Annotated in this window: 50 protein-coding genes; 25 read left to right on the forward strand and 25 right to left on the reverse strand. The window is 69.2% G+C overall.

Annotated elements, in window-relative coordinates; all coding sequences use genetic code 11:
* Positions 1–18 precede the first annotated feature (18 nt).
* The 3 genes from CXP56_RS00435 to CXP56_RS00445 form a co-directional block, all read right to left on the reverse strand.
* Complete coding sequence (locus CXP56_RS00435; protein WP_028847349.1) at positions 19–1,239, reverse strand: ABC transporter permease; 1,221 nt, start codon at positions 1,237–1,239, stop codon at positions 19–21.
* On the reverse strand, positions 1,232–2,155 hold the full coding sequence (locus CXP56_RS00440) for an ABC transporter ATP-binding protein (protein ID WP_286899053.1): 924 nt from the start codon (positions 2,153–2,155) through the stop codon (positions 1,232–1,234). The genes CXP56_RS00435 and CXP56_RS00440 overlap by 8 nt, the downstream gene beginning before the upstream one ends.
* Positions 2,156–2,487: 332 nt before the next feature.
* The gene (locus tag CXP56_RS00445; RefSeq protein ID WP_286899054.1) at positions 2,488–4,113 is read right to left on the reverse strand and encodes a long-chain fatty acid--CoA ligase; all 1,626 of its coding nucleotides are present in this window, start codon (positions 4,111–4,113) and stop codon (positions 2,488–2,490) included.
* A 232-nt stretch (positions 4,114–4,345) separates the two neighbouring features.
* Between CXP56_RS00445 and mihF the strand changes: the two genes are divergently transcribed.
* Together mihF and CXP56_RS00455 are read left to right on the forward strand one after the other, a co-directional pair.
* On the forward strand, positions 4,346–4,657 hold the full coding sequence (mihF, locus tag CXP56_RS00450; protein ID WP_286899056.1) for an integration host factor, actinobacterial type: 312 nt from the start codon (positions 4,346–4,348) through the stop codon (positions 4,655–4,657).
* Positions 4,658–4,779: 122 nt separating this feature from the next.
* Positions 4,780–5,949, forward strand: coding sequence for an isochorismate synthase (locus CXP56_RS00455; protein WP_245566610.1), 1,170 nt, complete (start codon positions 4,780–4,782; stop codon positions 5,947–5,949).
* On the opposite strand, the gene CXP56_RS00460 is transcribed toward CXP56_RS00455, so the two are convergent.
* Positions 5,933–6,592: a 4'-phosphopantetheinyl transferase family protein gene (locus CXP56_RS00460; RefSeq protein WP_286899060.1), complete on the reverse strand. Its 660-nt coding sequence runs from the start codon at positions 6,590–6,592 to the stop codon at positions 5,933–5,935. The genes CXP56_RS00455 and CXP56_RS00460 overlap by 17 nt on opposite strands.
* 120 nt (positions 6,593–6,712) lie before the next feature.
* Here CXP56_RS00460 and CXP56_RS00465 point away from each other — a divergent pair, with 120 nt between their 5' ends.
* On the forward strand, positions 6,713–7,474 hold the full coding sequence (locus CXP56_RS00465) for a beta-ketoacyl-ACP reductase (protein ID WP_028847344.1): 762 nt from the start codon (positions 6,713–6,715) through the stop codon (positions 7,472–7,474).
* A 4-nt stretch (positions 7,475–7,478) separates the two neighbouring features.
* On the opposite strand, the gene CXP56_RS00470 is transcribed toward CXP56_RS00465, so the two are convergent.
* From CXP56_RS00470 to CXP56_RS00480, 3 genes are read right to left on the reverse strand one after another with little or no spacing between them, the layout of a single operon-like run.
* On the reverse strand, positions 7,479–8,123 hold the full coding sequence (locus tag CXP56_RS00470) for a TetR/AcrR family transcriptional regulator (RefSeq protein WP_028847343.1): 645 nt from the start codon (positions 8,121–8,123) through the stop codon (positions 7,479–7,481).
* Entirely contained in the window at positions 8,114–9,658 is a 1,545-nt protein-coding gene (locus CXP56_RS00475; protein WP_286899064.1) for an ATP-dependent acyl-CoA ligase, read from the reverse strand. Before CXP56_RS00475 ends, CXP56_RS00470 begins: the two co-directional genes overlap by 10 nt.
* Complete coding sequence (locus tag CXP56_RS00480; RefSeq protein WP_286899066.1) at positions 9,655–10,413, reverse strand: enoyl-CoA hydratase/isomerase family protein; 759 nt, start codon at positions 10,411–10,413, stop codon at positions 9,655–9,657. Before CXP56_RS00480 ends, CXP56_RS00475 begins: the two co-directional genes overlap by 4 nt.
* A 47-nt stretch (positions 10,414–10,460) precedes the next feature.
* Between CXP56_RS00480 and CXP56_RS00485 the strand changes: the two genes are divergently transcribed.
* The 3 genes from CXP56_RS00485 (at position 10,461) to CXP56_RS00495 (ending at position 13,314) form a co-directional block, all read left to right on the forward strand.
* Positions 10,461–12,089 carry an amidohydrolase gene (locus CXP56_RS00485; RefSeq protein WP_286899068.1) on the forward strand — a complete coding sequence of 543 codons (1,629 nt, stop codon included), beginning with the start codon at positions 10,461–10,463 and terminating at the stop codon, positions 12,087–12,089.
* Positions 12,076–12,513, forward strand: coding sequence for a GNAT family N-acetyltransferase (locus CXP56_RS00490; RefSeq protein WP_286899070.1), 438 nt, complete (start codon positions 12,076–12,078; stop codon positions 12,511–12,513). The genes CXP56_RS00485 and CXP56_RS00490 overlap by 14 nt, the downstream gene beginning before the upstream one ends.
* Positions 12,514–12,627: 114 nt before the next feature.
* Positions 12,628–13,314, forward strand: coding sequence for a metal-dependent transcriptional regulator (locus CXP56_RS00495; protein WP_028847338.1), 687 nt, complete (start codon positions 12,628–12,630; stop codon positions 13,312–13,314).
* A gap of 3 nt (positions 13,315–13,317) precedes the next feature.
* Here the strand turns inward: CXP56_RS00495 and CXP56_RS00500 are convergent, their stop codons facing one another.
* Entirely contained in the window at positions 13,318–13,650 is a 333-nt protein-coding gene (locus CXP56_RS00500; protein ID WP_028847337.1) for a YnfA family protein, read from the reverse strand.
* A gap of 591 nt (positions 13,651–14,241) precedes the next feature.
* Between CXP56_RS00500 and CXP56_RS00505 the strand changes: the two genes are divergently transcribed.
* The 7 genes from CXP56_RS00505 to lysS all read left to right on the forward strand — a co-directional run bounded on the left by CXP56_RS00505 (position 14,242) and on the right by lysS (position 23,278).
* Positions 14,242–14,649 carry a hypothetical protein gene (locus CXP56_RS00505; protein WP_286899075.1) on the forward strand — a complete coding sequence of 136 codons (408 nt, stop codon included), beginning with the start codon at positions 14,242–14,244 and terminating at the stop codon, positions 14,647–14,649.
* 212 nt (positions 14,650–14,861) lie between these two features.
* A complete protein-coding gene (locus CXP56_RS00510; RefSeq protein WP_286899077.1) occupies positions 14,862–17,366 on the forward strand; it encodes a bifunctional FO biosynthesis protein CofGH in 2,505 nt (834 codons plus the stop codon).
* Positions 17,367–17,838: 472 nt separating this feature from the next.
* Positions 17,839–18,651 (forward strand): hypothetical protein, encoded by an 813-nt coding sequence (locus tag CXP56_RS00515; protein ID WP_286899079.1) that lies wholly within the window; start codon positions 17,839–17,841, stop codon positions 18,649–18,651.
* Positions 18,620–19,042: a hypothetical protein gene (locus CXP56_RS00520; RefSeq protein ID WP_156899160.1), complete on the forward strand. Its 423-nt coding sequence runs from the start codon at positions 18,620–18,622 to the stop codon at positions 19,040–19,042. The genes CXP56_RS00515 and CXP56_RS00520 overlap by 32 nt, the downstream gene beginning before the upstream one ends.
* A gap of 342 nt (positions 19,043–19,384) precedes the next feature.
* On the forward strand, positions 19,385–20,404 hold the full coding sequence (locus CXP56_RS00525; RefSeq protein WP_286899082.1) for a tryptophan--tRNA ligase: 1,020 nt from the start codon (positions 19,385–19,387) through the stop codon (positions 20,402–20,404).
* 113 nt (positions 20,405–20,517) lie between these two features.
* Positions 20,518–21,486, forward strand: coding sequence for an inner membrane protein YhjD (gene yhjD, locus CXP56_RS00530; RefSeq protein WP_211227513.1), 969 nt, complete (start codon positions 20,518–20,520; stop codon positions 21,484–21,486).
* A 130-nt stretch (positions 21,487–21,616) separates the two neighbouring features.
* On the forward strand, positions 21,617–23,278 hold the full coding sequence (gene lysS, locus CXP56_RS00535; RefSeq protein ID WP_028847331.1) for a lysine--tRNA ligase: 1,662 nt from the start codon (positions 21,617–21,619) through the stop codon (positions 23,276–23,278).
* A 33-nt stretch (positions 23,279–23,311) separates the two neighbouring features.
* Here the strand turns inward: lysS and fxlM are convergent, their stop codons facing one another.
* From fxlM to CXP56_RS00555, 4 genes are all read right to left on the reverse strand, one after another.
* Positions 23,312–24,730: a methyltransferase, FxLD system gene (fxlM, locus tag CXP56_RS00540; protein WP_286899087.1), complete on the reverse strand. Its 1,419-nt coding sequence runs from the start codon at positions 24,728–24,730 to the stop codon at positions 23,312–23,314.
* Positions 24,731–24,757: 27 nt separating this feature from the next.
* Complete coding sequence (locus CXP56_RS00545) at positions 24,758–25,261, reverse strand: DUF6461 domain-containing protein (protein ID WP_286899088.1); 504 nt, start codon at positions 25,259–25,261, stop codon at positions 24,758–24,760.
* Positions 25,262–25,397: 136 nt separating this feature from the next.
* Positions 25,398–26,330, reverse strand: coding sequence for an esterase/lipase family protein (locus CXP56_RS00550; protein ID WP_028847328.1), 933 nt, complete (start codon positions 26,328–26,330; stop codon positions 25,398–25,400).
* A 271-nt stretch (positions 26,331–26,601) separates the two neighbouring features.
* Complete coding sequence (locus CXP56_RS00555) at positions 26,602–27,846, reverse strand: D-alanyl-D-alanine carboxypeptidase family protein (protein WP_286899092.1); 1,245 nt, start codon at positions 27,844–27,846, stop codon at positions 26,602–26,604.
* An 83-nt stretch (positions 27,847–27,929) separates the two neighbouring features.
* On the opposite strand from CXP56_RS00555, the gene CXP56_RS00560 reads away from it, so the two are divergent.
* Both CXP56_RS00560 and CXP56_RS00565 read left to right on the forward strand, forming a co-directional pair.
* The gene (locus CXP56_RS00560) at positions 27,930–28,280 is read left to right on the forward strand and encodes a hypothetical protein (protein ID WP_028847326.1); all 351 of its coding nucleotides are present in this window, start codon (positions 27,930–27,932) and stop codon (positions 28,278–28,280) included.
* 208 nt (positions 28,281–28,488) lie between these two features.
* A complete protein-coding gene (locus CXP56_RS00565) occupies positions 28,489–29,499 on the forward strand; it encodes a glycoside hydrolase family 16 protein (RefSeq protein ID WP_051310083.1) in 1,011 nt (336 codons plus the stop codon).
* Positions 29,500–29,652: 153 nt separating this feature from the next.
* Here the strand turns inward: CXP56_RS00565 and CXP56_RS00570 are convergent, their stop codons facing one another.
* From CXP56_RS00570 to sdhC, 4 genes are read right to left on the reverse strand one after another with little or no spacing between them, the layout of a single operon-like run.
* On the reverse strand, positions 29,653–30,432 hold the full coding sequence (locus CXP56_RS00570) for a succinate dehydrogenase iron-sulfur subunit (RefSeq protein WP_038044870.1): 780 nt from the start codon (positions 30,430–30,432) through the stop codon (positions 29,653–29,655).
* The gene (gene sdhA / locus CXP56_RS00575) at positions 30,432–32,219 is read right to left on the reverse strand and encodes a succinate dehydrogenase flavoprotein subunit (protein WP_028847324.1); all 1,788 of its coding nucleotides are present in this window, start codon (positions 32,217–32,219) and stop codon (positions 30,432–30,434) included. Before sdhA ends, CXP56_RS00570 begins: the two co-directional genes overlap by 1 nt.
* Positions 32,220–32,247: 28 nt before the next feature.
* Positions 32,248–32,655, reverse strand: a complete 408-nt coding sequence (locus tag CXP56_RS00580; protein WP_028847323.1) for a succinate dehydrogenase hydrophobic membrane anchor subunit — start codon at positions 32,653–32,655, stop codon at positions 32,248–32,250.
* Positions 32,655–33,083, reverse strand: coding sequence for a succinate dehydrogenase, cytochrome b556 subunit (gene sdhC, locus CXP56_RS00585; RefSeq protein ID WP_084609131.1), 429 nt, complete (start codon positions 33,081–33,083; stop codon positions 32,655–32,657). Before sdhC ends, CXP56_RS00580 begins: the two co-directional genes overlap by 1 nt.
* Positions 33,084–33,532: 449 nt before the next feature.
* Here sdhC and CXP56_RS00590 point away from each other — a divergent pair, with 449 nt between their 5' ends.
* The 6 genes from CXP56_RS00590 (at position 33,533) to CXP56_RS00615 (ending at position 40,524) form a co-directional block, all read left to right on the forward strand.
* Positions 33,533–34,594: a BMP family lipoprotein gene (locus CXP56_RS00590; protein ID WP_286899104.1), complete on the forward strand. Its 1,062-nt coding sequence runs from the start codon at positions 33,533–33,535 to the stop codon at positions 34,592–34,594.
* Between the two features lie 96 nt (positions 34,595–34,690).
* Positions 34,691–36,277 carry an ABC transporter ATP-binding protein gene (locus CXP56_RS00595; RefSeq protein ID WP_038044869.1) on the forward strand — a complete coding sequence of 529 codons (1,587 nt, stop codon included), beginning with the start codon at positions 34,691–34,693 and terminating at the stop codon, positions 36,275–36,277.
* Entirely contained in the window at positions 36,274–37,566 is a 1,293-nt protein-coding gene (locus tag CXP56_RS00600; RefSeq protein ID WP_051310082.1) for an ABC transporter permease, read from the forward strand. The genes CXP56_RS00595 and CXP56_RS00600 overlap by 4 nt, the downstream gene beginning before the upstream one ends.
* Complete coding sequence (locus CXP56_RS00605; protein ID WP_286899109.1) at positions 37,563–38,861, forward strand: ABC transporter permease; 1,299 nt, start codon at positions 37,563–37,565, stop codon at positions 38,859–38,861. The genes CXP56_RS00600 and CXP56_RS00605 overlap by 4 nt, the downstream gene beginning before the upstream one ends.
* Positions 38,858–39,250: a cytidine deaminase gene (locus tag CXP56_RS00610; RefSeq protein WP_286899111.1), complete on the forward strand. Its 393-nt coding sequence runs from the start codon at positions 38,858–38,860 to the stop codon at positions 39,248–39,250. Before CXP56_RS00605 ends, CXP56_RS00610 begins: the two co-directional genes overlap by 4 nt.
* Positions 39,247–40,524: a thymidine phosphorylase gene (locus CXP56_RS00615; RefSeq protein WP_028847318.1), complete on the forward strand. Its 1,278-nt coding sequence runs from the start codon at positions 39,247–39,249 to the stop codon at positions 40,522–40,524. The genes CXP56_RS00610 and CXP56_RS00615 overlap by 4 nt, the downstream gene beginning before the upstream one ends.
* Positions 40,525–40,866: 342 nt before the next feature.
* Here the strand turns inward: CXP56_RS00615 and CXP56_RS00620 are convergent, their stop codons facing one another.
* Together CXP56_RS00620 and CXP56_RS00625 are read right to left on the reverse strand one after the other, a co-directional pair.
* A complete protein-coding gene (locus CXP56_RS00620; protein ID WP_286899153.1) occupies positions 40,867–41,892 on the reverse strand; it encodes a coiled-coil domain-containing protein in 1,026 nt (341 codons plus the stop codon).
* 662 nt (positions 41,893–42,554) lie between these two features.
* Positions 42,555–43,823, reverse strand: coding sequence for a SatS C-terminal domain-containing protein (locus CXP56_RS00625; RefSeq protein ID WP_028847316.1), 1,269 nt, complete (start codon positions 43,821–43,823; stop codon positions 42,555–42,557).
* 152 nt (positions 43,824–43,975) lie between these two features.
* On the opposite strand from CXP56_RS00625, the gene CXP56_RS00630 reads away from it, so the two are divergent.
* On the forward strand, positions 43,976–46,513 hold the full coding sequence (locus CXP56_RS00630) for a DEAD/DEAH box helicase (RefSeq protein ID WP_051310081.1): 2,538 nt from the start codon (positions 43,976–43,978) through the stop codon (positions 46,511–46,513).
* Between the two features lie 51 nt (positions 46,514–46,564).
* Here the strand turns inward: CXP56_RS00630 and CXP56_RS00635 are convergent, their stop codons facing one another.
* Positions 46,565–46,720 carry a hypothetical protein gene (locus CXP56_RS00635; protein WP_156899158.1) on the reverse strand — a complete coding sequence of 52 codons (156 nt, stop codon included), beginning with the start codon at positions 46,718–46,720 and terminating at the stop codon, positions 46,565–46,567.
* Between the two features lie 87 nt (positions 46,721–46,807).
* Between CXP56_RS00635 and CXP56_RS00640 the strand changes: the two genes are divergently transcribed.
* Positions 46,808–47,764, forward strand: coding sequence for a helix-turn-helix domain-containing protein (locus CXP56_RS00640; protein WP_028847314.1), 957 nt, complete (start codon positions 46,808–46,810; stop codon positions 47,762–47,764).
* A gap of 36 nt (positions 47,765–47,800) precedes the next feature.
* Here CXP56_RS00640 and CXP56_RS00645 read toward each other — a convergent pair whose 3' ends face one another.
* From CXP56_RS00645 to CXP56_RS00655, 3 genes are read right to left on the reverse strand one after another with little or no spacing between them, the layout of a single operon-like run.
* Positions 47,801–48,379, reverse strand: coding sequence for a TIGR03086 family metal-binding protein (locus tag CXP56_RS00645; RefSeq protein ID WP_038044866.1), 579 nt, complete (start codon positions 48,377–48,379; stop codon positions 47,801–47,803).
* Complete coding sequence (locus CXP56_RS00650) at positions 48,379–49,386, reverse strand: sigma-70 family RNA polymerase sigma factor (protein ID WP_156899157.1); 1,008 nt, start codon at positions 49,384–49,386, stop codon at positions 48,379–48,381. The genes CXP56_RS00645 and CXP56_RS00650 overlap by 1 nt, the downstream gene beginning before the upstream one ends.
* Before the next feature lie 45 nt (positions 49,387–49,431).
* Complete coding sequence (locus CXP56_RS00655; protein WP_028847311.1) at positions 49,432–49,812, reverse strand: VOC family protein; 381 nt, start codon at positions 49,810–49,812, stop codon at positions 49,432–49,434.
* 131 nt (positions 49,813–49,943) lie between these two features.
* Here CXP56_RS00655 and CXP56_RS00660 point away from each other — a divergent pair, with 131 nt between their 5' ends.
* Together CXP56_RS00660 and CXP56_RS00665 are read left to right on the forward strand one after the other, a co-directional pair.
* Positions 49,944–52,133 carry a carbon starvation CstA family protein gene (locus CXP56_RS00660; RefSeq protein WP_028847310.1) on the forward strand — a complete coding sequence of 730 codons (2,190 nt, stop codon included), beginning with the start codon at positions 49,944–49,946 and terminating at the stop codon, positions 52,131–52,133.
* Positions 52,130–52,330, forward strand: coding sequence for a YbdD/YjiX family protein (locus CXP56_RS00665; RefSeq protein WP_038044865.1), 201 nt, complete (start codon positions 52,130–52,132; stop codon positions 52,328–52,330). Before CXP56_RS00660 ends, CXP56_RS00665 begins: the two co-directional genes overlap by 4 nt.
* 593 nt (positions 52,331–52,923) lie before the next feature.
* On the opposite strand, the gene CXP56_RS00670 is transcribed toward CXP56_RS00665, so the two are convergent.
* From CXP56_RS00670 to CXP56_RS00680, 3 genes are read right to left on the reverse strand one after another with little or no spacing between them, the layout of a single operon-like run.
* On the reverse strand, positions 52,924–53,838 hold the full coding sequence (locus tag CXP56_RS00670) for a carbohydrate ABC transporter permease (RefSeq protein ID WP_084609129.1): 915 nt from the start codon (positions 53,836–53,838) through the stop codon (positions 52,924–52,926).
* Positions 53,835–54,722 carry a carbohydrate ABC transporter permease gene (locus CXP56_RS00675; protein ID WP_028847308.1) on the reverse strand — a complete coding sequence of 296 codons (888 nt, stop codon included), beginning with the start codon at positions 54,720–54,722 and terminating at the stop codon, positions 53,835–53,837. The genes CXP56_RS00670 and CXP56_RS00675 overlap by 4 nt, the downstream gene beginning before the upstream one ends.
* A gap of 10 nt (positions 54,723–54,732) precedes the next feature.
* Positions 54,733–55,998 carry an ABC transporter substrate-binding protein gene (locus CXP56_RS00680; RefSeq protein WP_028847307.1) on the reverse strand — a complete coding sequence of 422 codons (1,266 nt, stop codon included), beginning with the start codon at positions 55,996–55,998 and terminating at the stop codon, positions 54,733–54,735.
* Positions 55,999–56,015 lie beyond the last annotated feature (17 nt).

Raw genomic sequence — 56,015 nt, forward strand, 5'->3', positions numbered from 1 at the left:
CGTTCGGCCGTGTCCCGTTCAGCGGGTTCCGCGCAGCGCGTCCCGCACCCGCATGCGGCTTCCGGTGTGCAGCACCGCATTGTGATACACCCGGCCGCCGAGCCAGGTCAGCGCCACCACGGCGGCAAGCGTGACGATCAGCGACAGGGCGATCTCCCACCCGGCGACCTGGCCTGCGGTGATCCGCCCCGGCATGATCACCGGCGACAGCAACGGCACGTGCGACAAAGCCGCCACACCCGTGCCGTCCGGGTTCTGCAGCATCAGGTTCAAGCCGACCACGAAGCCCAGCGTCAGCACGATCGTCACGGGCGTGACGACGGACTGTACGTCCTCCTGCCGAGAGACCAGCGAGCCGGCCGCAGCGAACAACGTGGCGTACAAGAAGAAGCCGACCACGTACCAGACCACACCCCAGATCAGGGCGCCGATGGCGACACCGGACAACGTCACCACACCGCTGGCGACGGCCATGACCAGGCCGACGCCGGCGACGATCACCAGCTGCGCCAGCCCGACCAGCCCGATCCCCACGACCTTCCCCAGCAGCAGCTGCCACGGCTGCACGGTGGCCAGCAGGATCTCCACCACCCGGCTGGCCTTCTCCTCGACCACCCCCTGGGCGACCATGGTCCCGTACGTGCTGATCGCCATGAACAGCAGGAACACCATGATCAGGCCGATGCCGAGCCGCTGGCCGTGTTCCGCGCCGGCCGGCGCGACCGTGGTCACCTCGACGTCCGCCTGGCTTGCCTGGGCGAGCACCGCCCGCGGATCGGTCACCCCGGCCTTGGCCAGTTCCCCGGTGAGGATCTGCTGCCGGGCGATGTCGATCAACACGGCACGCAGGCGGTCGTCGAGCTCGGAGCGCACCAGCACCTCGGGTTCGGCCGGGTTGCCGAACACCACCGCGTCCAGCTCGTCGGCCTCCAGCTTGGCGCGCGCCGCCGTGCGGTCGCCGACCTGGGTGGTGTGCACTTCGAGCCCGACCGCCTTCCCGGCGACCTGCAACGGTCCGGCGATGCTGGTGGCCTGGCCGGTCAGGCCGACGTCGACCCGGTGCGCGTCGCTGAACAGGGACGCTTGCAGCAGCAGGTAGCCGGCCAGCACGGCGATGATCACCGCGGTCGACATCACGAACGACCGCGTGCGCAGCCGGGTGTCGATCTCGCGTTGCGCGACGAGCCGGACCGCGGTCGCCGGTGCGACCTCGGTGTGCGAGCGGGCCAGTTCACGCATGACGACTCCCACCGCCGTCCTCGGTCACCACGGCGCGGAACAGCTCCACCAGCGACGGCCGGTGCCTGGTGAATCCGGTGACCGGCCCGGTGGCCAGGGCGGCATGCAGCACGGCCTGATCGTCGGCACCCGGGGCCAGCCGCAGCACGGTCCGCGGCCCTTCCTCCGCGACGACCGTCACGCCGGGCAGGTTGGCGGCCCAGCCGGGCTCCGCCTGCGGTGCGACCACCTCGAGCTCGGCACCCGCCGAGGCGGTCAGTTCCTCGACCGATCCGACCGCCACCATGTGGCCGCCCGCGATGATGCCGATCCGGTCGCACAACCGCTCGACCAGATCGAGCTGATGGCTGGAGAAGACGACCGGCACACCGCGCGCGGCCTCTTCCCGCAGCACGTCGCTCATCACGTCCACCGCGACCGGATCCAGCCCGGAGAACGGCTCGTCGAGCACCAGCAGGTCCGGCTCGTGCACCAGGGCGGCGGCCAGCTGCACTCGTTGCTGGTTGCCGAGGCTCAGCTTCTGCACCTCGTCGCCGCGGCGGTGGTCCAGTCCGAGCCTGCCGAGCCAGCGCTGGGTGGCGGCCCGCGCGTCGACGCTGCTCAGCCCGTGCAGTTCGGCCAGGTAGACCAGGTGGTCGGCGACCTTCATCTTCGGGTACAGCCCGCGTTCCTCGGGCATGTAGCCGATGCGGGTGCGCACCTGCCGCGTGATCGGTGCGCCGCCGAAGGTGACCTCGCCGGCGTCCGGGTTGAGCACCCCGAGCACGATCCGCATCGTGGTGGTCTTGCCCGCGCCGTTGCTGCCGACGAACCCGAACAGCTCGCCCGGGCGCACCGTGAAGCCCACGTCCCGCAGGGCGACCACCTGTCCGAAGCGCTTGTGCAGCCCGCTGATGGCCAGCGTGTGCTCGGGCACGGCAACCTCCAGCTCCGCGGTGGGCCCAGGCGTGGACGGGGTTACGCGCGCAATGATCGCGTACCGTCGGTGGGTCGTCGTCGCCGGGTCGGTGCCATGCCTTCGCAATCAGCGGCTGGCGCGGCCGCAACCGGCCGAACCGGCGGTCGCGTCCGGGGCATGCGGGCCAGGTGCGACCGGTGGCTTCCCGGTGCGCGACCGGCGCAATTCACCATCGCGTTCGGCGCAGCGGCCTGCTGAGCCGTCCGGCGAACGGCGAGGGCCGAGCCGCCGTGCCGATCGCGCGACGACTCGGCCCTCGGCCGGAGTCGATGCACCCGCCGCCCGCGGGGCTACTTCACCGTCTCGACGGTCAGCTCCCCTTGTGCGTGCCGGGCGCGCAGCCGCTTCTTGTCGAACTTGCCGACCGAGGTCTTGGGCACCTCGTCGATGAACGTCCAGTACTCCGGCAGCTGCCACTTGGCCACCTTGTCGACCAGGAACTCGCGCAGCTCCGCGGCGGTCACCGACTGGCCTTCCTTGATCACCACGGCCACCAGCGGCCGCTCGTCCCACTTCTCGTCCGGGATGCCGACCACCGCGGCCTCGGCCACCGCCGGGTGCGCCATGACGTGGTTCTCCAGCTCCACCGACGAGATCCACTCGCCGCCGGACTTGATCACGTCCTTGGCCCGGTCGGTCAGCGTCAGGAAGCCGTCCGGGGTGATGTGCCCGACGTCGCCGGTGCGCAGCCAGCCGTCGTGGAACTTCTCCGGGTCCGGGTCGCGGTAGTAGGCGGCGGCGATCCACGGTCCGGCCACCTCGAGCTCGCCGACGCTCTTGCCGTCCCACGGCAGCTCCTTGCCGTCCGCGCCGATCAGCCTGGCCTGCACGCTGGCCGGGAAGCGGCCCTGGGTGTAGCGGTAGGCCCACTCCTGCTCGCCCGTGACGCCCCGCGGCGGCCGAGCCACGCTGCCCAGCGGCGACGTCTCGGTCATGCCCCAGGCGTGCACGACACGCACGTTGTGCTTCTCCTCGAACGCGTGCATCAGCGACGGCGGCACGGCCGAACCGCCCACCACGACCTCCCGCAGGTGGGAGATGTCCTGGGGATTCTGCTCCAGGTACTGCAGCAGGCCCTGCCACACGGTGGGCACCGCCGCGGCGAACGTCGGCTTCTCCGCCGCCAGGATCTTGGCGATCGGCTCGGGCTGCAGGAACCGGTCCGGCATGACCAGCGAGGCGCCCGACATGAACGCCGCGTACGGCAGGCCCCAGCTCATCGCGTGGAACTGCGGCACGATGGCCAGCGTCTTGTCCCGCTGGGACAGCGCCATGCCGTCGGTCATGCAGACCTGCATCGAGTGCAGCCAGATCGACCGGTGCGAGTACACCACGCCCTTCGGGTCGCCGGTGGTCCCGGACGTGTAGCACATCGCGGCCGCGGTGTTCTCGTCCAGCGACGGCCAGTCGAACTCCTCCGGCTGGGCGGCCAGCAGGTCCTCGTAACCGTGCACCTCGACGCCGTCCGGTGCCTGCACCGTGCTCGGGTCGCCGTTGGCCACCACCACGTGACGCACCGTGGTGAACTTCGGCAGCTGCTGGTTCAGCAGCGGCACCAGCGTCCCGTCGACGATGATCACGTAGTCCTCGGCGTGGTTGACCACGTAGATCAGCTGTTCGGGGAACAGGCGGATGTTCAGCGTGTGCAGCACCGCGCCCATCGACGGCACCGCGAGGTAGGCCTCGAGATGCTCGTTGTTGTTCCACATGAACGTGCCGACGCGCTGGTCGGAGTCCACCCCGAGGCTGCGTAGCGCGTGCGCCAGCTGAGCTGAACGGCGACCGATCTGCGCGTACGTCGCTACCCGAGACTCGCTGCCGGTCCAGGTGGCCACCGTGCTGCTGCCGTGCACGGTCGAGCCGTAACGCAGCAACTGTGCGATCGACAGCGGCACGTTCTGCATAGTTCCGAGCATCGGACTTGCCTCCCGAACGATCGTTTGTGTGCCGCGAGCCTAATCCCCGTCCCCCTGCCTCAAAAGGGGGGAAATCGCCCGGTCAGGCGGCCAAAACCGGTCGTGAGCATGGCGTGTCGGTTGCGCGGGTACCTGACAGGTGGCGTTTACTGGGGGAACGCACCCTCCCGGGCACGACAGCGGCACAGGCATCCGCACCCGGATGGGTGACCGGATAGGAAGGATCAGTACGTTGGCTCTGCCCACGTTGACTCCCGAGCAGCGCGCTGCGGCGCTGGCGAAGGCCGCCGAGGCCCGCAAGGCGCGGTCGGAACTGCTCGCGGCGATCAAGTCCGGCGAGAAGAGCATCGAGAACGTGCTCAAGGCCGCCAAGGACGACAAGACCATCGGCAAGACCAAGGTCGCGCAGCTGCTCAAGGCGGTGCCAGGGCTCGGCGCGGTGAAGGTCGCCGCCTTGATGGAGCAGGCCGGCATCGACAAGGACCGGCGGGCCGCCGGCCTGGGTGCGCGGCAGCGTGAGGCGCTGCTGGCGGCGCTGAAGTAGGCCGGCCGGATCCTCGTCGCGGTGGGGCGCGCCAGGCCATGGTCCGGCGCGGCCTGCCGAGTGGTCGTTGCCCGGGTCACGTGCGGCCCGGGCGCCGGGGAGCCGCGTGCCAGAATCGTCGGGTGACCGATACCGCGCGCGCTGAGGTGACCGATCCGGCCAAGCTGCTGGACGGTTACCGGGCGGGCGAGTTCGCGTTCGCCACGCCGGAGCGCACGCTGCTGGCCGTCGGTGCCGACCGTGAGCTGACCGGCACCGACGTGGTCGCGCTGGACGATGCGCTCCCCGCGGAATTCGCCACGGCGGCGACACCGATCGCGGTCGGCGTCCTGCCGTTCGGCGACAGCGCGCCCGCGCGGCTGACCATCCCGAGCCATTTCCATTGCACCGGGCCGGCGCATGCGGCGATGGCCGGCAGGCCGGACCGGGTGCTGAGCGCGCCCGCGCGGATGATCGCGGTGCCGTCGGAGCAGCAGCACCAGGAGGCGGTGGCCGAGGCGGTGCGGCTGTTGCGGCAAGGACAGCTGAACAAGGTCGTTCTGGCTCGCGCGCTCGACGTCACGTTCCACGCGCCGGTCGACCCGGCGGCGCTGCTGCACAACCTGGTCTCCGGGAATCCGACCGGTTTCACGTTCGCGGCGCCCTTGCCCGGCCCGCGGTCGGCCACGTTGATCGGGTCCACCCCGGAGCTGCTGGTCCGCCGGGTGGGCAATCGGGTGTTCGCGCACCCGCACGCCGGTACCGCTCCCCGCTCCAGCGACCCGGTCGAGGATGCGGACAACGCCGCGCGGCTGGTCGCATCGAGCAAGGAGCGCACCGAGCACGCCCTGGTCGTCGAAGCCGTCGTGGAGGCGCTGCGTCCGTTCTGCCGGAGCATGTCGGTTCCCGCCGAGCCGTCCTTGACGTCGACGCCTGCTGTCTGGCACCTCGGCACGGCGATCACCGGTGAGTTGTCCGAGTCGGGCTCCGACGCCAGCGCGCTGCGGCTGGCCGCGGCGCTGCACCCGACGCCTGCGGTGTGCGGGACACCGACTGCCGCGGCTCGCGAGCTGGCCGAGAAGCTTGAACCGTTCGACCGCGACTACTACGCGGGCGCGGTCGGCTGGGTGGATGCCGCGGGAGACGGCGAGTGGGCGGTCAGCATCCGATGTGCTGAGGTCGACGGGGAAAGGATGCGGCTGTACGCCGGTGGAGGCATCGTCGCCGCGTCCGATCCGGCGGCGGAGCTCGCCGAGACGTCGGCGAAATTCGCGACGCTGCTGCGCGCCCTGGGTATCACCGCGACGGCTTGAGTTCGCCGAAGTCCGCCGCGCGCCACCATCGCTGGTTCACGGTGAGGCCGTTCGCGGTGAGCGCGGCGACCGCGGCCGCATAACCCTGGCCGGCGTCGAGATCGACGATTGCCGTCGTGGCTGGGTCCAACGCGTCGTGGGCGCTGGCCAGCAACGCAGGCGGGGCCTCCGGCGGCGCGAGCGTGATGCTCCTCAGCGGCACCTTCAGGCCGAGACCGGTGGCTTTCATGAGCGCTTCCTTGCGTGCCCAGTAGGTGAAGAACAGCCGTGCGCGTTCCGCGGCCGGCCGGCCGGCGACGGCGTCCAGCTCGGCGTCGGACAGCGCATAGTTCAGCAGGTCGTCGCCGCTGGAGCGGGAGGTGGACTCGACGTCCAGCCCGATCGACGTGCCGACGGCGACCGCCAGCCCGACCCGTTGGCCGGCGTGCGAGATGGACAGCTCGAGGTCGTTGCCGGGTATGCGTGGCTTCCCGTGCTGCTTGCCGCAGTCCGGGCAGGTCGCATCCAGCTCGACCGACGTCGGCGGGACACCGAGATACCTTCCGGCGACGGTGCGGGCAAGCACGCGGCCGGTCAGGAAGCGCAGGCGGTCGGCAGGCTGGCGATACGCCTCGTACCGGGTGCGCTCGGCCGGAGCGAGCATCGCGAGCCAGGTGCTGGCGGCGCCGGCGGGGAGTGGCGTAGCCCACCACACATCACACGCCACGGCTTTCGACACGCTGTTAAGTTACGCCAGAAACGCACCGGTAACCGGGAGGGCTTGATGGCTGATCTGAATGGTCGAGTCGCAGTGGTGACGGGAGCGGCGCGCGGCATCGGCGCGGCGACGGCACGGCGCCTGGCCGCCGACGGCGCGGCGGTCGCGGTGCTGGACCTCGACCCGGCGGCTGCCGAGCCAACCGTCTCGGCCATCACGCAAGCCGGCGGCAAGGCGATCGCCGTCGGGGCCGACGTCAGCGACGAGGACGCGGTCAAGGCCGCGTTCCAGCGCGTGGCCGACGAGCTCGGCCCGATCGGCATCCTGATCAACAACGCCGGCGTCACCAGGGACAACCTGCTGTTCAAGATGTCCGCCGACGACTGGGACACCGTCATGGGGGTGCACCTGCGCGGCGCGTTCCTGTGCAGCAGGGCGGCCCAGTCGTACATGGTCGAGCAGAAGTGGGGCAAGATCGTCAACACCTCGAGCGTGTCCGCGCTCGGCAACCGGGGGCAGGCCAACTACTCCGCGGCCAAGGCCGGGTTGCAGGGCTTCACCAGGACGCTGGCGATCGAGCTCGGGCCGTTCGGCATCAACGTCAACGCGGTCGCACCGGGCTTCATCGCCACCGAGATGACCGACGCGACGGCGCGGCGCCTCGGGCTGAGCCCGGAGCAGCTGCGCGAGGAGACCGCGAAGGTGACGCCGCTGCGTCGCGTCGGGGCCCCGGAGGACATCGCCAACGTGGTGGCGTTCCTGTGCAGCGAGGACGCCTCGTTCGTGACCGGGCAGACGATCTACGTCGACGGCGGCCGCAAGCTGTAGCCGCTCAGATCTTGATGCCCCACGTGCTGCGGGCGATGGCGCGGCACCGGTCCATGTCCGGCTGTGCCGGGGCCGGGCTCGCGCCGACCGTCCGCAGCACCAACGCGGCGTAATGCACGCCGATGTCGTGCAGGGTGAGCGGACCGCGCGGCGAGTACCAATGCGCGACGCCACTGCACATCTGCAGCAGCGCGCGCCTGGTGACGCCGTTCTCGTCGGGCAGGAAGACACCCTGCTTCTGCCCTTCGGCCAGCACGTCGGACCAGATCTGCTCGTAGGCGTCCCGCTGTTCCACGACGCGGCGGCGGATCCTCGGTGACAGCGCGCGCAGCTCGTTGTCGACTACCGCCGTTTCCTTGGCGTGGGCGGCGTGCGCGATGGTGTGCAGCGCGGCCAGCCTGCCCAGCTTCTCCTGGGGGTCGTCGGTGTCGTTGGTGGCCTCCTTGGCCGCCGACAGCAGCCGATCCAGGCAGTCCGCCATGATGTCGGCCAGCAGGTCTTCCTTGGTCCCCATGTAGTGGTACAGGCTGGCCGAGGAGAGCTTGGCCGCGTCGGCCAGCTCGCGGATGCCGACCCCGTGGTAGCCCTTGGCGGCGAACAGCCGCACGGCGGCTTTGCGGACCCGGGTGTGCGTGGTGTTCACAGCCATGCCCGCGCCACCCTGTCGTAGGCGCCGGCCAGCGGGTCGGCGGACTTCAGTCGTCCCTTGGCCACTCGCTCGGATGCTGTCATCGGCAATTCGTCGACCACCTTCCAGTAGCGCGGCACTTTGAAGTAGGCGAGTTTGGCGGCGCAGTGCTCGGCGAGCTCGTCCGGCGTCGGGTCGGCACCGTCGGCCGGGACGACAAACGCCTCCACTTCTTCTCCACGGATCTCGTCCGGTACTCCGATCACTGCCGCCAGCCGCACACCCGGATGCAGCAACAAGGCGCGTTCGACTTCGTCGGCGGAGATGTTCTCCCCGCTGCGGCGGATCATGTCCTTGGTGCGGCCGACGTAGTAGATCCGGCCGCGGTCGTCCATGCGCACCAGATCGCCGGTGTGGAACCAGCCGTTGCGGAACGCTCGCGCGGTGTCGTCCGGGCGCTGGTGGTAGCCGAGCATCAGGCCGACCCCGCGGATGGCCAGCTCGCCGGTCTCGCCGCGAGGTACCGGCCGGTCGTCCGGGCCGAGCACGGCCACTTCCCGTCCCGGCACCGGGGTTCCGATGCACCCGGTCCCGACCACCTCGTCGTGGTCCTGTGGGCGCACCCGGATGTCCGCGCCGGTCTCGGTCATCCCGAACGCCTCGAACCACGGCACGCCCCAGCGTTCCTCGAGCCTGCTGTGCAGCTCGCCCGGGATCGCCGACGCGTGGACCGCACGGACGCGGTGTCGCTTGTCCTCCTCGGACGGCGGCTGGCGCAGCAGCAGCGTCGGCATCATGCCAAGGCAGTAGAACCAGGTGACACCGTGTTCCCGCACCTTGGACCAGAACGTGGACGGGTGGAAGCGGTCCAGCACGACCAACCGTGCCCCGGACGCCAGGCCGACGGCGACATGCCACTGCGGGTCGATGTAGTGGAACGGCTGGGCGGTGAGCATGACGTCGTCGGAGCGGAGCCACGGGTGCTCGGTGATCATCCCGCGGGCCAGCGTGGTCCAGTACCGGTGCGGCAGCACGCAGCCCTTGGGGGCGCCGGTGGTGCCCGACGTGTACTGAATGTTGACCGGTTGCTCGCCCGCAGGCAGTGGCAGCTCGGGTTTCGGCTTGCCTGCCGGCAGTTCGCCCGGGGTGAGTACGCGCTCGACACCGGCCTTCGGGGCGATCACCCGCAGCATCTCGACGAACTCCGGGGCGCCGACCACCACCCGGGCGCCGGCGTCGGCGAGCACGTGCGAGCCGTCCAGCTCCCGGTAGTTGACGTTCACCGGGACCATGGCCGCACCCAGCTTGGCCGTGGCCAGCCAGAGCAGGGGGAACTCCGGGCAGTTGCGCAGCATGAGCGCGACCCGGTCACCCGGGGACACGCCCAGGCTCGCCAGCGCCCCGGCGAACTCGTCGCTGCGCGCGTGCACCTCGGCGAACGTGAGCGAGCGGGGTTCTCCGCCGGTGTCGAACACCCATGCCGTGCGGTCCGGCCACGACTCGGCGGCCCGGGCCGTCAGGCGTGCCAGATCGTCGATGCCGGTCAGATCGGTCATTCCGCCCTCCGGGTGCGGAAACGCTCGGCGGACTCGGCTACTTCCGCGGCGGTGTCGGTGATCAGCGCGTGCGCGACTTCCAGCTCCAGCGCGGCGTCCAAGGCGGAGTCGATGCCGGCGTCCAGCGCCCGCTTGGCCAGCGTCACCGCGTAGGCCGGTTTCTGCGCGATCGCCCGCGCCCAGCGCAGCGCTGTCTCCCTGGCGTCCGGCACGACCGCGTTCACCAGACCGAGCCGGGCCGCCTCCGCGGCGTCGACGCGTTCGCCGAGCAGGAGCAGTTCCTTGGCCTTGAGCGGTCCGACGAGCAGCGGGAGGAGTCGGGAGATCCCGCCGGTCACGCTCAGGCCGAGCCCCGCCTCCGGGAAAGCGAACTGCGCGTCCTCGGCGGCCAGCACCAGGTCGCAGCCGAGCGCGAATTCCGCCCCGGCGCCGATGGCGTAGCCGTGCACGGCGGCGATCACCGGCTGGGGCAGCTCACGGATCCGGCGGGTCACCTGCTGCAGCCGTTCGATGCGGCGCCGGGAATCACCGCCCGCCGGGGGTTCCTTCAGGTCGTATCCGGCGCAGAAGGCCCGGCCCGCGCCGGTCAGCACGACCGCGCCCGCGTCGCTGCCCGCGACCTCCGCCAGCCGCGCCAGCAGGTCGTCCACCAGTGCGGGAACGACCGCGTTCAGTCGCTCGGGCCGATTGAGGGTCACCACCGCGACGCCGTCGGTGAACCGGAGCGCCACGGTGTCCGATGTCCGAACCGCCATGCAGCCGAGTCTAGCCGGACGATCGATCGATCGATAGGCTGAACGGCATGCGGGTCGACGTGGTCTACACGGGAGCGCGGGTACTCACCGGACCGGACTTCCGCCCGGCCGACGCGGTGGCGGTGCACGCCGGGCGCGTGGTGGCGCTGGGCGTTGATGCGGCTGAGCTGGACGCGCGGAGCCGGATCGATCTCGGCGGTGCCGTCGTGGTGCCGGGCTTTCACGACGCGCACAACCACATGGCCTGGTACGGCATGCAGTTGACGGCACTGGACTTGAGCGAGCGGACGTGCCGCAGTGTCGACGACGTCTACGCCGCGGTGGCGAAGGCCGCCGCCGAGCAGCCGCCGGGCAGCTGGATCATCGGCAGCGGCTACGACCAGAACAAGCTCGCCGGGGGACATCCCACGGCCGAGGGGTTGGATCGGGTGGCCGGGGAGCATTTCGTCCAGCTCAAGCACACGTCCGGGCACATGTGCGTGGTGAACTCCGCGGTGCTCCGGCAGCTGGATCTGGCCAACGTGCCGACCGGTGGCGACGTGGTGCGGGACGCCGAGGGGCGGCCGACCGGGCTGCTGCGGGAGCAGGCGCAGCGGCTGCTCGATCCGCTCAGGTACCCGGTGCCGCTGGAGGACGTGACGCGCGGCATCGCCCTGGCAAGCGAGCGGTATCTGGCGGAGGGGATCACCAGCGTTCAGGAAGCCGGCATCGGCAGGGGGCTGGTCGGCAACACGCCGATCGAGCTCGCGGCCTATCAGCAGGCGCGCGAGGCCGGGCAGCTCGGCGTGCGCACGACGCTCATGGTGGCGGCGCAGTCCCTGCGCGAGCTGGACCACGCGCCGTCCGACGACGTGGTTTTCGGGCTGGACCTGGGTATCCGGACGGGCTTCGGTGACGACTGGCTGCGCATCGGCCCGATGAAGCTGTTCTCCGACGGCTCGTTGATCGGCCGGACGTGCGCGATGCACGAGCCGTTCGAGGGCGAGCCGGACAACCGCGGCTATTTCCAGATGCCCGAGGAGGACATCGCCGAGACGATCCGCAAGGCGCATCGCTCGGGCTGGCAGATCGCCACGCACGCCATCGGCGATCGCGCGGTCAGCGTGGTCCTGGACGCCTACGCCGCCGCGCTGGCCGAGTTCCCGCGGCGGGATCATCGGCATCGCATCGAGCACTGCGGGGTGATCGGCGACGCGGACGTGGCCCGGCTGGCCGAACTGGGCGTGATCCCGGTGCCGCAGGGCAGGTTCGTGAGCGAACTCGGCGACGGCATGCGGGCCGCGCTCGGGCCGTCACGGGAGGACCACTGCTATCGCGTGCGCAGTTTCCTCGCCGCCGGATGTGTGGTCCCCGGCAGTTCGGACCGGCCGGTGGTGGACGGGGCGCCGCTGCCGGGGATCGTGGACATGGTCCGCCGCCGCACGTCGAGCGGGGTGCTGTTGGGCGCGGACGAGCGGGTCAGCGCAGCCGAGGCGCTGCGCGCCTACACGTTCGGGTCGGCTTTCGCGTCGTTCACCGAGGCGGATCGGGGCACGATCGAGGTGGGCAAGCTCGCGGACTTCGCGGTGCTGTCCCACGACCCGACCGATCCGGAGACGTTGGACGAGGTGCGCGTGCTGGCCACCGTGGTCGGCGGCGACATGGTGTTCGAAAGGAGCGGGGATGCCGGTACGTGACGCCGGGCCGAACGACATCGAGGAGATCTGCGCGCTGATCGAGGAGCACGCGGAGTACGAGGGCAAGCCCGATCTCAAGCTGGACCGGGCCGAGATGGCCACGTACTTGTTCGGTGACGACCCCAAGGCGTGGGTGGTGCTGGCCTACCCCGATGGGCAGCCGGAGACGGTTGCCGGCTTCGCGTTCTGCTGCTGGAACTTCTCGACGTGGCAGGGCAAGCCCGGCATCTGGATGGACGACTTGTACGTCCGGCCGCAGTTCCGCCGCCTGGGCCTGGCCACCGAGCTGCTGCACGAGCTGAAGTCGCGCACCGACGGCCGGGTCGAGTGGGAGATGCAGGTCGACAACGACAAGGGCAAGGCCTTCTACGCGCGGCTGGGCGCCCAGCCGGTGCCGGGGTGGATCCGCTACCGGTGGATTTAGCCGCTTCGCCGGCGCGGCGTGGCGATCCGCCGCCAGGCTTCCCATGACGGAGCCCGGTATGGGGTCGACGGTGCAGGAAACCCGGATCTGACCAGGCCTGATTAAGGTGAAGGTATGCCGGAGGCGAAGCGGCGCTCGGCGTCGATCGAGGACTACGTGCGGGTGATCTACGGCCTGGTGGAACGGGGCGAGCAGGTCACCAACACGTCGTTGGCTGCGCGCATGTCGGTCAGCCCGTCCTCGGCGTCGGGCATGGTGACCAAGCTGGCGCAGCAGGGCCTGGTCGCGCATGCCCCGTATCGCGGCATCGAGTTGACCGCGGAGGGCGAGAAGTTGGCCCGCTCGGTGCTGCGCCGCCACCGGCTCATCGAGACCTACCTGGTGTCCGAGCTCGGCTACACCTGGGACGAGGTGCACGCCGAGGCGGACGCGTTGGAGCACGCGGTGTCGGACCGGCTGATCGAGCGCATGGCCGCCAAGCTGGGCAATCCGGTGCGCGACCCGCACGGCGATCCGATCCCGACGTCGGACGGGGTGGTCGACGAGGCGCCGCTGCGCATCCTCGACGAGCTGGAACCCGGTGCCGTCGGCGAGATCGCCCGGGTCTGGGACACCGACCCGGAGCTGCTGCGATACCTGTCCGAGCGCTCCATCGGCCTCGGCGAACGCATCGAGGTGATCGAGCGGCAGCCGTTCGGCGGCCCCTTGGTGGTCAAGGTCGGCTCACCGCCACGGGAGACCACCCACGCCCTCGGCTCGAAGATCGCCCGGGCGTTGTCGGTCGCGGTCAAGTCCGGCTGACCGTCAGCCGCGCGGCGCATACATGATCACCGCGACGCCGACCAGGCACAGGCCGGCGCCGACCAGGTCCCAGCGATCCGGTCGGAAGCCGTCGACGACCACTCCCCACAGCAGGGATCCGGCGACGAACACGCCGCCGTAGGCGGCGAGGATCCGGCCGAAGTGCGGGTCCGGCTGCAGCGTCGCCACGAAGCCGTATGCGCCGAGCACGATGACGCCGGCGGCCACCCACAGGTACCCGGCGTGCTCGCGAATACCCTGCCAGACCAGCCACGCGCCGCCGATTTCGCACAGTGCCGCCAGCGCGAACAGGAACACCGAACGTGCCACCGTCATCCGGCGAGAGTACTGCGCCGCCCGGATCGGCCACGCGACTCGAGCGACGGTCGTCAGGGCGCACCGACCCAGGGCGCCCGCGACCACCGAACGGTGACACCGTGCGTGCCGCGCCGGGTCATGATGATCAGCCCCGCCCGGCGAGTGCAGTTCCGTAGCCAGGCCCGGGACACCAGACACCCAGAAGACGCCACGCCAGACGCTCAGAAGACGCCACGCCGAATCGTTCGGCGTCGGTCACACCGCCGGATCACACCGCCGGATCACACTGCTGGATGACGAGGACAGGGGTGCCGGTCCGGGTCGGACAGGTCGGTCGGTCGAGCGGGGAGGCGTGTCGAGGGCTGGCGAAGGCGTCCGCCGTGCCGCTCGTCGCGCCGAACCATCCATTCGTCGACAGGCCGGCCGACACGCTTCGAACATGCCTCGTCACACTGCGACCCCTCTGCAGGCTTGGATTACGACATTCGGTATGGTCTGCCGCCGAGTCGGCGCGAGTGCAGCGGACTCGACACACTGGGTAGTTTTTCGCCCACTGGGCGCGACGAATTGCGCCCGTGTGGGTGAAGGCGATGGTGGGAGGTTCGGCGCGTGCGTAGCCAGGAGCGAGACGAGGTCGCCTCGGTGACTGCGTGGACGTTCCGCGTCGGTACGACGGTGCTGATCACCATCAGCGGGCTGGCGGGGCTGAGCTCGCCGGCCTGGGCCGTCGATGCGACGGCTCCCACCAACTTCGGCGTCCTGGGCCCGGTCGGCATCGTTGCCGTCGGCGTCGGCGTGCTCGGCATGATCGCGGGCGTGGCGCGCCGCCGCAGGCAGGCCCTCGCCCGGTCGGTCGCCGAGCGCAGTGCGGCGGCGGAACAGGTCGTCGCGGAACGCGCGGCGCGGGCCGCGGCGAACGAGACGTCCGGTCGGCAGACTGTCCCAGGGCCTTCGCGGCCGCCCGCCATCGAGAGCACCGCCCAGCAGGTGACCGTTCACGACACCCAGCTCGCCTGAGCGCCTGCCCGGAGCCCGCGTTCCGCCCTTTCGACATTCGTCGTCATCCGCGGTGTGACCGAGCACACGCTGCGCGTTGTCCTTTCTTCCTGCAGTCGGCTCTGCCACATGCGCGTTGACATGCGGCTTCGGTTTCGCCCATCCGCCGGGGGCAGTATGCGTCCGCTGGAACCCGTGGCGGGGGTGCCCAGAACTTCCGTACTGTCGGCTGCATGATCCCGTCTCCTTCGGCTTTGTCACGGGCATTGCGTCGCGCGGAGACCGGAGCGACGCTCGACGTCACCGAAGCGACCACCCTGCTGCACGCCACGGGCGAGGAGTTCGACCGGTTGCTGGCCGCGGCCGCCCGCGTCCGCGACGCTCACCTGGCCGATCAGGGACACCCCGGTGTCCTCACCTACAGCCGGAACGTCTTCATCCCGCTGACCCGGCTGTGCCGGGATCGGTGCCACTACTGCACGTTCGTCACCGTTCCCGGCAAGGTGCCGCACGCGCTCTACCTCGAGCGGGACGAGGTGGTGGAGATCGCCCGCAAGGGCGCTGAGCAAGGCTGCAAGGAAGCGTTGTTCACGCTCGGCGACCGGCCGGAGGCGCGCTGGCCGCAAGCCCGCGAATGGCTGGAGGAACGGGGCTATTCCTCCACCGTCGACTACGTCCGGGCCTGCGCCATCGCCGTGCTGGAGGAAACAGGGCTGCTGCCGCACCTCAATCCCGGCGTGCTGACCTGGGAGGAACTGCAGCGGCTCAAGCCGGTCGCGGCCAGCATGGGCATGATGCTGGAGACCACCGCGGAGCGGCTGTGGTCGGAGAAGGGCGGCCCGCACTACGGGTCGCCGGACAAGGAGCCCAGGGTCCGGCTCCGCGTGCTCGACGACGCCGGCCGGGTCGGCGTGCCGTTCACCACCGGCATCCTGGTCGGGATCGGGGAGAACCGCGCCGAGCGGGCCGAGTCGTTGCTGGCCATCCGGCAGCGCGCCCGGCAGTACCGGAACATCCAGGAAGTCATCGTGCAGAACTTCCGGGCGAAGCCGGACACCGCGATGCGGTCGGCGCCCGACGCGTCGCTGCACGACCTGGCGGCGACCGTGGCGGTGGCGCGCCTGCTCATGCCGCCCGGGGTGTCCATCCAGGCGCCGCCGAACCTCATCGACGAGGAGTACGAGCTGCTGCTGCGCGCGGGCATCGACGACTGGGGTGGCGTGTCGCCGCTGACCCCGGACCACGTCAACCCGGAGCGCCCGTGGCCCGCGGTGGACAAGCTGGCCGAACGGACCCGGGCGGCGGGTTTCGAGCTCCGCGAGCGGCTGACGGCCTATCCGCGCTACGTGCGGGCTGCCGAACGCTGGATCGACATCCGGCTGCACGAGCACGTGCGGGCCCTGGCCACGCCGGACGGCCTGGCGAACCCGGATGCCGAGGTGGTCGGCCGCCCATGGCAGGAGCCCGACGGCGGCCTGCAGACCGAGGGACGATCCGACCTGCACACCGCGGTCGACACCGACGGCCGCACCGACGACCGTCGCGGCGACTTCGATTCGGTCTACGGCGACTGGGACGTCCTGCGCGATCAGGTTTCCTCGCGGGGTGCGCCGGAGCGCCTGGACGGTGACGTTCTCGCCGGGTTGCAGCTGGCCGCCGAGCGTCCCGCGGCGTTGCTGGAGCGGGAGAACGAGGCCGCGGCGCTGGCGCTGCTCACCGCGGACGGCGCCGCGTTGGAGCAGCTGGCCCGGCTGGCCGACGACCTCCGCGCCGACGTGGTCGGCGACGACATCACCTACGTCGTCAACCGCAACATCAACTTCTCCAACGTCTGCTACGTCGGCTGCCGGTTCTGTGCCTTCGCGCAGCGCGAGCGGGACGCCGACGCCTACCGGCTCTCCGTGGACGAGGTCGCGCAGCGGGCCGTGGAAGCGGCCGAGGCCGGTGCGACCGAGGTGTGCATGCAGGGCGGCATCGACCCGAAGCTGCCGGTGTCCTACTACGCCGACATCGTCCGTGCCATCAAGGACCGTGTTCCGCAGATGCACGTCCACGCCTTCTCGCCGATGGAGATCGTCTCGGTGGCGGCCAAGGCCGGGGTGTCCGTCGAGGAATGGCTGACCGAGCTGCGCGACGCGGGCCTCGGGTCCATCCCGGGAACCGCGGCGGAGATCCTGGACGACGACGTGCGCTGGATCCTGACCAAGGGCAAGCTGCCGACCCAGACGTGGATCGACGTGATCACGACCGCGCACCGGCTGGGCATCCCGTCGAGCAGCACGATGATGTACGGCCACGTCGACCGCCCGCAGCACTGGCTCGGGCACCTGCGGGTGCTGGCGCGCATCCAGGACGAGACCGGTGGCTTCACCGAGTTCGTCGGCCTGCCGTTCGTGCACCACAACGCCCCGATCTACCTGGCGGGCGTGGCCCGGCCAGGCCCGACGATGCGGGACAACCGGGCGGTGCACGCGTTCGCCCGGCTCGCCTTGCACGGGCGGATCGACAACATCCAGTGCTCGTGGGTCAAGCTCGGCGATCAGGGCACCGCGCAGCTGTTGCGCGGCGGGGCCAACGACATCGGCGGCACGCTGATGGAGGAGACCATCTCGCGCATGGCGGGCTCCGAGCACGGATCGTCGCGCACGCCGAAGCAGCTGGAACAGCTCGCCGCGCTGGTCGGACGGCCGGCGCGGCAGCGCACCACCACCTACGAGCGCGTGCAGATGGCCGCCTGAGCGGTGGCGGCCTGCAACAAAGCCCACACCGCCCGATACGCGGTCTCTGGTGACAAGGCCGTCGGCGCTCGCGGGCCTGCTCGACTCACGGGTGTTTGGGACGGGAGTGCGGGCTTGCCGGGTTTTGCTGGATATCTGTCGGCCCTTGATGTCACGCTGGGAAAGCAGGTAGACACCAGCAGTGACGAGGGGGGATAGTGCTGATGTCCCGGACCGTGAAGCCTGTGGAGACGCTCGATGTGGAGCAGGTCTGCCGGGTGTTCGGGCTCAACAAAGTGTGGGTGGCCGCGCAGGTGGCGCTCGGGCGGCTACCACGGCCGGAACGGATTGGTGTCCGCCGTTGCTGGCGAGCCGACCAGCTGTGGCGGCCATTGCCGCGGTGAATCCTCGCGCGGCGGGTCGGGCGCCGCTGCGGTGCTGGCCAAGCCTCGTCGAGACGCCCGGGCACAGCATGCGGCAAATCCCTGGGGCGATGGTGCAGGACTGGTACGTCGGTCAGGTGACGCTGCGGGTGGTCTGGCCGCTACCGGGACTGGCCGAGCCGAGCCTGAAGACCGCAGCGGGCTTGCGGCCGGTGGTGGACCGGCTGCTGAAGGTCTCGGTCGAGATCGGCCTGTACGGTCCCGTGCTGATTGCGTACGACCGTCACGGCAAGCCCGACGAGAGAGCCGGGGGTGAGGAGGACTGGGCCGTTTACGCTGACACGATCGGTGGCACCGCCCCCTACTGGCCCTACACTCTGCGCCCGCCTGCGGTCATGGAGCGCTGGGAACCGGGCATCCCGGTCGCTGAGGTCGCCGCGACACCGGAGGTGGACATCACCCCACTGCTGCAGTTGGCGGCCGCGCTCCCCGATGCATCGCCCGCCCAGCGCACCCTGATCAACTTGGCGCGGACCATCCAGTCCCGCGCTACCGACAGTGCCCGTAATGACCTCGAGATCTTCGCGGGCGAGGAACGTTTCCGCGCTGTGGCACCGGCCGTGTCGCCGATGCCGGTTCCCGACGCCGAGACCGACGATTTGCCCGAAGACATCCGACGCGCGGGCTGGCTGGAAGTTCTCAGCCGCCGGGACGACCTCGCCGCAGCGGCGATCCATCGGCTGCGGGTCTGGGACGGCGGCGAAGCCCTGCCGTTCAGCAAGTACGAGACGATCGATCTGCGCGATCCGCACAGCAAAGAATGGGCGGCCCGACTCCGCCCCGTAGACCAGCCCACCGTCGCTTTCGACGTGGTGCGTGTCAACGAGAGAGGTGGCCGAATACCTCATCGACCCAGAGACTGACGCTCCAGTGATCCGCCCGGTCGGCAAGGACCACGTGCTGCATGCGGCGGTCCCGCAGCGTCTTCCTGCCCGCAGCCCGCTGGCCGAGCTGATCCTGAAAGGGCCGATCTGGATCCGCACCGAAGACGGCACCCTCTACATGGCACCTCGTGGCAACTATTTCGGTCTGTCGTGGGGGTATGCAGGCTCGGGTCCCGGCACCCTGGCATTGCTCATCCACCGCCTGCTGGACGACATCAACGCGCCCGCGGCGAACAGCAGCAACGGCGCACCAGCCACCCTGAAAGTGTTCACCCAGATCAACTGGCCCCAGGGAACTGTCTTCACCCGCCAGCAACTGGAAGCAGCTCGCAACGGCCGCCCCTACCACAAGCCGGGCGGTGAGTCGTGACGGTGCGCCCGGTGAGCATGGGGAAGCGTCGAATCGCGGTTAGCCGACGAGCTGCGGGTGAGTACCTGCCGAACAGTCCAGTTGATCGACCGTCATGCAATGCTCGGCCGGGCCGATGGCCGGAGCTACTTTCCGTTGTGGTGCGTAAGCACTAACCCAGTGAGGTAGGCGTTCGGCGTCGGTTGCGACGTGACCGGCGTTCGAAGACTTTGCTTTTCCCGTCCGGCTGCGGCATCGCGGCGCCAAAGGTGCCGCAGTCCGACCGGCTGCACGCCCTGGGCCTGGGTGAACGTGGGTGTGTGCGGGCGTCGGCTGCCGAGCCGTCGTCAGTACGATGACCGTATGTCGCAGCCATCCCGGAAGATCTCGCTCACGGGCATCCAGGCCACGGGTGACCCGCACCTCGGCAACCTGGTGGGTGCCATCCGTCCGGCGCTGAAGCTGGCCGAGACCTACGAGACGATGTACTTCATCGCAGACTTCCACGCGGTGAACGCGGTGCACGACCCGCAGCAGCTGCAGCACAACATCCGGTCGGTGGCGGCGACATGGCTGGCGGCGGGGCTCGACCCCAGCCGCACGGTGTTCTACCGGCAGTCCGACGTGCCGGAGATCTTCGAGCTGAACTGGGTGCTGTCGTGCGTGACCGGCAAGGGCCTGATGAACCGGGCGCACGCCTACAAGGCCGCGCGGGACCGCAACATCGCCGCGGGCAAGGACCCGGACGACGGCGTCAACATGGGTCTGTTCAACTACCCGGTGCTGATGGCCGCGGACATCCTGATCATGGAGGCCAACGTCGTCCCGGTCGGCAAGGACCAGATCCAGCACGTCGAGTACGCCGCGGACATCGCGGGCAGCTTCAACGCCTTGTACGGCGAGAAGTACTCGCTGACCATCCCGGAGGCGCTCATCCCGGATGCCGAGTCGGCGCACACCGTGCCGGGCTTGGACGGCCGCAAGATGAGCAAGTCCTACGACAACACCATTCCGCTGTTCCTGCCCGAGAACAAGCTGAAGAAGCTGGTGCGGCGGATCCCGACCGACTCCACGCCGGTGGAGGAGCCGAAGGACCCGGACAGCTCGGCGGTGTTCCAGCTGTTCGAGCTGTTCGCCTCGGCGGATGCGGTGGCCGAGACGCGCAAGCGCCTCGAGGAAGGCGGCATGGGCTGGGGCGAGCTGAAGAACCAGCTGTTCGAGGTGCTCAACGCCGAGCTGACGCCGATGCGCGAGCGGTACAACGAGCTGATGGCCTCCGGCAGCGAGCTGGACAAGGTGCTCGCCGAGGGCGCCGAGCGCGCCAGGGAGAAGGCCTCCCGGGTGCTGAAGTCGGTGCGCTCGGCCGTCGGTATCGACGCCTGATCCTCGTCGACGCCCGGGCGTGCGATGCCGCGCGGCCACGACGGGCGAGGCCGGGCGATCGCGGTTAGCGTGACGGAGTGAGCGAGCAGAAAAGTGAAGGCTTCGTCACCCGGATGCGGCGGCGCTATGTCTGGCTGGACCACGTCCTGCGCTCTCACGAGGCCTACACCAAGCGGTACGGCGACCACTACGCCGCGGCGATCACGTACTTCAGCGTGCTGTCGATCGTGCCAATCCTGATGGTCGCCTTCGCCGTGGCCGCTTTCGTGCTGGCAGGCAACCAGGAGTTGCTGGGGAAGCTGGAGGACGCCATCACCTCGGAGGCTCCGGCCGAAATGGCGTCGACGTTGAACATGGTCGTCGAGCAGGCCATCGAGTCCCGCGCCACCGTCGGTGTGCTGGGTCTGCTGACCGCGCTGTACGCGGGCATCAACTGGATGTCCAACCTGCGTGACGCCCTCACCGCCCAGTGGGGGCTGGGCAAGGTCGACCGCCCGCTGATCAGCGGCACGCTCAAGGACCTGCTGGCGCTCGTCGGGCTCGGGCTGGCCCTGCTGGTGTCGTTCGGGCTCAGCGCCTTGGGCGTCGGTGCCGGTGATTTCCTGCTCGAGCTGGTCGGCCTCAGCGGATACGGCTGGGCGCAGGCGCTGTTGGCCGCGCTGGCCATCGTGCTGTCGATCGCCGCGAACTGGCTGGTGTTCCTGTGGGTGATCGCCCGGCTGCCGCGGGAGAAGGTCGCGCTACGGGCGGCGGTCAAGGGGGCGCTGATCGCCGCCGTCGGTTTCGAGATCCTGAAGACCGCGGCGACGTTCTTCCTGTCGTCGGTCACCTCGACGCCGACCGGTGCACTGTTCGGGCCGATCATCGGCCTGCTGATCTTCGCCAACCTGGTGGCCCGGTTCCTGCTGATGGTCACCGCGTGGACGGCCACCTCGTGGGAGAACGAGAAGCCGCCCACCGAGCCTGCGCCCGTGGTGCTGCGCATCGAGGTGCGGGACCAGCCGACGGCCGGGCGCGTGGTCGGGCTGCTCGGTGTCGGCGGGTTGATCGGGGCGGGGCTGAGCAGGCTGCGCCGCCGCTGACGGCCCGTGGGCCGCACATCGGCGTGAACTTCCATCCTGGCAGGATGTTCTCAGAGGCCGTGTACGGCGTCGCTGTCATCGGCGTATCGCGTGATTTGTGCTGACGAAGTGTGACCCCAACGGAGGATCGGTGTCCGAGTCGGAGTTGAGCTGGGTTCAGCGTGCCGCGGACCAGGCGATCGAGCACGCCCAGCGGGCGGGTGCCAAGAAGATCATCTGCGCGTCCGGGGTGTCTCCGTCCGGGCCGATCCACCTGGGCAACCTGCGCGAGGTGATGACCGCGCACTTCGTCGCCGAGGAGATCAAGGCACGCGGGTTGGACGCGGTGCACCTGCACTCGTGGGACGACTACGACCGGTTCCGCAAGGTGCCGGTGGGCTTGGACGAGTCGCTGAACGAGCACGTCGGCAAGCCGCTGTCCGCCGTGCCCGACCCGTACGGCGAGCGTGACTCCTACGCGTCGCACTTCATCGCCGAATTCTCCGCGTCGCTGCGCCGCCTCGGTGTGCAGATGCACGAGATCCGGCAGTCGCAGCAGTACCCGCGCGGCACCTACAACGCGGCGATCCGCAAGGCGATGGCCGAGCGCGGCCGGATCTTCGACATCCTGGCCCGGTTCCAGACCGAGGGCAGGCACGACACCCCGGTCGAGGAGCGCAGGGCGCGCTACTACCCGTTCAAGCCGTACTGCGAGTCGTGCGGCACGGACTTCACCACCGTCACCGAGTACGTCGATCCGGTCGTCTCCTACGAGTGCCGCTGCGGGCACTCGGGTCGGATGTCGCTGGCCGACGGCGAGCCGATCTCCGGCAAGCTGCAGTGGAAGGTGGACTGGCCGATGCGGTGGGTCCACGAGGGCGTGGACTTCGAGCCCGCCGGCGAGGACCACCACGCGCCGTCCAGCAGCTTCGCCTCCGGAAAGGTGCTGGTGGCCGACATCTTCGGCGGCATAGCACCGTTCTCGTTCGCCTACTCGTTCGTCGGCCTGGCCGGCGGGTCGAGCAAGATGTCCGGCTCGGCCGGTGGTGCGGCGATCCCGGCCACCGCGCTGGACGTGATCGAGCCCGCGATCCTGCGCTGGCTGTACCTGCGGCGGCTGCCGTCGCAGAAGTTCACCATCGACCTGTCGCCGCGCGCGGTGCAGAGGCTCTACGACGAGTGGGACCGCTTCACCGATCAGGCCAGGTCGGCGGACGCCTCGCCGATCGAGAAGCACCTGCACGGCATGTGCTTGGCGACGTCGGCGGGCCCGGTGGAGTACTCGAAGCGACCGGTGTCGTTCCGGCTGCTGTCCTCGGCGGCGGACATCACGCAGGCCAACACCGAGCAGATGGCCCGGCTGGTCCGGCAGCACATCTCGGACGACGCCCCGGCCGACACGGAGACGCTGTTCGCCGAACTCGAGCCGCGGGTGACGTGCGCGATCAACTACGCGACCCGGTTGGTGCCGCCGGAGGAGCGGACGATCCTGCGCACGGAGTTCAACACCGAGGCGTGGAACCAGCTGGACGACCAGACCCAGAAGGGCGTGCAGATCCTCGCCGAGCGGCTGACCGAGGACTGGACCCTGGACGGCCTGACCAGACTGGTCTACGGCGTGCCGAAGATCCTCAACGGCCTGCCCGAGGACGCCCCGCCCACCCCGGAGCTGAAGAAGGTGCAGCGGGCCTTCTTCAAGGCGCTCTACCAGTTGCTGTGCTCGTCGGACACCGGGCCGCGGCTGCCCACCTTGTTCCTGTCCATCGGACCGGAACGGGCACACAAGCTGCTGGTCGGCGACGCTGCGCAGTGACCGGCTCCGGCCGTGCCGTGAGCGTGCGATGGCTCAGCCGCCTTCGAGGACCAGCGTGGTGTGGCGTTTGGGGATGACCCGGCCGGTCGCACTCGGTCGTGTCCCGGCCGGCCAGGCAGTGACGACCGGCTGTGCGGCGCGGTCGAGGTTCCAGCGGCGGATCACGGTGACCAGGCGCTCGGCGAGCTGAGGACCGCGCGGGCCGTGGCCGGTGGCGCCCAGCTCGTAGCGGCGCTGCCCGTTGTGCGATGGCCGCCGGGTCTTGGTGAGATAGCCGAACGAGTCGCCGTCGGCGATCGCCGGGGTGACCGCGGGAAAGATCGGGTCGATCGGGCCGCGGGCGATGGCTTCGTCGGTGGCGGCGAGGCGGCAGGTGTTCGGCTCGGTCACGGTGAGCCAGAGCCAGATGCCGTCCACGGTCTGGTACGAGGTGACCGCGACGCCGGACCACAGCGTGGTGCCCGGTGACGTCGCCGCGGGCCGTAGCGCGCCGGGGTCGATCTGCTGGTCGTCGTCCCAGAACACCGTGACGCCGTCTGCGATGTCCGCGCTGCGTTCGCCGTTGGGCACGAGGCCGATCATGGGGATGAACGCGCACGGTTGGCTATCGGCCGCGCGGAGGTGGTCGGCGTGCCGGGTGAAGGCGATGCTGCGGGTCTGACCGCGCCACTGCAACGGCACGACGAGCCGCCCGCCGACCGCGAGCTGGTCGAACCATGCCGGCGGGAGGTCCCACGGTCCGACGGTGACGATGATCTTGTCGAACGGAGCGTGCTCCGGCGCGCCGAGCGCCCCGTCGGCGGTGATCACCCGTACGTGGTCGTACCCGGTGGCCGTGAGCGCGGAACGGGCATGGGCGGTCACGTCCGGGTCGATGTCGACGGTGGTCACGGCCCCAGTGGGGCCGACCAGTTCGGCCAGCAGCGCGGCGTTGTAGCCGGCGCCGGCGCCGATCTCCAGGACGTTGTCGCCCGGCTGGGGATCGAGCTGGCCGAGCATGATCGCCACCACGGTGGGCATCGACACCGAGCTGAGCGGGTGCGTCGGCCCGGATTTCACGATGACGGGCCGGTCGGCGTAGGCGTCGGCGGCGCTCACCGCGGGGACGAACAGGTGCCGCGGCACGGTGCGCATCGCCTGTTCGACGCGCTCGGAGGGCATGAAGCCGGCGCGGCGGATGCGGTCGACCATCCGATCGCGCAGGTCTTCAGGCTTGCTGCTGCTGCTGTTGGTCATGGTCCAGCTCGGCGACGCTACTCGTGGCGGGATGACTCGTGGTGTCGGCATGGACATGGTGACGTGCTCCCGGTCGATTTTCGAACCGGAGGCTCGGCGGATCGCCTCGAACAGCTCGATCTGGCTGGGATGTGCCAGGCGTAGCGAGGTGTCGAGCGCGGCCTGGTCGACGGGACGCGGGTGGGGGCTGCCTACGGACGCCCACTTGGCGACCATGCGGGCGCAGCGGTTGAGTGACGACGATCATCCGCTGGAACCGGTTCGCTGTTCCAGCAGGGCCACGCATGCCGCCCCGGTGGACTCTGGCTCGTCGAAGATGGCCCAGCCGGGTCGCAACTCGTCGTCCGGCGATGGCGAGTCCAGTGGGTTGAAGCTGGCAATGATCTTCCCGTCGACGGCTTCGATGACGTATTCGTCTGCGTTGACGTTCCAGAACATGCTGAAGAAGTGGCCACCATCGGCCGAGCAACGGCGAGCGACGTCCGGCTCGCTGCCGTTGTAGTCGTTCTCCTCGAGTGCCACCGCGTACTCACCGACGCGGAATACCTGGACGAAGGAGCCTGCGAACGGGTTCAGGCGCACCTCGTGCAGCCGATTGAAGGCGTAGTCGCCGACCGGGGCCCGCGGATCGCCTCCGTAGATCTCGACGATTTCCTGCACCGAGCGGCCGCGTATCACAGCCAAGATCCAGGCATCGATCTCGTCGACCCACGAATACTTCTCGACCAGCGCGCCGTCCAGTGCCAACCCTGCTCCCTGTCCACACCGGTCTCCAGTCGGAGCCGGTCAGGCGTGACACGGTGTGCGGGTCGGACGTCGTTCACGTCAGCCGGTGAACGACGTCGGCCGTCGCCGACAGCCGCTGTCGGATGCGCCGTGTTCCCTAAGCCGGAAGACCGTACCCGCGGCAGACCGGCTGGAAGTCCTTCGGGCCGTCGGCCAGCGCATTCATCGTCAGCTGCATGGTGGGGTCGTCGTTGAACAATCCGATGTGGCTCGCGTGGTCGTGTGGGCAGCGGTCCTGCAGCAGGATGTTGTTGACGTCCCGGCCCTCCAGCCGCTGGGTGTAGTAGGGCGTCACCACCCAGTCGTACTTGGTGATGATCACCGTGTACTTCGGGCCGGGCGGCACCTCCGGGCCGTCGGACCACAGCTCCTTGATGTAGTCGCTGGTGTAGAACTGGTCCGCCACACCACGGATCTGCGCCACGTCGGTCAGCGGCATGGCCAAGCCGAGCAGCCTGAGCTCGTGCGCCAGCGTGACGATGCCGTTCACCGACGTGCCGTGCGAGCTGGGCGCCCAGCCCACGTAGTGCGCCACCTTGTGCGCGTTGCCCATCTTTTTCATCCACCACATCGGCACGTTGCCGCCTTGCGAGTGGCCGACGATGTCGACCTTCTTCGCCCCGGTGGCAGCCAGCACCTTGTTCACGAAGGCGTCCAGCTCCCGCGCCGACTCGGGGATGTGTTTCAGGCCGCCGACACGTCCTGCCGAGAGCGCCGTCATGCCGTAGTTGGTGGCGAAGACGCAATAGCCCGCGTTCTTCAGCCGCGGCGCGATCTTGACGAAGTTCACGCCGATGTTGAAGAACGTGCCGGGCAGCAGGATCACCGGATACGGCTTGTCCTTCGACGGTTTGCACGACCAGTCGTTGGCACCCGCCACGGCGTTCGGCGAGAGCACGTAGTTGATCAACGCTTGCGGCAGATCACCTTCCGGGATCTGCTTGGCCTGGGCGGGCGCCGCACCGAACAAGGCGACCGTGACGGCGGTGATGACGGCAATGCACCAACCACGCACACGTTGACGGGCCATGAGCGCTCCCTTGCGCAGGAAGGGTCCGTGAGTGTTCACGATCATGGCCAGGCACCCCGGTCGGCACAATCCATCGACCGGGGAATACCGAACATTTGTCACCTACGGTCCGTAGACCGTGGATCGCGCCGACCGATCGGCCGCCGTGACCACAGCGCCGCGGATCGCTCGGTCGTGGTGCGGTTGCTGATCTACCGTGATCGAGGCGGATGTCGGTGGAGCGGGGTCTCGCTGGCGTCGTGGATTGCTCGGTCGTGGTGCGGTCGCTGCTCTACCGTGACCGAGAAGGCCGTCGGCGGAGCAAGATCCCGCCCACCAGCGCCGCGACGATGATCGCCAACCCGACGAGCCACACCGTGTTGTTCGACTGCGCCCCAGCCGTGGCCGAATGCGGCTCCGTCCGCCGGTCTTGGGCTGCATCGGCGGCCGCTTGCCCGCCGTCGGCCTCACCCGGCTCGGCGGACTGCGGCTCGACCAGCTTCCCCACCGGCTCGGTGCCCGCGGCGGCCAGCTTGAAGCCGTAGTCGAGCAGCCGCCGGGCCTGCTGGTACGTCCGCAGCGGCTTGACCTCGGCCCGCATGAGCACGACGAACAACCGTCGGCCGTTGCGCTCCGCGCCGCCGACGTAGGTGTGCCGGGCGTCGTCGGTGAACCCGGTCTTCCCGCCCAGGAAGCCCGGATACGCCTCCGGTCCGTGCAGCAGACGGTTGTCGTTGTAGAGCGTGATCGGATGCTTGCGGCGGTGCCAGCGGAACCGCATCGACGTCGTCTGCACCGCCTTGACGAACCGCGGATGCTTCATCGCCTCGCGGTAGATCAACGCCAGGTCGTAGGCCGAGCTCATCATCCCCGGGCCGTCCAACCCGGAGACGGTCGCGGCGCGGGTGTCCAGGGCGCCCAGCTTGCGCGCCAGGTCGTTCATCTTGCGCAGCGCCACGTCGGTGCCGCCCATGGCGGTGGCCAGCGTGTGCGCGGCGTCGTTGCCCGAGCTGATCAGCAGCCCGGTGAACAGCTTGTGCACCGGATACCGCTGCCACGCCCTGATGCCGATGCAGGTGCACTCCTGGCGGGCGTCCTCCAGCCTGGCTTGCACGATCTTGTCCGGCGGCAGCTCCTGGAGCACCACCAGCGCCAGCAGCATCTTGATCAGCGACGCCGGCCGGTGCCGGGCGTGCGGGGCCTTCGCCGCGAGCACGTCCCCGGTGTCCAGGTCGGCGATGATCCACGAAGCCGCGCTGATCTGCCGCGGCGGGCGCAACGACCGATCGGGCAGGATCGTCAGGCAGCCGCCCATGCGCGGCCCGCCGACCGGCTTGTCCGGCACCGGCAGCGGCTTCGGTGTCGGCTGTCCCGGTGGCGGGACCTCCGACGTGTCGACCGGCGGCGGTGGCAAGGCCTGACCCGGGCACACCTTGGCGGCCGTCGTCACGTGTGCGGCGTGCGCGGGCGGGAAGGCCCCGGCCACCAGCAGGCAGCACAAGATGACGCTCAGGACGCGGCCTGTAAGGCGTGACACGTCCGAAGACTAGCGTTCAGGCCGGCGATGATCGGCGGGGCTACTATCGCGGCAACCCCGACAACGACAAGCGAGGTCCCACCATGGAGTTCCTGCGGCTGCTGCTGGTGTTCCTGCATCTGCTCGGCATGGCGCTGCTGATCGGCACGTTCATGCTGCAAGCCAAGGCGGGCCCGCAGGCCCCGGTGAACAAGGGCTGGCTGCACGGCACCGGGTTGCAGCTGCTCACCGGTCTGATCCTGATGGGCCTGGACCCGCTCAACGACGAGGTCTCGTACAACCCGATCAAGATCGGGATCAAGCTGCTGGTGCTCGTCGTGATCGGTGCGCTGGCCATCGCCTTCCTGCGCAAGCCCGCCGCGCCGCGCTGGCTGAACCCGACGCTCGGCGCGCTGGTCGTGGTCAACGTCGGCCTGGCCGTGTTCTGGAGCTGACCGGGAACCGGGCACACGCCCGCGGCACCGAATCGCGCGGGCGCCCCCCCGGGGGGGCGGGCGGACCTGGCGCGCAAGCCTGGCAATTCGGGCGATTCTCCTGGCCGAGAAGGCCAACGTTGCCCATGTGAACCTACTGGGCGGTATACACGGACAACGTTCATTCGATCGTGTTAATGGGCGTGTCACGATCGTGGCCAGGAGGTCGATGTCAGTGTCCGTCTTGCCTCGAATCACCAGAAGATCCCGATCCCGATCCCGCAAGATCCTGGCGATTCCGGCGGTTGCAGCCGCGGCGTTGGTGTTCGCCACCCCGGCGGCCGAGGCCGGAGCGCCGCACGGCAAACCGGCAGGCCCACCGCACGAATTCTGGCGCGTGGTGTGGGAGGACCACTTCAACGGCCCGGCAGGCGCGCCGCCGTCGCCGGCGAAGTGGATCATCGACACCGGGCACAGCTACCCGGGTGGCCCGAACAACTGGGGCACCGGGGAGATCCAGGAGTACACGGCGAACCCGGAGAACGTGGCGCTGGACGGGGCGGGCTACCTGAGGATCACGCCGCGCCGTGACGACTCCGGCCACTGGACGTCGGCTCGCATCGAGACCAAGCGGAAGAACTTCAGACCGCCGAAGAACGGTGTGCTGGCGATCGAGGCAAGGATTCAGCTTCCCACCGTGACCGGCACGCAAGCGCTGGGGTACTGGGCGGCCTTCTGGGCGCTCGGCGCCCCGTACCGGGGGGACTACTGGAACTGGCCGCGGATCGGCGAGTTCGACATCATGGAGAACGTCAACGGGCTCAACCAGGTGTGGGGCGTGCTGCACTGCGGCATCCAGCAAGGCGGCCCGTGCGACGAGACCAACGGCATCGGCGCCACCAGCCCTTGCCTCAGCACGGCGTGCACGGGCAACTTCCACACTTACCGGTTCGAGTGGGACGACGCGCGCGACGAACTGCGCTGGTACGTCGACGGCGTGCACTACCACACGGTGACGAGGGGCCAGATCGGCGATCAGGCCTGGACCGAGATCACCGGCCACGAGGGCTACTTCATCCTGCTCAACCTCGCGATGGGTGGCGGCTTCCCAAACGGCGTCGCCGGCCATCCGACCCCGGTGCCGGAGACCCAGCCAGGGCACCCGATGGTCGTCGACTACGTGCAGGTGTCCACGCTTCCCTCGGGGAAGGGCAAGTTCGGCGGGAAGGGCCACCACTGAGCGGAACCGTCACGGCCGCGATCCGCTGACCCGACTCGGCGGATCGGCATCCGGACACCCGGATTCCGGACACACGACAAGGCGGAGCGTCCCTCGATTCGCTCGAGGTGACGCTCCGCCTTCTCGGTATGCGCTGGTGGTGCGCCCGGCAGATCAGGTCCGCCGGAACAGCAGCGCCCGCTTGACCTCCTGAATGGCCTTGGTGACCTCGATGCCGCGCGGGCACGCGTCGGTGCAGTTGAACGTGGTGCGGCAGCGCCACACACCCTCGGCGTCGTTGAGGATGTCCAGCCGCTCCTCGGCGCCCTCGTCCCGCGAGTCGAAGATGAACCGGTGCGCGTTGACGATCGCGGCCGGGCCGAAGTAGCTGCCGTCCGCCCAGTACACCGGGCACGACGTGGTGCACGCCGCGCACAGGATGCACTTGGTGGTGTCGTCGAACTGCGCCCGTTCGGCGGGCGACTGGATGCGCTCCCTGGTCGGCTCGTTGCCGTAGGTGATCAGGTACGGCTTGATGGACCGGTACGCCTCGAAGAACGGCTCCATGTCCACATAGAGGTCCTTCAGCAGCGGCAGGCCCTTCAGCGGCGCCACCGTGATGGTGGTCTTGCCCTTCTTCGCCAGCAGGTCCTTCACCAGCACCTTGCACGCCAGCCGGTTGATGCCGTTGATCTGCATGGCGTCCGAGCCGCAGATCCCGTGCGCGCACGAGCGGCGGAAGGCCAGCGAGCCGTCGATGTAGGACTTGATGTTGATCAGCAGGTTCAGCACCCGGTCGGTGGGCAGCGCCGGGACGTCGTAGGACTCCCAGTGCGGCGCCTCGTCCTGCTCCGGGTTGAACCGGTGGATCTTCACCGTCACTTCGACGGAGCCCTCGGGAGCGGGGATGCCGGAGGGATGCGTGGTGGATTCGGCAGTAGCGGGTGCAGCCATCAGTACTTCCGCTCCATCGGCTGGTATCGGGTGAATACGACGGGCTTGTAGTCGAGCCGGATGTCGGCGGTGAAGCCGCTCAGGCCGAGCGGGGCGTCCGGGTCCGGCTCGTCCGGCAACTGCTTGTACGACATCGAGTGCCGCATGAAGTTGACGTCGTCGCGGTCCGGGTAGTCCTCGCGGGCGTGCCCGCCGCGCGACTCCTTGCGCGCCAGCGCCGCGTTCACCAGGCACTCGGCCAGGTCGAGCAGGAAGCCCAGCTCGATGGCCTCCAGCAGGTCGGTGTTGTACCGCATGCCCTTGTCCTGGATGGCCACCCTGCCGTAGCGCTCCTTGAGCGCGTGGATGTCGTTGAGCGCCTGCTTGAGGGTGTCCTCGGTGCGGTAGACGGCCGCGTTGGCGTCCATGGTGGCCTGCAGCTCGGTGCGGATCACCGCCACCCGCTCGCTGCCGGTGGACTCCCGCAGCTTGCCGACCATGGTGGACACCAACTCGGCCGCGTCGTCCGGCAGCTCGGGGAAGTCCACCGAGTTGGCGTACTCGGCGGCGGCGATCCCGGCGCGCTTGCCGAAGACGTTGATGTCCAGCAGCGAGTTGGTTCCCAGGCGGTTGGCCCCGTGCACCGACACGCACGCGCACTCGCCCGCCGCGTACAGGCCGGGGACCACGTGCTCGTTGTCCCGCAGCGCCTCGCCGCGCACCGTGGTCGGGATGCCGCCCATGGCGTAGTGCGCCGTCGGGTACACCGGCACCGGCTCGTGCACCGGGTCGATGCCCAGGTAGGTGCGGGCGAACTCGGTGATGTCCGGCAGCTTGGTCTCCAGCACCTCGCGGCCCAGGTGCGTGCAGTCCAGCAGCACGTAGTCCTTGTTCGGCCCGGCGCCGCGGCCCTCCAGCACCTCCTTGACCATCGACCGGGCCACGATGTCCCGCGGCGCCAGATCCTTGATGGTCGGGGCGTAACGCTCCATGAACCGCTCGCCGTCGGCGTTGCGCAGGATCGCGCCCTCGCCGCGGGCGCCCTCGGTGAGCAGGATGCCCAGGCCGGCCAGACCGGTCGGGTGGAACTGGTAGAACTCCATGTCCTCCAGCGGCAGGCCCTTGCGGAAGTAGATGGCCATGCCGTCACCGGTCAGCGTGTGCGCGTTCGACGTGGTCTTGAAGACCTTCCCGAAACCGCCGGTGGCGAAAATGATCGACTTGGCGTGGAAGACGTGGATCTCGCCGGTGGCCAGCTCGTAGGCGATGGCCGCCGAGGCCACCGGTCCGCCCGCGGTCTCGGTCAGCGCGATGTCGAGCACGTAGAACTCGTTGAAGAACTCGATGCCGTGCTTGACGCAGTTCTGGTACAGCGTCTGCAGGATCATGTGGCCGGTGCGGTCGGCCGCGTAGCAGGCCCGGCGCACCGCCGCCTTGCCGTGCTCGCGGGTGTGCCCGCCGAACCGGCGCTGGTCGATCTTGCCGTCCGGGGTCCGGTTGAACGGCAGGCCCATCTTCTCCAGGTCCAGCACCGCGTCGATGGCCTCCTTGGCCATGATTTCCGCGGCGTCCTGGTCGGTGAGATAGTCACCGCCCTTGACCGTGTCGAAGGTGTGCCACTCCCAGTTGTCTTCCTCGACGTTGGCCAGCGCCGCACACATGCCGCCCTGCGCGGCGCCGGTGTGCGACCGGGTCGGGTACAGCTTGGTCAGCACCGCGGTGCGAGCCCGCTGACCGGCTTCGATGGCTGCGCGCATGCCCGCACCACCCGCGCCGATGATGACCACGTCGTACTTGTGAACCTGCATGGTCTTCTCGCTTCCGTGGTGGTGGGTGTCAGATGTTCGGGTCGAAGGTGAAGATCACCAGCGTGCCGAGCACGAGGATGACCACCATCGAGACGTACAGCAGCATCTTCAGCCAGAATCGCGTGCTGTCCTTGCGCGCGTAGTCGTCGATGATGGTGCGCAGCCCGTTGCCGCCGTGCAGCTGCGCCAGCCACAGCATCAGCAGGTCCCAGAACTGCCAGAACGGCGAGGACCAGCGGCCGGCCACGAACGCGAAGTTGATCCGGTGCACGCCGCCGTCGAGGATGTTCATGATGAACAGGTGGCCGAGCACCAGGACCACCAGCAGCAGGCCGGAGATCCGCATGAACAGCCAGCTGTACAGCTCGAAGTTGCTGCGGCGGGCGGCAGGCCGCCTGCGGGAGCGGGGACGGTCCAGAGCGATCGTGTCAGCCATCAGGCACCCCCGAACAGTTCGGAGATGGTGCGCTCGAGCATGAAGTAGGTGCCGGGGATCATCACCAGCAGCCACACCACGACGATGCCCCACAGCATCTGCCGCTGGTAGCGCGGTCCCTTGGACCAGAAGTCGACCAGCATGACACGCAGGCCGTTGAGCGCGTGGAACAGCACGGCACCGACCAGCCCCACCTCGAGCAGGTTCACCAGCGGTGTCTTGTAGGAGGAGATGACCTCGTCGTACGTGCTGGGGGAAACGCGCACCAGCGCGGTGTCCAACACGTGCACGAACAGGAAGAAGAAAGTCAGAACGCCGGTGATGCGGTGCAGCACCCACGACCACATGCCTGGGTCGCCGAGGTAAAGGGTGCCGCTGCCGCGGCGGGCGTTTCCGGCCCCCGTGGGCGGACTAGCCGTGGTGGTCATTCGGGAACCGCCTCCAGCCCTTCGTTGGACGAACGAGAGTCGAACGGAACTGTGATGCCCGGATGCTAGACCCGCATCGGGCTTTCGGCCTTGTGGTGGGTTGATCGGTGTGACCGAACAGACACCCAGGTGAGCGCGCCGCCCGGGCGGGAAACCGATGGGCGGCGACGGGCGAAGAACAATCGAGCGGGTGCTCTGCGGCGGGCCGATGATGACGCAACGGCCACCAACTCATTACTGAGCGTCGTCTGTTGTACTCCGCGAGGACGCTTCGGCTCAACGATTCGATTACGCAGGGTCGTCCGTTTCCAGATCGTTCGATCGGGCAGGTAGCCTTCCCGGTCGTTCCAGGCTTGTGCTTGGCACTTGAGAACTGGACCGCTCGCAAACCGAGCGGGGAGGGAGAAGGCGCGGTGCGTCGTACACACACAATGCGTTTGGTCGCCGCGGTGGCGGCAGTCGGTTTGGCGACCGCGGCTTGCGGTGAGCCGCCGGGTGAAGGTGGCGGCGGCGGGCAGGCCAACGGCGAATCGGACTTCGTCCCCTGCATGGTCACCGACGAAGGCGGCCCGGACGACAAGTCGTTCAACCAGACCTCGTACAAGGGTCTGCTGGACGCCGCCGAGGAGGGCATCACCGCCAAACCGCGGTTGGCCGAGTCCAACGCGGCCAGTGACTACGAGCCGAACGTCGACCAGATGGTCAAGGCCGACTGCGGCCTGATCGTCACCGTCGGCTTCCTGCTGGCGGACGCCACCAAGCAGGCCGCGGAGGCCAACCCGGAGGAGAAGTTCGCCATCGTCGACTTCCTCTACACCGACAAGTCCGGCAAGCCGACCCCGATCGACAACGTCAAGCCGCTGGTGTTCAACACCCACGAGGCGGCGTTCCTGGCCGGCTATCTGGCCGCCGCGCAGTCGAAGACCGGCAAGGTGGCCACCTGGGGCGGGGCGAAGATCCCCACCGTGACCATCTTCATGGACGGCTTCTACGACGGCGTCCAGCACTACAACAAGGAAAAGAACAAGAACGTCCAGGTGCTTGGCTGGAACAAGAAGACGCAGGACGGCCAGTTCGTCGGCGACTTCTCCAACGCCAACAAGGCCAAGCAGATCTCGGAGAACCTGCTCAACGACGGCGCGGACATCATCATGCCGGTGGCGGGCCCGATCGGTGAGTCCGCCGCGGTGGCCGCCAAGGAGCAGGGCGACGCGCTGATCATCTGGGTGGACACCGACGGCTACGAGTCGCTGCCCAAGTACAAGGACATCATCCTGACCAGTGTGGTCAAGGGGATGGACGTCGCGGTGAAGGACGCGGCGGCCGAGGCGGCCGAGGGCAACTTCTCCAACGAGCCGTTCATCGGCACGCTGGAGAACGAGGGCGTCTCGATCGCTCCGTACCACGATTTCGAGGACGAGATCTCCGACGAGACCAAGCAGGAGATCGACCAGCTGCGCGAGCAGATCATCTCGGGCGAGCTGAAGGTGGAGTCCGACGCTGCCTTCTAGCAGTCGGCGCACGCTGCGGCGGGGGCCATGGCGCCCCCGCCGCAAGCACGTGCACGGAAGGAGAACCATGATCACTGCGGAGCGGGGCAGGGCACGGTGAAACTCGAACTGCGCGGCATCACCAAGCGGTTCGGGTCCCTGGTGGCCAACGACCACATCGATCTGGTCGTCGAGCCGGGGGAGATCCACTGCTTGCTCGGCGAGAACGGTGCGGGCAAGTCGACGTTGATGAACGTCATCTACGGCCTGCTGCAGCCGGACGAAGGCGAAGTGCTGGTCGACGGCAAGCCGCTGAGCTGCAACAGCCCGAGCGAGGCGATGGCGGCCGGGATCGGCATGGTGCACCAGCACTTCATGCTGGTGCCGGTGTTCACCGTGGCGGAGAACGTCATGTTGGGCGCCGAGCCGGTGCGCACCGGCGGCCTGCTCGACCTGGAGACCGCGCGCAGGCGGGTGCGCGAGATCTCCGAGAAGTTCGGCTTCGACGTCGACCCGGACGCCGTGGTGGAGGATCTGCCAGTCGGCGTGCAGCAGCGCGTGGAGATCATCAAGGCGCTGGTGCGGGACGCGCGCGTGCTCATCCTGGACGAGCCGACCGCGGTGCTCACGCCGCAGGAGACCGACGAGCTGATCGAGATCATGCGGCAGCTCAAGGCCAACGGCACGTCGATCGTGTTCATCACGCACAAGCTGCGCGAGGTGCGCGCGGTGGCGGACCGGATCACCGTGCTGCGGCACGGCAAGGTGGTCGGCGAGGCCGACCCGTCCGCCGAGGAGGCCGAGCTGGCGTCACTGATGGTCGGGCGTGCGGTGACGCTCGCGGTCGACAAGCAGCCGCCCAACGTCGGTGACGTGGTGCTGGACGTCGACGGGCTGACCGTGGTCGACGACCGGGACTACGTGGTCGTCGACGACGTCTCGTTCGACGTCCGCGCGGGTGAGGTGCTGGCCATCGCCGGTGTGCAGGGCAACGGGCAGACCGAGGTGACCGAGGCGATCCTGGGGCTGCTGCCGAAGGCCACCGGTTCGGTGAAGCTGGACGGCAAGGAGCTGCTCGGCCGTTCGGTGCGGCAGGTGCTGCGCGCCGGGGTGGGTTTCGTGCCCGAGGACCGCAAGGTGGACGGCCTGGTCGGCGACTTCTCGGTGGCCGACAACCTGGTGCTGGACCTGCACGACCAGCCGCCGTTCGCCGCCGGCCCGCTGTTCAAGCCGTCCGCGGTGCAGGCCAACGCCGCCGAGCGGATCGCCGAGTTCGACATCCGCACCGGCAGCGCGGCCACCCTGGCCAAGACGCTGTCCGGCGGAAACCAGCAGAAGGTGGTCATCGCGCGCGAGCTGTCCCGTCCGCTGCGCCTGCTGATCGCCGCCCAGCCGACCCGCGGGCTCGACGTGGGCTCGATCGAGTTCGTGCACAAGCGGATCATCGCCGAACGGGACAAGGGCACCGCGGTGCTGATCGTGTCCACCGAGCTGGACGAGGTCAGCGCGCTGGCCGACCGGGTGCTGGTGATGTACCGGGGCAAGGTCGTCGGCATCGTGCCCGGCGACACCGACCGTGACGTGCTCGGCCTGATGATGGCCGGGGTGCCCCCGCAGGAGGCGGACAAGCAGGCGGAGGAGCACCCGACGCTGATCGAGCACGCGGACGAACTGCTGACCAAGCAGGACGAGGACGAGAAGTGACTGACCAGGACGAGCGTCCGGACGCGCAAGCGCAGGACGGTGGCCGCGACTCCGCCGCGGCCACCGCGACCGAGCCGAAGCCGGACAACAGGACCGAGGAAGAACCCTCGATCGGTCAGCGTTTCCTGCGTGAGCTGACCACCGGAAGCACCGCGCTGACGTTCCTGTCGGTGGTGCTGGCGCTGCTCATCGGCGCGATCTTGATCGTGGTCTCCGACCCGGACGTGCACGCGGCGGCGAGCTACTTCTTCTCCCGCCCGGGCGACACGTTCGCGGCGGCGTGGACCTCGGCGAGCGAGGCCTACGCGGCGATGTTCTCCGGGGCGATCATCGACTTCGACGAGTACACCGTCGGCCGGGCACTGCGGCCGTTCGCCGACACCCTGACCTACGCCACGCCGCTGATCGCGGCCGGCCTGGCGGTGGCGCTGGCGTTCCGCACCGGCCTGCTGAACATCGGTGCGCAGGGCCAGCTGATCCTGGGCGCCATCCTGGCCGGTTACATCGGCTTCGCGGTCCAGCTGCCGCCGGTGATCCACATCGTGGTGGCGATGCTCGCCGGTTTCGTCGGCGGTGCGGTCTGGGGCGGGATCGCCGGGCTGATCAAGGCCACGCGCGGCGCGCACGAGGTGATCGTGACGATCATGCTCAACTACATCGCGCTGTTCCTGCTGGCCTACCTGCTCACCACCGACGCGTTCCAGCGGGAGGGCGAGGACCTGCCGCGCAGCCCGTTCATGCTGCCCACCGCCGAGCTGTGGCGGCCGATCGAAGGCTCCCGGCTCAACCTCGGTCTGCTGTTCGCGCTGCTGGCCGCGGTCTACACCTGGTGGCTGCTCAACCGCAGCACGATGGGTTTCCGGTTCAAGGCGGTCGGGCTCAACCCGCACGCCGCCACCACGGCGGGCATCTCCGTGCCGCGCAGCTACACCATGGTGATGTTCATCTGCGGTGGCCTGGCGGGCATCGCGGGCGCCACCCAGGTGATGGGGACGTCGCTGCACCTGCACACATCGATCGCCGAGCAGCTCGGTTTCGACGCCATCACGGTGGCGCTGCTCGGCCGGTCCAGCCCGGTCGGGACGGTGCTGGCGGCGATCCTGTTCGGCGCGCTGCGCGCCGGGGCGACCACCATGCAGGCGCAGACGCAGACACCGATCGACATCGTGCTCGTGGTGCAGGCGTTGATCGTGCTGTTCATCGCCGCTCCGCCGCTGGTGCGGGCCGTGTTCCGACTGAAGGTGCGCGCCACCACCCCGGTGGCGCCGGGCAGCGGGGGGCTGGCATGACCGAGACCGCGACACGTACCGAGCCGGAGCGGGTGGAGCCGGACAGCGAGACCGTGCTGGCGCTGCGGCGCAACTGGGGCCCGCCGATCGCCTACCTGGTGCTCGGCCTGCTGGCGCTGCTGGTGTTCGGGATCTTCGCCGAGGGCGGCAAGACCGCCACGTTCGGGCTGTCCACCCGCACCGACGCGATCCAGCTGGATCCGCTCGCCGTGCCCGCCAAGCCGACGTCGATCGTGTTGGCCGTCGGCTGCCTGCTGGCCACCGGCTACGCGTTCCGGCTGACCAGCAAGGGCAGGCGGACGCCGCTGTGGCTGCCGATCGTGTTCGGCATCCTGTTCGTGCTGTCGTTTCTGTCCTGGGCGGTCGGCGGGGCGGCGATTTCCCTGACCGGCCTGCTGCAGGGCGCGCTCGCCCTGGCGGTGCCGTTCATCTTCGGCGCGCTGTGCGGCATGGTCGGCGAACGATCCGGCGTCATCAACATCGCCATCGACGGCCAGCTGTTGTTCGGCGCGTTCCTGTCCGGTGTGGTCGCCTCGCTGTCGGGCAACCTGTGGGTCGGGCTGATCGCCGCGCCCATCGCAGGCGTGATGGTCGCCTGGCTGCTGGCGATCTTCACCATCAAGTACTTCGTCAACCAGATCATCGTCGGCGTCGTGCTGAACGTGCTGGTGTACGGGGTGACCAACTTCCTCTACGGCTCGCTGCTCGGGCCGGAGCAGGAGACGTGGAACTCGCCGGGCAAGTTCGGCAAGCTGGAGATCCCGCTGCTGTCCGACATCCCGGTGATCGGCCCGGTGCTGTTCAACCAGACGATCATCGTCTACGTCATGTACGTGGTGGTGGCGGTGGTGCACGTGGCGCTGTTCCACACCCGATGGGGACTGCGGGTGCGCGCGGTCGGCGAGCACCCGGAGGCCGCGGACACCGCGGGCATCGACGTCAACTCGGTCCGCTTCCGCAACGTGCTGATCGGCGGGGCCATCGCCGGCTTCGGCGGGGCGTTCTTCACGCTCGCCCAGCAGGGCATCTTCAGCAAGGAGATGACCGCGGGTGCCGGGTTCATCGCGCTGGCCGCGATGATCATGGGCCGGTGGACCCCGATCGGGGCGGTGTTCGCCGCGCTGCTCATCGGGTTCGCCGACAACCTGCAGAGCGTGCTGGGCATCATCGGGTTCCCGATCCCCAGCGAGCTGATGGCGATGACCCCGTACTTGCTGACCATCCTCGCGGTGGCCGGGCTGGTCGGGAGGATCCGGCCACCGGCGGCCAACGGCGTTCCTTACATCAAGTCATGACTGTGCAGGTGAACTGGCCCGATCTGCGGGCCGCGGCGGTCGAGGCCGCCGAATACGCGTACAGCCCGTACTCGGGGCTGAAGGTCGGCGTCGCCGCGCTGGTCGACGACGGCCGGGTGGTGATCGGCTGCAACGTGGAGAACGCCTCCTACGGGGTCGGCCTGTGCGCCGAGTGCACGATGGCCGGGCAGCTGCGGCTGACCGGCGGCGGGCGGCTGGTGGCCGTGGCGTGCCGCAGCGGCGACGCCGAGCTGCTCATGCCGTGCGGCCGGTGCAGGCAGATCATCTACGAGCTGGGTGGCCCGGAGTGCCTGCTGGACACCCCGCGCGGCGTGCTGCCCATGTCGGAGGTACTGCCGGACGCGTTCGGACCTCAGGATCTGCCATGAGCCGATTCCACAGCGCTGTCGACATCATCCGCACCAAACGGGACGGCGGGCGGCTGTCCGACGACCAGATCGACTGGGTGATCGACGCCTACACCCGCGGGGAGGTCGCGCCGGAGCAGATGTCGGCGCTGGCCATGGCGATCTTCCTGCGTGGCATGGACGCCGGGGAGATCTCCCGGTGGACGGCCGCGATGATCGCCTCCGGGGAGAAGCTGACCCTGGACGTGGACCGTCCCACGGTGGACAAGCACTCCACCGGCGGCGTCGGCGACAAGATCACGCTGATCCTGGCGCCGCTGGTGGCGGCGTGCGGCGCGGCCGTGCCGCAGTTGTCCGGGCGCGGCCTCGGGCACACCGGCGGCACGCTGGACAAGCTGGAGGCCATCCCGGGCTGGAGCGGGGACGTGCCCGACCTGGCGGCTCAGCTGCGCGAGGTCGGCGCGGTGGTCGCCGCGGCGTCCGACCGGCTGGCCCCGGCGGACCGCAAGCTGTACGCGCTGCGGGACGTCACGGCGACCGTGGAGTCCATCCCGCTGATCGCCAGCTCGATCATGTCGAAGAAGATCGCGTCCGGGCCGGAGTCGCTGGTGCTGGACGTCAAGGTCGGGTCCGGCGCGTTCATGAAGACCACGGAGCAGGCCAGAGAGCTGGCCCGCACCATGCTGGCCATCGGGCAGGCGCACGGGGTGGCCACCACCGCCGTGCTGACCGACATGTCGACCCCGCTCGGCCGGACGGCCGGGAACGCGGTCGAGGTGGCCGAGGCGGTGGAGGTGCTGCAGGGCGGCGGCCCGCAGGACGTCGTCGAGCTGACCCTGGTGCTGGCGCGCGAGATGCTGCGCCTTGCCGGGTTGGACGACGTGGACCCGGCGGCCGTGCTGGCGTCAGGGCAGGCCTACGAGGTGTGGGCGCGGATGATCCGGGCGCAGGGCGGCGATCCAGAGGCGCCGTTGCCGCGGCCGAAGCACGTCGAGGTGGTCACCGCCGAGGCGGACGGTGTGCTGGCCGAGGTGGACGCGCTGGCCGTCGGTGTGGCGGCGTGGCGACTGGGCGCCGGGCGGGCGGCTCCGGGTGATGCGGTGCAGTCCGCGGCCGGGGTCAAGCTGCTTGCCGTGCGCGGGGAAACGGTCTCCGCCGGGCAACCCATTGCCGAGCTGCACACGGACACCCCAGAGCTCGTTCCGGCCGCGCGAGAGGCGTTTCTCGACGGGATACGCATTGCTGCGGAGGCGGACGTGGAGCGGCCGCCGTTGGTGTTGGACGTCCTGCGCTGAGCTCAGCCGGTCATTGACCCCCGTGGGCTCCGGCCTACACCGTCGCTCGGTTCGCCGTGAGCGGCCGCGCTGGATCTGTCGTGGAGCTCGCCAGCGGCCTGAGCGTGGTCGTGGCTGACGTCGTTGGCGAAACAGCCGTCAGGAACTGAGCCTGCAGTGCCGCGCCACACTTCGTGCTGGGCGCGCGATCGGCCTCCGTGGCCGCGGCCCCAGACAGCCGAAAGGCCCGCCAGCTGACGGCTGCGCGGGCCTTGGGTGAGGCGTCCGCGGGATGCTCCCACGGCTGAGGTGTCGTCGTGGTCTCGGTGACCGGGCTCGGCGACGTGGCCGTCGCCCGCATGGTCACTCCGCGGTGGCTTCGGCCTCCTTCTTCGCGCCGTTGCGCCGCGCGTTGGCCTGACGGGTGCGGCGCGGCTGGCGGGGCGGCGGTGCCTGCATCATCGAGGTCTGCGGCGGGCCGCCCAGCATCAGCTCGGCGAACGTGGCCATCGCCTCGTCCAGCTGCGCACCGATGTGCCGCTCGGACTCCTCGTTGCGCCTGCGCACCAGGTCGTCCAGCGACTCGGTGTCCGGCCGCTCCTTCACCGCGTTCTCCACGCTGGCGAACTTGGCCTTGACGATGCCGTCCAGGTCGCCGAACCGGGTCGTGACGTTCTCCTCGACCGTGTCGAGCCGCTTGCCCAGCTGCTCGACGGCGGTGGCGAGCGCGTCCAGCTTCGCGGTGATGGCGTCCAGCCGCTCGGTCGGGTCGATCGCCTGGGCGGCGTCGTCGACGCTCTTGCGCAGCGTCTCGGTCGATGCGGCCAGCTGCTCCTTGAGCTCGGCCTCCAACGCCTCGGTGCGCGCCTTGGCCTCGTTGTCGACCGCGTCGAGCCGCTCGCGGAGCGTGTTCTCGGCCAGCTCGATCCGCTCGCGCACCATCCCGTACACCGTGCTGGGCAGGTTCTCCAGCCGGGAGTCCTGCTTGTCCAGGTGCCCGTCCAGCTCGTCCAGCCTGCGGTGGATGTTCTGCAGCTTGTCCTCGAGGCCCTCCATCTTGCCCTGGACGCCCTCGAAGCGGCCGGCCACACCGTCCAGCCTGCCGTCCAGCTGCGCGAACGGCTTGGCGAGCCGGTCCACCACGTTCTCGATCGCTCGCGTCACCGCGGCAATGGCGTTGTCCTGCGCCTCCAGGCGCGACATCGCCTCGTCCAGGCGCTCGGCGAGCACCCCGACCTCGGTGCGGTCGGGCAGCTCGGACAGGCGCTTGCGGACCGCACCCAGCGACTCGACCGGAGCCAGCCGGGCGTAGATGTCGTCCAGTGCGTCAAAGATCTGCTGCTGTTCGCTCTCCCGCACTTCGGCAGCGCGCACCAGCATGTTGCGCATCTTGTCGAAGGACGGGGCAATCGAGTTCTCGTTCACGGCGTTGACCTTCGTCGGCGCGATAGGGGGTGCTGAGAGATTACCTACACCGCGCGTGCTGCCGATCACGCCCCCAGGCAAGATCGGACCAGCGCAGGTCAGCCGATCACCGCGACGTTGCGACCGGCCCGTCGTGACCCTTCGGCCGAAGGTGAGACACGTCTGGTCCGATGTGGTCGGCGGTGGGCCGTTGCGGCGGCCACCGCACGTGTTGATCTTGGCAGCTCGCGCGGTGCTGCCTGGGGCCGACACGCCGATGGTGACACACCCGATCGTGTCCCCTTCGCCCCACCCGGGGCGATCCGCCGCCACGGCCGGACATGCGCCGTGACCTGCACGGGAAGCGGCCGGTGACGATCATTCGGTGGTCTCGTTCGACCTGGCGACGCGGCGGCGCGCGGCGGGTGGGGAGCACCGGGTCCGCGCGCCGCGAAGCGGATGTGGTCACCGAACGCAACCGGGCCCGGCCGCAAGATCAACTGCTCGAGCCATTTTGCGCGGACACTGCGCACTCGTGCGCGTCGGCGCCCCGAAAGGGAAGGGCCGGATGCGCGCGCGACGGCGGCGCAGTACGCCGGCCTGAATCTGTTGCCGATCTGTTGCCGAATCTTGCTCCCGGCGCCCGGTCAGTGCACCTGGAAGCGGTCCTCCAGCGCGTTGACCAGCTTGACCCAGGCGGCCACCTCGTCGTCGAACGGCGGCGACGGCTCGAGCCGGTTCACGTTCGGCCGGAGCACGAACGACACCAGCCAGCCCAGGCTCTCCGATTCGGCCAGCGCCTCGGCAGGGGCGTCGTCGCCCGCCCAGTCGGCCGCGTCCAGGATCAGCTCGACCGCCAGGTCCAGCTGGTTCGGGTCGATCGCGCTGGGGCCTTCCGCGATGTCGTCCTCCAGCCCGGCCAGCACGTAGGTGTTGTCCTCGGTGACGTCGACCTCCAGCTCGCCGCTGGTGGCCTTGGCGACGATGTCGTCCCACGTCGGCATCTCGGCCATGTCGTTGTCGCCGAGTTCCTTCGGCTCGGCCAGCTGGCGGGCCAGCGCGCGGGCGGAGGGGAAGACGTCGATCTTGCCGTCCTTGCCCAGGAACACCGGCTCGTCGTCGAGGTAGCAGCGCAGCGTGTAGTACTCGGTGTTGTTGCGGGTGACGATCTTGATCGGGTCGATGCCGACCTCGCCCCAGAAGCCGACCGGCTCGTCGTCGGTGTCCTCGTCGTCGGAGTCGACGGTGTCGATGTCGTCGCTGCCTGCGGTGAGCACCTCGTCGTCCACGCCGGCTTCCGACTCGGCCGACTCCTCGTGGAAGGCCGCCAGCTCCTCGGCGGTCTCCTCCAGCGCCGCCTCGTCGATCTCCGGGACGACCACCAGCTCGTCGATCGCGTCGAGCACGATGTCCCACTTCTCGGCGACCGCGGTGGCCAGGTCGTCCCACAGCTTGGCGCCTTCCCGGCCGGTGAACGGCAGCTTGCCCTGGGGCAGCAGCGAGAAGCCCTCGTGCGCGTCGAGCACCTCGTGGACCTCGTCGAGCCCGCACACGTCGGCCAGCGACCGGACGATGTTGACGATCTCGGCCAGCTCGCCGATGGTCCACGAGTCCGGCTCCTCGGCGACCAGTTCCGGCACGCCGACCAGGTCGTAGGAGTGGTCGTCGTCCGGGATCAGCTCGGGCACGTTGAGCGCGGGCACGATGTGCCACGACGGGTGGTCGATGAGGTCGTGCTGCTCGGCGGTGCGGACGAACGCGGCCAGGTGGGCGGCGTCCGGGAACGCGTAGAGGTCCTCGTCGTCGCCGAGGAAGGCCTCCCACTCCTCGCCGTCCTCTCGCCAGCGCGGCGCCCAGAGGGTGACCAGGTCGCCTTGCGGCAGCCCGAGCTCGATCGGGATGATGTCGCTTGCCACTGCGTCCTCCGGGTGCTCCAAACGCGGGTGCGCGCGAATGTGCGAGAGTGAGCCTACGGGTTCGGTGACGATCGTCGCCTGCCGGGGCTTGCTGCGCGTCGGGATGAACTCCTCGTCGGCCTGATTCCCCTGGATGGCACAGTGTAGACACGATGACCGCTACCCGCGCCACTCTGTTTCGTGCCCTGCCCTGTTTCGACGGATCCGCCGACCCCGACGAGCTCTACCAGGCTTTCGTCGACTGGGCGGCGGGCCGTGGCCTGACGCTGTACCCGCATCAGGAGGAAGCACTCATCGAGCTGGTCTCCGGCTCGAACGTCATCCTGTCCACGCCGACCGGGTCGGGCAAGAGCCTGGTGGCGATGGGCGCGCACTTCTTCCTGCTGGCCAACCTGATGGAAGGCCGGCGCGCGTTCTACACCGCGCCGATCAAGGCGCTGGTGTCGGAGAAGTTCTTCGACCTGGTCGAGGTGTTCGGCGCGGACAACGTCGGCATGATGACCGGCGACTCGGCGGTGAACCCGAACGCGCCGATCGTCTGCTGCACCGCGGAGATCCTGGCCAACATGGCGCTGCGGTCCGGGCCGGACGCCGACGTCGGCCAGGTGGTGATGGACGAGTTCCACTTCTACTCCGACCCGGATCGCGGCTGGGCGTGGCAGGTGCCGCTGCTGGAGCTGCCGCACGCGCAGTTCCTGCTGATGTCCGCCACGCTCGGCGACGTGTCCTTCTTCCAGAAGGACCTGACCCGCCGGACCGGCCGCCAGACCGCGGTGGTCACGTCGACCGAGCGGCCGGTGCCGCTGACCTTCCGGTACGCCATGACCCCGCTGCACGAGACGATCGACGAGCTGCTGCACGGCGGTCAGGCGCCGATCTACGTGGTGCATTTCGCCCAGGCGGCGGCGGTGGAGCGGGCCCAGGCGTTGATGAGCGTCAACGTGTGCAGCAAGGCGGAGAAGGCGGCCATCGCGGAGGCCATCGGGGACTTCCGGTTCGCCTCCGGGTTCGGCAAGACCCTGTCCCGGCTGGTGCGGCACGGCATCGGGGTGCACCACGCGGGCATGCTCCCCAAGTACCGGCGCCTGGTCGAACAGCTCGCCCAGGAGGGGCTGCTGAAGGTCATCTGCGGCACCGACACCCTCGGGGTGGGCATCAACGTGCCGATCCGCACGGTGGTGTTCACCGCGCTGACCAAGTTCGACGGCGAGCGCATGCGGCACCTGAAGGCCAGGGAGTTCCACCAGATCGCCGGGCGGGCCGGTCGCGCCGGATACGACACCGACGGCTACGTCGTGGTGCAGGCGCCGGACCACGTGGTGGAGAACGCCAAGGCGCTGGCCAAGGCGGGGGACGACCCGAAGAAGAAGCGCAAGATCGTCCGGAAGAAGGCGCCGGAGGGGTTCGTCAACTGGACCGAGTCGACCTTCCAGCGGCTGATCCAGTCCGAGCCGGAGCCGCTGACCTCCAGCTTCACCGTCACGCACGCGATGCTGCTCAACGTCATCGCGCGGCCGGGTGATGCGTTCGCCGCGATGCGCAAGCTGCTGGAGGACAACCACGAGCCGCGGAACCGTCAGCTGAAGCACATTCTGCGGGCCATCGCGATCTACCGGGCACTGCGCACCGCAGGCGTGGTCGAGCAGCTGGACGAGCCGGACGAGGAAGGCCGCCGGGTGCGGCTGACCGTCGACCTGCAGTTCGACTTCGCGCTCAACCAGCCGCTGTCGCCGTTCGCGCTGGCCGCCATCGAGCTGCTGGATCCGGAGTCGCCGACGTACGCGCTGGACGTGGTGTCGATCATCGAGTCGACCGTCGAGGACCCACGCCCGGTGCTGGTGCAGCAGGAGTACAAGGCGCGCGGCGAGGCGGTGGCCGAGATGAAGGCGGAGGGGATCGACTACGAGGAGCGCATGGCGCTGCTGGAGGACGTCAGCTATCCCAAGCCGCTGGAAGAACTGATCATGGCCGCCTACGAGACTTACCGGCGCGGGCACCCGTGGGTGGCCGACACCCAGCCGTCGCCGAAGTCCGTGGTGCGGGACATGTACGAGCGGGCGATGACCTTCACCGAGTACATCAGCTTCTACCAGCTGGCCCGCTCGGAAGGCCTGGTACTGCGGTACCTGTCGGACGTCTACGACTCGCTGCGGCACACCGTGCCGGACGACGACAAGACCGAGCCGTTGCTGGATCTCATCGAATGGCTCGGCGAGCTGGTGCGGCAGGTCGACTCGAGCCTGCTGGACGAGTGGGAGGCGCTGCGCCATCCGCTGGAGGAGGGCGAGGCGAAGCGGCCGGAGCCGAGCGCGCCGCGCCCGGTCACCGGCAACGAGCGGGCCTTCCGGGTGCTGGTGCGCAACGAGATGTTCCGCCGGGTCGAGCTGGCGGCGCGGGAGGACTACGAGGCGCTGGGCGCGCTGGACTCGGACAGCGGCTGGGACGCCGACGCATGGGAGGAGGCGTTGGCGGACTACTTCGCCGAGTACGACTCGATCGGTACCGGCCCGGACGCGCGCGGGCCCGCGCTGTTTTCGATCGAGAAGGGGTCGGACAGCTGGACGGTGCGGCAAACACTGGACGACCCCGACGGCAATCACGACTGGGCGATCACCGCCGAGGTCGATCTGGCGGCCTCCGACGAGGCCGGGTGTGCGGTCGTCCGGGTCGTCGACGTGGGTGAGCTCTGACGGCGGACGAGTCGTGGCCGGCGGGCCGGCCGCGCTGCCTCCATCGGGCGCTCAACGGACGAGTTCCTGCCTCACCCGCTCGATGTCCCGGTCTTCGAATGCCACGCTGCCGAACAGTCGCGGCCCCGGCTCGGACGACCGCGGGCTGCGCCATGCCAAGTAGATCAACGGTGCCAGTACCACGAGCAATGCGATCACGAGTTCCATGGCATTAAGTTTGCGACCAGAAAAATACTGCCACCAGTGGCAGAACTGACCTTGTGCGCAAACTTTCTGCCACATACCCTGGCGGCCATGCTCGACAGCGTTGCCGCGGTGGTCATCGACCACGTCGCCCCGTTCGAACTCGGTGTGGTGTGCGAGGTGTTCGGGATCGACCGGCGGGAAGAAGGCGTGCCCCTGTTCGACTTCCGCATCTGTGCCGAGCGCCCCGGTGAGCCGGTGCCGACCAGCATGCCGATGCGGCTGATTCCGGAGTGCGGGCTGGACGAGCTGGTCGACGCCGATCTGGTGGTCGTACCGGCTGCGACCGTCCGCGACGAGTACCCGCCTGCCGTCCTGGAGGCCCTGCGGGCCGCACACGCGCGGGGAGCGACGTTGATGTCGGTGTGCAGCGGGGCGTTCATCCTCGGCGCGGCGGGCCTGCTGGACGGCCGCAAGTGCACCACCCACTGGCGGTATGTGGCCGAGTTCATGGCGCGCTTCCCGGAAGCCGACGTCGACCCGAACGTGCTGTACGTCGACGACGGGGATTTGGTGACCAGCGCCGGGACGGCCGCAGGCATCGACGCCTGCCTGCACCTGATCCGCCGTGAGATCGGCTCGGCCGCGGCGGTGGCGGTGGCCAGGCGCATGGTGGTGCCCCCGCACCGGGACGGCGGTCAGCGGCAGTTCATCGAGCAGCCGGTGCCGCCCGCGGAATGCGACAGCTTGCAGCCGATCCTGGACTGGGTGCTGGACAACCTCGCCGAGCCGCACACGGTGAGCAGCCTGGCCAAGCGCGCACAAATGTCGGAGCGGACGTTCGCGCGCCGCTTCGTGGCCGAGACCGGCACGACGCCGAACAAGTGGCTCACCGTGCAGCGGGTCGTCCACGCGCGGCGGCTGCTGGAGGAGTCGGACCTGCCGGTGGAGGAGGTCGCTGCGGCCGTCGGTTTCGGCAGTGCGGCGTTGCTGCGGCACCACTTCCAGCGCATCGTCGGGGTCTCCCCGAAGGCGTATCGCCGGACGTTCGCGCACGCCGGGGCGTGAGGACGGACGCCTCCTGACGCCACGTCCGGGTGCGGTTCAGGGTTCGCGCCCCAGCCAGGCGAGCAGCCGGTCCGAAGACGAGCTGGCCGCGGGCACCGGCACGGGGTCGGCGAACCGGCCTGGCCGGTCCTCGTCGGTGACCAGCAGCGGAGCCAGCCGTAGCAGATCGGCGGCCAGCCCGTCCGGCAGCGGCCTGGGTGCTCCGCAACCTTGCGCGAGATCCCAGCCGTGCACGGCAAGCTCCAGCGCCCCGGTGACAGCCACCACCGCCCCGGCGATCTCCCGTCCGTCGATGTCCACCGTCGGCACCCCCGCGCGCCGCTCGGCGATGATGGCGAGCAAGGCCCGCGCCGACTCCCTGAGCACGTCGAGCGGACATCGGTCCTGCAGGTCCGCATCGACGTGCACCCACCCGTCGTCGAACGCCTCGCCGAGGGCGCTCATCCCGTCGTTGAGGTGATCCAGCAGGTCTTGCACGGACCACTCCCGGCACGGGGTGGCCGCCGTGAGCACATCCGGCGTGACGGCGCCGAACGTGCCCACGGTGTAGCTGATCGCGCGTTCGAGCAGCTCCATGCCGCCGGACAGCGACTGAACTCCAGGGGCGCCCGCCATCAGCGGCCGGCGTCCTGCTCGACCGAGTCAAGCACCGCGGGCAGGCCGCCCAGCTCGAACAACGACACGTCGAAGAACACGTACGCGTGCCGGACGCCGTCCGTGCCGAGATCCAGCACCTGCAGCTGGAACGCCTTGAACGTGCCGTCCTCCTGGTCCCGCATGTACAGCGCGAACGCCGGTTGACCGTTCGCCCTGGTCGGCACCATGCGCATGTCGCCAGGGCGCTTCGCCGGGCAGTAGGTACGGATCAGCTCCCCGATCCGCTTCGCGCCCTGCACCCAGTTCAGGAACGGCGGCATCTCCCACACCGCTTCGTCGGTGAACAGCCGCACGATCTCGTCGACGTCGTAGGTCTCGAACGCCTTGGCGTATCGCTGCAGCAGCTCGCGCTGTCCGGCCTCGTCCGGCTCGTCGAGCTCGTCCGGTGACGGGGCCGTGCGTTCCAGTTGCGCATGCGCGCGTTGCAGCAGGCTGTTCACCGCCGCCACGCTGATGTCCAGCACCTCCGCGACCTCGGCCGCCGACCAACGCAGCACGTCGCGCAGGATGAGCACCGCCCGCTGCCGCGGCGGGAGATGCTGCAACGCGGCGAGCAGAGCCAGGCGGGTGTACTCGCGGGTGGCCACCACCGCCGCGGGGTCACCGGTCTCGTCGGTGGTGATCATCGCGTCCGGGATGGGCTCCAGCCACGGCACCTCGCCGCGCTGCAGCTTCTCCGCGCTGCTGCTGGTTTCCGGATCGGCCACGTCGGTGGGAAGTTCCCGGCGGCTCTTGTGTTCCAGCGCGCTCAAGCAGGTGCGCGTGGCGATGGAGTACAGCCAGGTGCGCAGCGACGAGCGGCCTTCGAACTTGTCGTAAGCCCGCCACGCCCGCAGGTACGTCTCCTGGACCAGATCTTCCGCATCGTGCACCGAGCCGAGCATGCGGTAGCAGTGCGCGAGCAGCTCGCGCCGGAACGGGTCGGCGAGCCGGACGAAATCGTCGTCGATGCTGGGAGCGGACATGCCGGACACAGTACCCCGATCCGGCGACAAAACCGCCGTCATGAGTCAGCCCATCCGCGCTCGCTCTTCCTCGGAGACGTGCATCAGCTGGACGTAGTTGCCGTCCGGGTCGATCGCGGTGGCGAACCACGAACCGTCGCGGTCCTCCGGCGGCGCCAGCCACGTCGCGCCCGCCTTCTCGAACCGGGCGGCCGCCTCGGGCACGTCGTCGACGTGAATGTTGAAGATCGCCCGGCCCGGCTCCTTGGTGCGGCCGGAGACGTCGTCGCGGTGATCGAACATCACGAAGAACCCGCCGACGTTCAGAAAGCTGTACTGCCCGTCGGGCGACCGGCCGGACTCCAGGCCGAGGGCATCGGCGTAGAACGCGCACAGGCGCTGCGGGTCGTCGCTGGACAGCAGCATGGAACCCAACACGGCACTCATCGCTTCCTCCTCGGTCGGCTGGAACGGGTTCACCGAGGAAGACCGGGCGAGCCCGGCGAACTCATCGGTTGGGGAAAAATTTTCGTTCCCAGCTCTTAACAGCACGCCCGATCTGGAGTAGGACTCACGCCATGAAACTCAAGTCGGTAGTCACGTGGACGGCCGTCGCCATCGTGGGCGCCGTCTGCTGGGGCGTGCTCGCGCTGGCGCGCGGTGAGTCGATCTCCGCGATCTGGCTGCTCGGCGCGGCACTCGGCTCGTACGCCATCGCGTACCGTTTCTACGCCCGGTTCATCTGCAAGCGGGTGCTTCAGGTGGACGACACCAGAGCGACGCCCGCTGAGCGGTTGAACAACGGCGTCGACTACCACCCGACCGACCGTCGGGTGCTGCTCGGGCACCACTTCGCGGCCATCGCGGGGGCCGGCCCGCTGGTCGGCCCGGTGCTGGCGGCGCAGATGGGCTACCTGCCGGGGACGATCTGGATCATCGTCGGCGTGATCTTCGCCGGTGCGGTGCAGGACATGGTGATCCTGTTCTTCTCCATGCGCCGCAACGGCAAGTCGCTCGGCCAGATGGCCAGGGAGGAAATCGGTGTGGTCGGCGGGGTCGCCGCGCTGCTCGGCGTCTTCGTCATCATGATCATTCTGCTCGCGGTGCTGGCGCTGGTCGTGGTCAACGCGCTGGCGCAGTCGCCGTGGGGCACCTTCTCCATCGCGATGACCATCCCGATCGCCCTGTTCATGGGCTTCTACCTGCGCGTGGTCCGGCCGGGCAAGGTGATCGAGACGTCGGTGATCGGCGTCGCGCTGCTGATCCTGGCGATCATCGCCGGTGGCTGGGTGGCCCAGTCGTCGTGGGCGAGCGCGTTCACGTTCGACCCGGAGACGCTGACGCTGTTCCTGGTCGTCTACGGCTTTGCGGCGTCGGTGTTGCCGGTGTGGATGCTGCTCGCGCCCCGTGACTACCTGTCGACGTTCATGAAGATCGGCACGATCGTGCTGCTGGCCATCGGCGTGGTGATCGCCGCACCGGTGCTGCAGGCGGACGCGGTGTCCAAGTTCGCGTTCGACGAGATCGGGCCGGTCTTCTCCGGCGACTTGTTCCCGTTCGTGTTCATCACGATCGCGTGTGGCGCGCTGTCCGGGTTCCACGCGCTGGTGTCGTCCGGCACCACGCCGAAGATGATCGAGAAGGAGTCCCAGGTCCGGCTCATCGGCTACGGCGGAATGCTGATGGAGTCGTTCGTGGCGGTGGCCGCGATCATCGCCGCGTGCATCCTCGACCCGGGCCTGTACTTCGCCATGAATTCACCGGCGGGCGTCACCGGCGGAGCGGTGCAATCGGCGTCCGAGTTCGTCAACAGCCTCGGGTTCGTGATCACCCCGGCGGAGCTCGACGCCGCGGCCGCGGCGGTGGAGGAGGAGTCACTGGTGTCCCGCACCGGTGGCGCACCGACCCTGGCCGTCGGCATGTCCGACATCTTCGCCCAGGTCTTCGGCGGCGAAGGGATGCGGGCGTTCTGGTACCACTTCGCGATCATGTTCGAGGCGCTGTTCATCCTGACCACCGTCGACGCGGGCACCCGGGTCGGCCGGTTCATGCTGCAGGACACCCTGGGCAACATCTACAAGCCGCTCGGCCGGGTGTCCTGGAAGCCGGGCCTGTGGTTCACCAGCGCCGTGGTGGTGGCCGCCTGGGGCTACTTCCTGTGGGCCGGTGTCACCGACCCGCTCGGCGGCATCAACCAGTTGTTCCCGCTGTTCGGTATCGCCAACCAGCTGCTCGCCGCGATCGCGCTGACCGTGGCGACGGTGATCCTGGTCAAGAGCGGCAAGCTCAAGTGGGCCTGGGTGACGGCGGTGCCGCTGGCGTGGGACGCCGCGGTCACGCTGACGGCGAGCTGGCAGAAGGTGTTCTCCGACGACCCGAAGATCGGGTTCTTCGCCCAGCGTGACCAGTACGCGGCGGCGCTCGAGCGCGGCGAGGTGCTGGCCCCGGCAAAGGACCTGGACGACATGTCCACGATCGTCACCAACTCCACGGTCGACGGTGTCCTGGCCGCGCTGTTCGCCCTGCTGGTCGTGGTGGTGATCGGCAACGCGCTGGTGGTGTGCTGGCGTGCGGTGCGCTCGCCGGAGCCGTTGCCCACGACCGAGGAGCCGTGGCAGGAGTCGAAGATCGTCGCTCCGTCCGGTCTGTTCGCGACGGCGGAGGAGAAGAAGCAGCTGGCCGCGATCGGCGCCCCGCCCAACGGGTCCGGGGTGCGTACGGACGACGGCTCCGGCGGTTCGGCAGGCAAGGACGGTGACTCGTCATGACGGCGGCCTGGCGGCGTTTACGCCGGACACTGCGCGGCGTGCGCTGGTACCTGGCCGAGCTCACCGGGGAGACCGAGTACGACCGCTTCGTGGAGCATCGGAAGCGGCTGCACCCGGACGAACCGGTGCCGAGCAGGCGGGAGTACGAGCGCATCCGCCACGAGCGGCTGGCGCAGCCCGGCGCACGGTGCTGTTGAGCTGAGCCCGCGGCGGGCTGGGGTCGTGCCGCACGGCCCCAGCCCGTTTGGTCGGGTAGATCGGCACAGCGCCGGAGTGCGTCGTGCGGGACCGGTCGACAACCGCGTGGCGGTCTCGATGTCGCTCATCCGGCGGGCGGCCCCCCGCGTGGATGGCGTCGGCCCATGGGCAGCACGGTGCCCGCGTACTCCAGTACCGCACCCCGACCAGGCTCGGGTTGCCGTCGATCTCCGGACGGTGCCCGCGTACTCCAGTACCGCACGCCCCGCGTGGATGGCGTCGGCCGACTCCGCCTGGCCGGTGTCGTGCGCCACCGTCGGGTCTGGTTTGTGGCGGCGGCAGCGGGTCCCCGGTCGTGCGGATCCGAAAGACCGTGCCGCGGCCGGGCGCAATCCGGCACCGGCCGCCATGGCAGGCATGTGCCGGACCGGGGTCCGCCATGGATCGTCGAAGCCGCTCTCACGTGTGAGCACTGGCGTGGGGCCGATCCCATATGCGCCGCGTCCACCGGTGCCCGTCCCCGAAAAGACTCCGGCCCTGGCGGGAACTCCCGCCAGGGCCGGTCGTCATGTCGCCGGGTGATCGCGGAGGGTCAGCCCTTGACCGAGCCGGCCATCAGGCCACCCACGAACCACCGGCCGAGGATGATGTAGACCAGCAGCGTCGGCGCGGAGGCGATCAGCGCACCCGCCATGGACGCCGCATAGTCCTGCAGCTGCCCGGCGGCGAGGAAGTTCAGCCCGATGGTGACCGGCCCGTTCTGCGCGCTGGAGAAGAACATCGCGAACAGGTAGTCGTTCCACACCGAGGTGAACTGCCAGATGATCGTCACCACGAAGCCGGGGATGGACACCGGGAGCACGATCGAGAAGTACGTGCGCAGCATGCCCGCGCCGTCCACCTTGGCCGACTCGATGACTTCCGTCGGGATGGATGCGTAGTAGTTGCGGAAGATCAGGGTGCAGATCGGCAACCCGTAGACGACGTGAATGAAGATCAGCGACGGGATCCCCCGCTCGAATCCCATCGTGTCGATCACCTCGACCAGCGGGATCATCACCGCCTGGTACGGGATGAACATGCCGAACAGGATCAGCGTGAAGACCAGGTCGGCGCCGCGGAAACGCCACTTGGACAACACGAACCCGTTCATCGAGCCGAGCACCGACGACAGCAGCGCCGCCGGGACGACCAGCAGGAACGTCCGTCCGAGCGAGTCGCTGAGCCGTTCCCAGGCGCGTTCCCAGCCGGAGGTGTCCCAGTTCTCCGGCAGTGCCCACGCGGTGTCCGGCGACACCTCGGCACCGCTTTTGAAGCTGGTGACCAGCAGCACGTAGGCCGGGATCAGCACGACGACCGTGAAGAACAGCAGCAGCGCGTACCGGATCGTGCGCACCGCCGCCGCCCGCGGCCCCTTGCTGCCCGGCGGCCGCACCGGCTTGGTCTTCGGCTTCTTTGCCTTCCCGTCGACCCTCGGCTTGATGTCTTCGAGCACGGTGGTGGTCATCGGCGACGCTCCGCACGGTAGGTGCTGATCAAGTACGGCACGATCAGCACGGCCACCACCAGCAGCAGCACGGTGCCGATCGCCGCGGCCTCGGCCCATTCGCCGCTGGTGTACTTCAGCCACATCTGGGTACCGGGCACCTGCGTGGTGTAGTTGGTCTGTCCGGCCACCGCCATGATCAGGTCGAACACCTTCAGCGACATGTGGCCGATGATGATCACCGCGGACAGCGCGACCGGCGACAGCTGCGGGAACAGCACGTGCCGGTACAGCTGCCACTCGGTGGCCCCGTCGACCCGGGCAGCCTCACGCAACTCCTCCGGGATGCCCCGGAAGCCGGCGAGGAACAGCGCCATCACGTAGCCGGACAGCTGCCAGATGGCAGGCATCGCGATGGCCAAGATGCCCCACCCTTCGTGGGTCCACCACTGGCCCTGCAGGAAGCCGAGCCCGACCATGTCCAACAGCCGGTTCAACCCGCTGGCCTGCTCCCCGGTGTTGCTGTTGAGCAACCACCGCCAGACCACACCGGAGGCCACGAACGAAACGGCCATCGGAAACAGGTACACCGCGCGGAAGATGCCCTCGCCGCGCGCGCCCCGCTCCAGCAACCACGCCCAGAGGAACCCGAAGAACAGCGTGCCTGCGACGAACGCGCCCGTGTACATCGCCACGTTGCGCAGCGAGTAGACGAACGTGTCGTCGTTGAACAGGTTCTCGTAGTTCTCCAGGCCGACGGTGCCGGTGGTCTGGCCTCGGACGTTGTCCGTCAGCGAGGTCCAGACCCCGGCACCGATCAGCCCGTAGACGAAGATGCCGAGCAGGATCAAGGTCGGGGCGATCAGCAGGACGGGGGGACCCCAGCTCCTGATCCTGGTGAACACTCAGCGTCCCTTACTGCTTCTTCTGGTTGTCTTCCGCTGCCTTCACCAAGGCGTCGATCAGCTTCGCCTTGTCCTTGTTGGCGGAGAAGCTGCTGACCGCCTCGGTGATGGCGGTCGACCACTTCACCGACGCCGCGGCACCGTGCGCCAGCGACGGCACGATGGTGTCGTTCTTGTAGGACTCGATGGCGGTCTTCTGGTACTCGCCGTAGTCGTCCGGGTTGGCGTCGGTGCGGGCCGGAATCGAACCCTTCTTGATGTTGAACGCCTTCTGACCCTCGGCGCTGCCCACGGTCTGCAGCCACGCCTTGGTGCCTTCCTCGTTCTTCGCGCCCACCGGCAGGGTGAACGAGTCGGCGAGGAAGTCGAACACGCCGTCGGTGCCGGGCACGGGGTAGGTGATGTAGTCCTTGCCCCATTCCTTGTCGGCTTCCTGGAAGGCCGCCTCTGCCCAGTCACCCATGATGTTGAACGCGGCCTTGCCGTCGATCACCATCTTGGTCGCGTCCGGCCAATCCAGGTTCTGCCGGTCGGTGTTGGTGTAGGACAGCAGCGTGGCGTAGTGGTCGATCGCCTTGCGCACCTCCGGCCCGTCCCACTTGGTCGAGCCGTCCCACAGGCCGATGTACTTCTCCGGCCCCAGGTCGGCGATCAGCACCGTCTCCAGCAGGTGCACCTGAGTCCAGTCGGTGGCGATGGACAGCGGCGTGTCCACGCCGGCCTTCTTCAGCTTCTCCAGCTGGTCGATGAACTCGTCGAGGTCCTTGGCAGGCTCCTCACCGATGTTCGCCTTCTTCAGCACCTCGGGGTTGGCCCACACCACGTTGGCTCGGTGCACGTTGGACGGGACCGAGTAGATCTTGCCGTCCACGGTGAGCAGCTCGATCAGGTCCTTCGGGAAGACGTCGTTCCAGCCGTACTCCTCGTACAGCGCCGAGATGTCCTGGATCTGGTTCGCCTCGATGTAGTCGAGCAGCTCGGCGCCCGCGTGCGCCTGGAAGGTGCTCGGCGGGTCCTGCTGCTGCAGGCGGGAGGCCAGCACGTTCTTCGCGTTGCTGCCCGCGCCGCCGGCAACGGCACCGTTGACGAAGTTCAGATCGGGGTGCTGCTTGTTGAACTCCGCGACCAGGGCGTCCAGGCCGGCTTTCTCACTGCCGTCTGCCCACCAGGTGAACACCTCGACGTCCTTGGTGTCGTCGCCGTCGTCACCGCCGCAGCCCGCGGTGAACGCCAGCGCGACTGCGGACAATCCCGCGATCAACGCTCTGAGCTTCATGGTGAAGCCTCCTCGCT

The sequence above is a fragment of the Thermocrispum sp. genome, assembly GCF_002919275.1.
GTDB classification, from domain to species: domain Bacteria; phylum Actinomycetota; class Actinomycetes; order Mycobacteriales; family Pseudonocardiaceae; genus Thermocrispum; species Thermocrispum agreste.

What these genes read in the sequence shown, in the direction of transcription:
- CXP56_RS00650 (WP_156899157.1), bottom strand. Translation starts at nt 49,386, where the DNA reads ATGTCCGCTCCCAGCATCGACGACGATTTCGTCCGGCTCGCCGACCCG.
- CXP56_RS00660 (WP_028847310.1), top strand. Translation starts at nt 49,944, where the DNA reads ATGAAACTCAAGTCGGTAGTCACGTGGACGGCCGTCGCCATCGTGGGC.
- CXP56_RS00680 (WP_028847307.1), bottom strand. Translation starts at nt 55,998, where the DNA reads ATGAAGCTCAGAGCGTTGATCGCGGGATTGTCCGCAGTCGCGCTGGCG.
- CXP56_RS00475 (WP_286899064.1), bottom strand. Translation starts at nt 9,658, where the DNA reads ATGACCGATCTGACCGGCATCGACGATCTGGCACGCCTGACGGCCCGG.
- CXP56_RS00500 (WP_028847337.1), bottom strand. Translation starts at nt 13,650, where the DNA reads ATGACGGTGGCACGTTCGGTGTTCCTGTTCGCGCTGGCGGCACTGTGC.
- CXP56_RS00580 (WP_028847323.1), bottom strand. Translation starts at nt 32,655, where the DNA reads ATGGCTGACACGATCGCTCTGGACCGTCCCCGCTCCCGCAGGCGGCCT.
- CXP56_RS00570 (WP_038044870.1), bottom strand. Translation starts at nt 30,432, where the DNA reads ATGGCTGCACCCGCTACTGCCGAATCCACCACGCATCCCTCCGGCATC.
- CXP56_RS00665 (WP_038044865.1), top strand. Translation starts at nt 52,130, where the DNA reads ATGACGGCGGCCTGGCGGCGTTTACGCCGGACACTGCGCGGCGTGCGC.
- CXP56_RS00510 (WP_286899077.1), top strand. Translation starts at nt 14,862, where the DNA reads ATGATCCCGTCTCCTTCGGCTTTGTCACGGGCATTGCGTCGCGCGGAG.
- CXP56_RS00620 (WP_286899153.1), bottom strand. Translation starts at nt 41,892, where the DNA reads ATGCGCAACATGCTGGTGCGCGCTGCCGAAGTGCGGGAGAGCGAACAG.
- CXP56_RS00550 (WP_028847328.1), bottom strand. Translation starts at nt 26,330, where the DNA reads ATGGCCCGTCAACGTGTGCGTGGTTGGTGCATTGCCGTCATCACCGCC.
- fxlM (WP_286899087.1), bottom strand. Translation starts at nt 24,730, where the DNA reads ATGGTCGCCAAGTGGGCGTCCGTAGGCAGCCCCCACCCGCGTCCCGTC.
- CXP56_RS00470 (WP_028847343.1), bottom strand. Translation starts at nt 8,123, where the DNA reads ATGGCTGTGAACACCACGCACACCCGGGTCCGCAAAGCCGCCGTGCGG.
- CXP56_RS00490 (WP_286899070.1), top strand. Translation starts at nt 12,076, where the DNA reads ATGCCGGTACGTGACGCCGGGCCGAACGACATCGAGGAGATCTGCGCG.
- CXP56_RS00495 (WP_028847338.1), top strand. Translation starts at nt 12,628, where the DNA reads ATGCCGGAGGCGAAGCGGCGCTCGGCGTCGATCGAGGACTACGTGCGG.
- CXP56_RS00485 (WP_286899068.1), top strand. Translation starts at nt 10,461, where the DNA reads ATGCGGGTCGACGTGGTCTACACGGGAGCGCGGGTACTCACCGGACCG.
- CXP56_RS00560 (WP_028847326.1), top strand. Translation starts at nt 27,930, where the DNA reads ATGGAGTTCCTGCGGCTGCTGCTGGTGTTCCTGCATCTGCTCGGCATG.
- CXP56_RS00610 (WP_286899111.1), top strand. Translation starts at nt 38,858, where the DNA reads ATGACTGTGCAGGTGAACTGGCCCGATCTGCGGGCCGCGGCGGTCGAG.
- CXP56_RS00435 (WP_028847349.1), bottom strand. Translation starts at nt 1,239, where the DNA reads ATGCGTGAACTGGCCCGCTCGCACACCGAGGTCGCACCGGCGACCGCG.
- CXP56_RS00460 (WP_286899060.1), bottom strand. Translation starts at nt 6,592, where the DNA reads ATGCTCGCTCCGGCCGAGCGCACCCGGTACGAGGCGTATCGCCAGCCT.
- CXP56_RS00515 (WP_286899079.1), top strand. Translation starts at nt 17,839, where the DNA reads ATGGTGCAGGACTGGTACGTCGGTCAGGTGACGCTGCGGGTGGTCTGG.
- CXP56_RS00605 (WP_286899109.1), top strand. Translation starts at nt 37,563, where the DNA reads ATGACCGAGACCGCGACACGTACCGAGCCGGAGCGGGTGGAGCCGGAC.
- CXP56_RS00480 (WP_286899066.1), bottom strand. Translation starts at nt 10,413, where the DNA reads ATGGCGGTTCGGACATCGGACACCGTGGCGCTCCGGTTCACCGACGGC.
- CXP56_RS00615 (WP_028847318.1), top strand. Translation starts at nt 39,247, where the DNA reads ATGAGCCGATTCCACAGCGCTGTCGACATCATCCGCACCAAACGGGAC.
- CXP56_RS00630 (WP_051310081.1), top strand. Translation starts at nt 43,976, where the DNA reads ATGACCGCTACCCGCGCCACTCTGTTTCGTGCCCTGCCCTGTTTCGAC.
- CXP56_RS00465 (WP_028847344.1), top strand. Translation starts at nt 6,713, where the DNA reads ATGGCTGATCTGAATGGTCGAGTCGCAGTGGTGACGGGAGCGGCGCGC.
- CXP56_RS00635 (WP_156899158.1), bottom strand. Translation starts at nt 46,720, where the DNA reads ATGGAACTCGTGATCGCATTGCTCGTGGTACTGGCACCGTTGATCTAC.
- CXP56_RS00655 (WP_028847311.1), bottom strand. Translation starts at nt 49,812, where the DNA reads ATGAGTGCCGTGTTGGGTTCCATGCTGCTGTCCAGCGACGACCCGCAG.
- CXP56_RS00645 (WP_038044866.1), bottom strand. Translation starts at nt 48,379, where the DNA reads ATGGCGGGCGCCCCTGGAGTTCAGTCGCTGTCCGGCGGCATGGAGCTG.
- CXP56_RS00670 (WP_084609129.1), bottom strand. Translation starts at nt 53,838, where the DNA reads ATGACCACCACCGTGCTCGAAGACATCAAGCCGAGGGTCGACGGGAAG.
- sdhC (WP_084609131.1), bottom strand. Translation starts at nt 33,083, where the DNA reads ATGACCACCACGGCTAGTCCGCCCACGGGGGCCGGAAACGCCCGCCGC.
- CXP56_RS00640 (WP_028847314.1), top strand. Translation starts at nt 46,808, where the DNA reads ATGCTCGACAGCGTTGCCGCGGTGGTCATCGACCACGTCGCCCCGTTC.
- CXP56_RS00525 (WP_286899082.1), top strand. Translation starts at nt 19,385, where the DNA reads ATGTCGCAGCCATCCCGGAAGATCTCGCTCACGGGCATCCAGGCCACG.
- sdhA (WP_028847324.1), bottom strand. Translation starts at nt 32,219, where the DNA reads ATGCAGGTTCACAAGTACGACGTGGTCATCATCGGCGCGGGTGGTGCG.
- CXP56_RS00445 (WP_286899054.1), bottom strand. Translation starts at nt 4,113, where the DNA reads ATGCTCGGAACTATGCAGAACGTGCCGCTGTCGATCGCACAGTTGCTG.
- CXP56_RS00565 (WP_051310083.1), top strand. Translation starts at nt 28,489, where the DNA reads ATGTCAGTGTCCGTCTTGCCTCGAATCACCAGAAGATCCCGATCCCGA.
- yhjD (WP_211227513.1), top strand. Translation starts at nt 20,518, where the DNA reads ATGCGGCGGCGCTATGTCTGGCTGGACCACGTCCTGCGCTCTCACGAG.